Source organism: Alcanivorax sp. DP30 (genome assembly GCF_009882945.1).
Lineage (GTDB): Bacteria > Pseudomonadota > Gammaproteobacteria > Pseudomonadales > Alcanivoracaceae > Alcanivorax.
The window spans coordinates 1-57671 of sequence record NZ_WTUY01000005.1; the positions used below are offsets into that span (position 1 = coordinate 1).

Genomic DNA, 57671 nt, shown 5'->3' on the forward strand with positions numbered 1-57671 from the left:
TTTTCTTGGGGGTTGTCTGTCTTGCCATAGTTCACCTCTGTCGCGTAGTTTACTCGCTTAACAGGGTGTCCATCAGTACTGGGCAGGATCAGAATCACCGTTTGATGCCGGATCGCCATTCCGGGTGTATCTCGTCCTTGATGAGGCTGGATCGGTGATACGCCAGAAAGCGGATGACTGCATCATAAAGACCATTGCGAAAGAGAGCCGGAAGTTCGGTGTTGGCCTGCTGCTGGCCGCTCAAACGCTTGATGAACTGAGTGAGGAAGTGGTCGCCAACGTTGACACCCACTTTGCGCTGCCTACCAGAAGTGCCAAGGATGCCAGGAAGGTGGAGCAGAAGTTGGGCCTCTGTAAGGGCGCGCTAAACTGCGGAACAGGCCGTTGGTCCGGGTTCTATCAGTCTGGCCATAATGTATACAAAGCAAACTTCTACCATCTGTAATAGGTGGGGTTCCTTGCTTAAAAGCGGGTAGCGCCCTCGGTCAATCCTCAGGAGCCATTGGGGGCAGGGTGATGTCGTGGTCAGCGTATAGTCAGGGCTGCGAAATTTCTCATGTTAATAAAACTCCTACTAATACTGATGGCAGTATCAGTATTAGTAGGGCTTGCTTAATAACGTACATGTTTTGCCCATTATATGAGCGGCGAAAATCAATAACCTCGGGGTTCAGGAGTGGTTTTCTTGTAAATCATAAACGGGAACATGTTTATTCTTTGGTTTTATTAATATTCAGATTTCCATTCTGGTTGGTTCGTTGCTCATAAAAAGCCATCAAAGAATAAGGTTAATACTGGAGCAATGACGATGAAACAGGGGCACGGCATGATGCCGTCAGTAGAAGCTCAAGAGGAACGGCTGGAGCAGTTCCATGAAATGCTGGACTGTGGACTGGATGTCTTCAATCCGAGAGATAACCCCCAAAATGTCTACATCACTGATCAGTCAGAGGCTGCACGTGCGCTTGCGGACGTCACGACGCTTTTAGATGAAATCGTGCCCCAGCGGCGACTGGTCATAAGCCGACGGCAGGAGACTAGCCAGGGGCTTATCCGCAGAATCCCCAATAAGAAGACACCAGCCATCGAATCCTGCATCAATCTCACTGAGGATGATTTCTGGGGGTACAAGGTGGACCCGGATGTTCAGGTTGTCCTGGACCTCAATAGGGAAGAGGCGGTTCGCGTCTTGACGGGGCGTCGGTTGCATGATTGCGTTGGCGGTAAAACGGTACATGATCACTATCTCGAGTATCTTCATGAACTGAAACGGCGGCTATCGGCAACTGAGATCCTTCAGTTTCGTAGACAGCAGGTGGTCAGGGAGCAGCGCAGAGTAGACAGCATCACCGGGGCAGTGAATGAGGCGTTGAGCATTTGTCGAAAAGCTCGCTTGGTGCGTGTTGATGGCAGCTACAAACAGTCTGTGCGTAGGAATAAAACCCCAGAGTGCATATCAAACGATCTAGACCGCTTCATCAGAAACATGCGGCATAACAAGCGCCAGTTTTCTGCTCTGGTGTTGGCGGTGTTCAAGATTGAATACGGGGCAAAAAAGGGCTATCACTGGCATGGATACTTTATATATGACGGTAGTAAGGTCCGCATGGATGTTTTGCTTGGCACCTACTTGAAGAGCTATTGGTGTGACGTGGTTACTAAAGGTGAAGGGGCTGGATTTAATGTGAATGTAGGTGAGGTTAGAACGACGCTGTCGAAACGATTGCAGGTCCCTGAGCGACATTTGGCGATTGGAGAATTTCGTAAGGGCGATGCAATTCAGGAAGCCAATATGAGAGCTCTCATCCGTTACTTCGCAAAAAAAGAACAGTCCCTTCGGCTAACCGGACAAAAGAGCGTCAATCAATTGCGCATTGTGCGAGGGCCCCGCTACAAGGCACTGAAGCAATGGAGAGACCGAACAGCGGCCAGAGAAGGTCGTTGACCTACAGTGTGAGTGCAATCAAGAGAAGGGTGGCGTGTGACAGTGAGCTACGAGTAACTATGCCCATTGCGTTGTGGACTCCGGTGACCTGAACTGTTGCCTCATGTACCACGGAGCTGAGATCTCTTGGGAGGCGAGGAATACGCTACCTTTACCCTGAGCACGGTTGATACTGTCTATCACGGTAATGAGTCGGACAGCCTTCTCAGTCTGGCTTGGGTGCAGTATGTCGAACTAATGATGAATGCGGTCGCAGATGTTCACGAGCCCGACTCCGGCTTTTAGGAAGGCATGGCCCGGTTGATAGAGTCGAGCGGCTGTCGCTCTGGCCAATTTCACAATCTCCCGTGTATCGTCGGTAGGGTAGGGAAGCTGGACCCGGTCGCTGGCTGAGTGAAAGTTCGGCTCAAATGGCGAGGTGTACAGTTAATCAAAGACTGCCTTTCGCAAGTTGATGCTTAGGATTCGGCCAAAGATGTCCATAACCTATGCAATACACCGTATATTGGGGGGTAGAGCAGAAAGCCGTTCTTACTCAGAAAGGTCTTTGCCTGAAAGTCAGAGTTACTGAAGCCAACAATCGCAGGCACGGCGACGGTTTTTGCGTAGCGGCTGGGCCTTCACTCAAAGTCGCGCGTGCATATGGATATTGGATAGGAAATAGATGGAATGCAGTTCATAACCAGTGGCCCCGATATTCCGGATGAGCTCTTGCAGGCTCATGAGGATGGGCGTGTGGTATTTTTTTGTGGTGCGGGCATTTCTTATCCCGCTGGCCTGCCAGGATTCAAGGGTTTGGTGGAGGAAATCTATCGACTGAATGGGGCGGTATTTTCAGAAATTGAGGAAGATGCCTTCGAGCATGGCCAGTTCGACGCAACACTTGATCTACTGGAGCGTCGCCTCCCGGGGCAGCGCCTAGCTGTGCGAAGTAAGCTGGCAGAGGCGCTGAAACCGAAACTCCGCCGCAAGGGTGCTACCGATACGCAAGCTGCGCTGTTGCGCTTGGCTCGCAGCCGCGAGGGTGCCCTGCGGTTGGTCACCACCAACTTTGATCGCATCTTTCATGTAGCGGCCAAACGTATGGGCCAAGCGTTCCAGACCTATTCCGCCCCGATGCTCCCAATTCCGAAGAATAGCCGCTGGAATGGGCTGGTCTATCTGCATGGCCTGCTGCCCGAAAAGATGGACGACACTGCACTGAACCGTCTAGTCGTCACCAGTGGTGATTTTGGTTTGGCATACTTAACGGAACGCTGGGCGGCCCGCTTCGTGAGCGAGTTGTTCCGCAACTACGTTGTCTGCTTCGTAGGTTACAGCATCAACGACCCAGTGCTCCGCTACATGATGGATGCACTGGCAGCTGATCGGATGCTAGGTGAGGTGACACTGCAGGCCTGGGCCCTGGGTGATTGCGAGCCGGGGCAAGAGCACCGTAAGACCATTGAGTGGGAGGCCAAGGGTGTTGCTCCTATCCTCTACACAGTACCGGCTGGCAGCCATGACCATTCTGCACTGCACCAAACCCTCCACGCTTGGGCAGACACCTACCGAGACGGGGTACAGGGCAAAGAGGCCATCGTCGTTAAACATTCGATGGCCCAGCCACAAGACAGCACGCAGCAGGACGATTTCGTCGGACGAATGGTGTGGGCTTTATCGGACAAAACAGGTTTGCCGGCCAAGAGATTTGCAGATATCAATCCCGCCCCTTCACTGGACTGGCTGTTGGAGCCCTTCGTGCATGAGCGCTTTGGGCACAGTGATCTGGCACGCTTCGGCGTACCGCCCCGGGATGAGGAGGACACCAAGCTGCGCTTCAGTCTCGTTCGACGGCCTGCGCCCTATGACCGCGCACCTACAATGCTGCTCGTCTCTGGAGGTTTCGTTAGCAGCCAATGGGATGATTGTATGTTTCACCTCGCCCGCTGGCTGGTGCGCCATCTGGATGACCCCAGATTAATTATCTGGATTGCTGAACGCGGAGGGCAGTTGCACGACCGTTTGCAGTGGTTGATTGAGCACGAACTGGATCGCTTTGCCGCGCTGGAGCGGGATAGCAAGACTTCCGAGCTCGATGAAATTCGCTTGCATTCCCCTAGGGCCATCCCCGGTCTGCAAATGCGTACCTTGTGGCGGCTGCTGCTTGGTGGCCGAGTGAAATCTCTTGGGCATGCGTCGGACCTGTATCGCTGGCAGGGCCGTCTTAAACGTGAAGGAATGACAGCAACACTCCGCCTTGAGTTGCGCGATTTACTCGCGCCCAAGGTGAGACTAAAGAAGCCGTTTCGCTGGAGCGGCGATGATTCTAATAGCACTGACGTGCCCATGCGAATCAGGCAGTTGGTGGATTGGGAGCTCGAGTTGGCTGCTCATCATGTGCATACGACCCTGCGGAGCCTTGCCGATGAGCCATGGAAATCTGCGCTGCCGCATTTGATCGATGATTTCCATCAACTGTTGCGCGATGCTCTGGACATTTTACGTGAATTGGGCGAGGCCGATGACCGTAGCGATCGTTCACACTGGGACCTACCGTCAATCACGCCCCACTGGCAGAACCGGGGTTTCCGAGACTGGGTGACCCTGATCGAGTTACTGCGCGATGCATGGCTGGCAGTTCACGCAACCGACTTCGCGCGCTCCACTCGAGTCGCTCAAGCTTGGTTTGACTTACCGTACCCAACCTTCAAGCGCCTTGCCCTTTTTGCCGCGAGCCACGACGATTGCATTCCGCCTGAGCAGTGGGTGGATTGGCTCTTGGCCGACGACGCGTGGTGGTTGTGGACCACAGATTTGGGGCGTGAGGTATACAGGCTCTTCGTTCTGCAGGGACGACATTTGACCGGGGCCGTTCAGGCGCGCTTGGAGGTTGCCATCTTGGCGGGGCCGCCCCGCGAGATGTATCGGGCTGACTTGGACGTAGATTGCTGGAAGGAGTTGGAGAGTCGCTCTGTTTGGCTTCATCTGGCCAAGCTGAAAAGTTCTGGTTTACCTTTAGGTGCATCTGCAGCGGCACGCCTAGAGGAGATCGCCAATGCCTATCCGCAATGGCAATTGGCAATCAACGAAAGTGACGAGTTCTCACACTGGATGAGTGGCACTGGCGATCCGGATTATGAGAATAGCCGGGACGTCGACATTGCGCCTCGCAAGAGGCGGGAATTAGTAGAATGGCTCACAAAGCCGCCTCCCGAGCGGCGCCCTTTATATGAAGATACGTGGAGTGACGTTTGTCGTACGCGTTTTTTTCACTGTCTTTTTGCGCTATGCGACTTGGCACGAAATGACGTGTGGCCCGCAGGTCGATGGCGTGAAGCGCTGCAGACGTGGGCGGAAGACAGTATGGTGTTGCGCTCTTGGCAATATGCTGCTCCGGTAGTGCAGGCCATGCCAGACGCTATGCTGCAAGAGATTGACCATGCAGTGACTTGGTGGATGAAGGTCGGATCTAAATCCATCAACCGCCATGAGGATATCTTGCTGGACCTTTGCCGTCGCGTGCTGGCACTGCCGTTGGAAACTGACTCAGGTTCCCGCATCATCCGTAGTGGCGTCGAGATCTATGACCCTGTCAGCTCTGCCATCAATCATCCCATCGGACATGTCACCCAGGCTCTAATCAACTTGTGGTTCAGGCAGACCCCGAAGGACAACGACCTGCTTCCTGAGGAGCTCAAGCCAATCTTTACTGCTCTGTGTGATGAACAATTGGATCGCTTTCGCCACGGCCGGGTGCTGCTGTGTTCGCGTCTGGTTGCATTTTTCCGAGTGGACCGCCTCTGGACTGAGCAGCACCTGTTGCCGTTGTTTAGTTGGAGCAAGCCCGTCGAAGCAAAGGCCGCGTGGGAGGGTTTTCTCTGGTCGCCGCGCTTGCACCAGCCGTTGCTAACCGCCTTCAAGTCGCAATTCCTAGATAGCGTAAACCACTATGCTGATATGGGCGAGCATCGCCAGCAGTTCGCGACTTTTTTGACTTATGCGGCATTAGGGCCGACAGAGGCATACACCGTGGAGGAGTTCCGGTCTGCGATTAGTGTTCTCCCCAAAGAGGGCCTGGAGGTGTCCGCGCAGGCGCTCTCCCAGGCATTAGCAGGCGCAGCCGATCAAGCTGAGGACTACTGGAAAAACCGTGCTCAGCCGTTCTGGCAACAGATATGGCCAAAGTCCCGGGACCTGGCCACGCCGCGCATAGCCGAGTCTTTGGCTCGTGTGGTGATTGCCGCCAGAGGTGAATTCCCAGCGGCCTTGGTCGCAGTGCAGGATTGGCTGCAACCGCTTGAGCACCCAGACTATGTCATACACTTGCTACACGAATCCGGTTTGTGCAGACACTTCCCTGCTGAGGCGTTACTTCTACTAAATGCCGTTATTTCCGATCAACAGTGGGCTCCCCGGGAATTGGGCCAGTGCTTGGACGAGATTGTGGAAACTGCGCCACAGTTTGGACAGGATATCCATTACCGGCGACTACAAGAGTACTACCGGAGGCACCGGATGTGATGGCGACCTCATAAAGACGCTAAACCATCTGGGTCTAATAAACGGCATGACGACGAACTAGTTTTTCGCTACGTTCCAGATCAGCCGCAAATACGGGCGTTATCTGACAAATGGTTGTGTATGTTATGGCTGAAAAATTATTCGTCGGCTTTATTGGTGCAGCACTGGCCCTGTTAATTCGAGAGATAGTCACGTTTTGGAAGACGACGATAAAACGGAAGCGTATTGCGGCTCTTTGCTGCGAGCACCTAAAGAAAATACAAGAAGACCTTCAGGGGCACGTCGAGATACATAACGGGAACGCCAAATTCAGCGAAACACAATACTCTGAAGTGGCTGTTGGCGATTTTTTGTACGATCTTGTGACGAGCAACATTGATTGCTTCGGAAGTGTTGACTCAGTAAAAGAGACTGTTAATTTTTTTCACCACTATATGGTGAATATGAGAACCATAAGGTCAAGGCTTGACGCATCGATTAATGGAACAGCAAATCTTACTGAAGAAACATACAATAAGATTTTGGGGAATTTGAACGAGGCGATTAATGAATTGAGGTTGGCTAGCACATAGCAATCAGAGGCAAACAGGTCATAATCATGCACGTTATTCGAGCTAGTTTTCGTCGCTCCTAGCATTAAGTTGTAAGACTATCAGGAAACTATGAATAATTCGGAAATATTTAATGAATACACCGCCCATTGGATGTCGCGCGTAGAGTCGATGAATCACTCCGTCATCCTTATTTCGGGTGGTATTATGAGTATTACAATTGGGGCTTTCCTCACTTCTAATCCCCCTTTGTTAGACCCATGGGCGGCCAGTGTGATTCGTTCTGCTTGGGTTTTGCTCGCATTAAGTTTGGCCAGTGCTGTCCTGTTAAAATTTTTTTTGGTAATTTCAGGAGCACTTACGCTAACAGAACTTGAAGGAAAAACCACTAAGGGCGAGGAGGGAGTTGCTAATTCACCTAGGTGGTTGCGTGTGGTCGCTTGGTGCTTTGGAATAACTGCTGTCTCGGCATGTTTGGTTGGCTTTACATTAATAGCAATAGGTGCGGGCTCCCTTCTTGCAGTAGGGTAGCTATATAAGCCGACAGTGACTAAGCTGTGGCCGACTTTATTTAATGTCTCCTGCTATGGTCTCTGGTTGCGGATTATTAAATATAAAATTGTCAGGATACTTTAAATGGCTGGCTAAGCACGTTAGGCCCGAATGGGCCTAGCATGCTTGTGATGAATTACTTGCTTGAATTATTGATATTGGCGTCACCTTGAACAATTCAAACTAGATAACCGGCTCGCCCAGCTCTTCCTTAATCTCCATGAACTCCTCCGGGTATGTCTTTTGCAACGAGGCATACTGGATATAGTCGGCATCCTGCATGATGCTGAGTACGCGACGACCATCTGAAGTCGTTACATCGTAGATGTACCCTTGGACAGACAGGTTCTTGTTCAGGAAGGCCTCCTGGATTTGCTGGTCCCCGAAGGACGTAGCATAGGTATAGCCTGGTTGAAGTGGATCAGTGCTCAGGTCGGCGGTCTTGGTGTCAGAAAAGAGCTCTTCTCCTGTGCTGCGTTGGGTAATGCTGACGTTGAGAACGAATTGCTCAATGGCGAAGCTAGCATTGTTGTCCAGCTCCACTTTAACGGCCACGACGCCCATATAGTCGCCTCCCAAAGGTGCAAGGGTGACAGGCAGCTCTTTCATGGATTGCTTGATGTTAGCCCGGCTATCCAGGAAGACCTTGTGTAGTTCCGTGAGTGTCTGGATATCCTTGTCGCGCTGGAGTGTCTCGAGGAACTCCTCATGCTTAGCCACGCGGTCGATCACCTGGCCGTAGGACAGTCCGTGAAGCGACTCGATATCGTTCTGGGCAATATCTATACCGGGATCATTCGGGTCAATCGGGAGCTCATAGGGGGCGGTATAGAGCTGGTACTGGCGCACGAACTCTTCTTTCTCTTCGCCACCCAGTGATTTGAGGATGCCGTTGTAGGATGCCCGGATCAGGTTGTCCGTGGAGGCGTCGAATTTCTCTCCACAACCGGTTAGCAGGGCGGTGAGAGCAATGAGTATCAGAAGGTGTCCTTTCATGATCGTTTCCTTTTGGTTGAAGGGTGCAGGCTATTGGCAATCAAGCCCGGTTTGGGTCCGTTGAGTGATGTAATTGAAGAGGCCGCTGCTATTGGAGTACGCATCTCCAATGGCCTGCCTGAGGCGCGCATCCAGATAGGGAGCACGTTGGTGGGTTTCATCCTGTGGTTTGCGTAGCGCGAGACCTCCTCCTATCAGCACAAATGTGTTGTCTTCAGCGACTGACCATTGCAGGAACTCATAGGCGGATGCGACGTTGAAGGTGCTCAAAATCTGGTTGATCTTGGCGAGATTTGCTTGCGCAGTTTCGTCGGCTTTTTCCTCATCTCGAGCTATGCCCTCTATCAGTGTGGTAAGCCGTGCAGCTTCTTCTTCAGCGGCTTGGATTGAGCCTTCAAAGTTGGCGCGGTGCGCCCTGATGCTGCCGTTCATCTCCTTTTCGTGATAACTGTAGGATTTTTCGAGTGAGGCAATGACTGCTGGTTTGACTTCGTCGAAGTTCTTGCGGGCGTAGTAGTTATACTGCTGGGCAGTTTTTGAGGTGTCGTTACGGTTCTCGGCAATCGTCTCGATATCAGAGATGTAGTTCAGTACATCACTGCCTCGGACAGGGAAGTACAGCCTATCGATCAGAGGAATCATTTGGTCGATGGTTTTGGTGCGGACCACATCCAAAGTGGCCTTGATCTTAGCCATCTGAGGTTCGTGTTCGGCGCGAACGGACGCATCATAGCTATCGTCTTCCAGCAAGATCTTCAGCCTTTCGGCTTTCTCCAGCTCTTTCTCTCTTTGGGCGGTAAAGCGTCGTAAATGCGAGTCCAGGTACGTAGTTGTCAAGGCGGCCTCGCACTGGTCTGCCTGCTGGGCTAGCTTTTCCGTGTAGTAGGCATGGATGCCATTGATCTCGCAGCGGTACTCCACCAAGTCCCTCCCTCGGTCATCCTTGACGAGGTCCCAGGAAGTGCTTTCACAGAGAGAGCGGTGATCGAAGGTTTCGCCTATCTTGAACTCGGGATAATCGTCAAAGCGCCCCTCTTTGACGATTTCAATGTCGTTGCCCTGAAGGCAGCCGGATAGTGATATGGCCGTATAAAGGCCTGCAACTACGCGAAGGCATAAAGTGCCCATCGGTATCTCCTTGTTGGTGTGAATATTGGAAAATCGGCCCTGTTGGCCTTTGGTGAGGCAGGGTGCTCTCTTTAGTCTTGTTTTTATGTCGTCAGATCAGCCGGGACTCTCAATATCGGTCTTCCCAGGTGGGTTTCCGATTTGAGGTTATCTGGCTTGTATTGGTCATAATGATGCTGATTGAATCAATATAACCTGTATAAAGGTCAAAGTGTCTTGTATGGTGCGTGGATGGTCAACCCCCGAATGGCCACTCTCTCCGATGTATATCGGAGGTGCATGCGAGTGGATATTCAGGTGGCGTTTGGACGGGCGGTAAAACTTCGCCGTACAGAGTTAGATTTGAGTCAGGAAGAATTGGCCGATGCCTCTACATTGGCTCGTTCCTTCGTGTCTGGCGTAGAGCGCGGTGAATCAAATGCTTCCACAGCTTCTGTCTGGAAACTTGCCAAAGCCCTAAACTGCATGCCGTCGGACTTGTGGCTCGCTGCTGAGCGGATTTACCAAGCTGCTCGATAGAATGCACGATGCCTACATCCCATGTTATTGATTGGCTAATTTGGCTCTAAGGTTGGTAGGGTCTACAGTTTTAGAAGAGGGGGGATCTCTTTTGTCTGAGCTGAATTCCTCGACTACTTGAAGACCCTCATCCTCCCCATACTCGAACCAAGCATTCATCAGCCCAGCCTGAGCGACTCTGTCCAGCTCGGTTTGATTGATCCCCGCATCCTTGCGAGCCTTCCCCTCTTCCTTGGCATGGGTGACGGCCTCCATCATGGATTTCTCTGCCCGTAAGGTCAGATCCACGTAGTAGATCGGTGCCCGATGGCTCTGGGTGGTGCTCTTGCCCCGTAGCTTGAGCTCCAGCGGTAGCGTGGCCAGGTTGTCGCCACTGATGGCATGGAAGTAACGCAGGCGAGCGGCGAGGGTGCGGATGCTGTTGTAGCCAGTAGTCCGGAACACAAAGCAGCCCAGTTCATCATCGTCACCGATCTGGACGTACAGTCGACCATAGGGCTTACACAGCCCGTGGCTGCCGTAGTCGCACAGATCCGGTGACGGGCAGGGGAGCGATTCCAGTCCATTCTCGGTATGCCGCCGGCATGTCTCCCCGTTGCCTGCACACAGCGGCCTGCCACTCTTGCGGTCAAAGAAGGTGTATTCCGCCCGTAGATTCAGGTCCGGATCGTTGAACGGCAAGGTGACGGGAATGCTGCGGAGCTTGTTGCCCTTGGTGTCCTGGCGCAGGGCGTCATCCAGCGGGTGGGGCAGCCAGCCTTCCTTGGTCTGGATCTGGGTGGTGATGGTGAACTGATCGTCTTTCTCGGGCAGACGCTTGCCGTTCTTCTCCACCACGCGGCCGATGCTGATGCGGCCAATCACGGGGGGCGTAATCGCGAGTCCTTTAATCATGGGATGCTCCTGATGGATAACAGGCATAGACGCAGCCGGGCCAGGCCCGGCTGTTATGCCGTGAGTCGTAGAGGGTTAAGCATTGGGGCGAACCAGGAAGCGACGGCTCCCGGCCTTGTGCTTGGGGTACTGCTTGAGCAGATCAGGCTGATCCTGCAGGAGAGCTTTCGTGTCCAGGCTAGTGGAGTCCTTGCTTCGCTTCCAGGTCACAGAGCCCTCTGTGAAGGTGGCCTTGCTGGCCAACCCCATGGTCTGCTGGATGCGTTGCTTGAGGGTGGATTCCCGGTTGCTCAATCGGCCCAGGGTGTCACGCAGATCCAGTAGCTCATTGAAGTCGCCTTCGATGGCCGGGTTGTCCGTGAGATCCATGGTTTCCCCTTTGTCCTGGGGGTAGAGCGCTTGCAGGGCGTTCCCTGCTGAGTCGGAGCCATCCGGGTCCGGTGGCGTGTCCGCTTCCACCAGCTGCCAGAACTCCCGCTCCAGCTCGTACAGGTGAGCGATCAACGCCTCATCCCGTTCGATCCGATGAATCTGCAACTCCTGTCCGCAGATCAACACGGCCACATCGGCAGCCTGCTTTCCGGTGACCGCTAGCTGATGCTGCACTTGGCATTGGATGTACTCGGGAACCCCATCGGCCCAGAGCTTGGCGCCGTACTGGCCGGTGGTTTTGCACTCGAGGATCTGTACGTCATCGTTACCCACCACGGCGTAATCCAGATTGGCGAGCATCCAGGGCTTGTCTTCATCCGGGTGCTGCAGAACGGAATTCACCCGCCGAACCTTGTTGCCGGTGATCTTGGCGTAAGCCTCGGCCACCTTGGGCTCCAGCAGGGTGCCCCAGTAGAGCGGCGATTGGATGTCATCGGGATCAGGCGCGGGTAACAGACCATCGCGCCCGGTCTTGATCATCCACAGCTCCAGCGGTGACTGGTACGGGCTGATGCCGACGGCGGCAGCCGCATCACTGGCGCCAATGCCCTGCTTGCGGATCTTCAGCCAGTCCTCCCGGCTCATCTGCTTGGTAGAGACAAGGCGCAGTGCCGGGCGCTGGGTAGGAGTTGTGCTTTTCGGTTGTGCCATGAGTGTTCTCCTGACAAAGAAAAGCCCCGGCACAATGGCCGGGGCTAGAAGTAAGGGAAGGGGATGGAGAGTGAGTGATGCCTAAATGGCATCATGCGGCGCGGCCTGACGACGAGGGTGGCTCATCACCTATCTCGAAGAAGTCATTCACCAGCGCTTCGATATAGCGTTCGGCTTGCTTGTCGCTGGGGAGGTGGCCGGTAGTAAGCAGTTGCTCACCCAGCCATTCGCCCAGCTCGCTGACCACTTCGTACTCGAAGATGCCGGGGCGTCCACGGGGTTCGAACCAGATGTGGGAGACGGTTTGCCACAGTGGGTCCAGGTATTCACAGGAGGCGATGATCAGCTCGATGCAGCCACTGTCCCAGGTCTCCAGGATGCGGCGACTGCGCCCCGGATCGCCGGGGTGGCACATCAAGCCTTCATGCAGGAACGCGCCCCACACCGCTGCCAATTCAGCAGGCATAGGGCGGCAGTCCCATACCGCCAACAGGCGGTAGAGCCATTTCAGATCCATGGTGTTCTCCAGGTTTTTTTAATGCGGGAATAGAGAGGGGAAGAAAAGATCCGACCGGTATCAGGCGACCAGCAGGGAAGTTTGCTCCAGAGCACGTTGCTTGATCTGGGCACCCTTGCCGAACCAGGCCGAGTCCAGCCGGTTGTCGGTGCTGCGGGCTCGTCGCTCATGGTCCACGAACTCGGTGACCGCATTGAGCAGGCCGTAGGCTGTGTTCTTGGCGGACGTCAGATCCGACCCGCGACCGGCACCCTCATACAGAGCCATGGCTTTCTTCATGGCCTGTTCGTTGGCCTTCACCGGCATGCCCGGTGGCTGATAGCCGGTGTCGGTGAAGATGGTCTGCATGACCTTCTTGGCGGTCTTGCGGGTAATGCGGCGCTCGCTGAGGGCCTTCAGGCGATACATGAAGTCATCCCAGGCAGAGACAGAGATGCCTAGCTGCTTCTTCACCGACTGCGGATCAAAGGTGGTGTTGTGGCGTACCTTCACCGCATGGGTATTGCCATTCAGTGCCTCCGCAAGGGTGTTATTGCAGACGACCCGGATACTGGTGAACTGCGCCGTGGTAGCCAGGGTGCCGTCACAAGCCGTGGCCAGCAGCACATAGCCGTTGGTTTGGTCATTCCCAGCCAACGTGCCGGACTGCCCGGTACGCGCAAGCGCCCAAAGCTTGCGGCCCCCTTTCAATACGCCAGCGGTCTCCAGCTCGAAGCCGGATTGCTCGGTGAGATCCCGGTAGAACTCCAGCACCTCACGGGGCTGAACCACCTTAAAGCGGTTGCTCACTACCGACAGGGGCTCTTGATTGTCAGAACGGAACAGCACCTTCTGATCCGGGAACGATGAGATCTGGCCGAGCGCGCCGGCTTCGCTGCTGATAAAGCGCACCGGGGTCTCACGGATCTCCCAATCCATGCCCGCTTCGCGCATCCAGACTTCCAGCGGCTGTTGGCTGGCCAGCTGGTTGCCCAGCCCGTGCCAGGGGGTACGGCCTACATAGGCCATGTTTTCGACAAGATGTGCCATGGTGAATCTCCTGTTAAAGAGGGAATGCCCAAAGGGCAGGGTTAGAGCCAGCCGCGCTCGGCGAGGCTCACGTAGCTGGAACGGGACACCACAAAGTGGTCCAACACCCGCACATCGATCAGTGCGAGGGCGTCCTTGAGGCGTTTGGTGATTTGCCGGTCGGCAGTGGAGGGCTCACTGCAACCGGAAGGGTGGTTATGGGCAAAGATCACGGCGGCGGCATTGCAGGCTAGGGCCTGCTGTACCACCACACGGGGATACACCGCAGCGCCATCAATGGTCCCGGTGAACAGGGTTTCGAAACTGAGTACCTTGTGTTTGTTGTTGAGGAAGATAGCGGAGAAGACCTCGTTCTTCTCCTGGGCCAGCGCCAGCTGTAAGAACTGCGCGACATCGGTGGGCGCAGTCAGCGCTTCCCGGTCGCAAAGTTCATCCAGCAGGATGGTGGCCGCCGTACTGACGATCTCCTCGGGTTTAACGCAGCCCTGTACGTGGTACAGGCCCTGCTCGTTCTTTACGAAAGTGGGAATATCCATTCAGGCCTCCAAAGGGGCATAAAGAAGCCCGCACAAGGCGGGCTTCGGAGTGGTGGGCAAAGGGAAGAGGGGGTTACTCAGAATCGAGGCGGAAGCTGTGTCCGCAGTCCAGGCATTCCAGGTTGTCGAGATAGGTCTCGTCGAGCTTGGCTCCCAGCGCGGCACCGGCTTCACCTCCGGCAACGCCACCAGCTAGACCGCCGAGCACGGCACCTGCGATACCGCCGATGGCGGACCCGGCAGGGCCAAACGCCAAGCCGACAGTAGCGCCAACCCGAGCACCACTGGTCGCCATGGCAAACCCACTGGCAGCGCCGGCAGCCGTGCCAACAGTCCCGCCAACCTTGCGGCCATTTTGCAGGGCGACGATTCGGATGGAGCGGCAGGACGGACATTGAATGATCATGAAACCTCCATGAGATGGGGTCAGGAAGGACATTCCTTCCCGGCTTCATGGAGGTGATATGTGTTTGAAAATAATTAGATTAGAGCTGTTTATGTGAAAGCCAAGGAGATAGAGGCGCTTTGATAGGTTGTCAGAGTTTTATGTCTCTTTTTGCTGCCTGTAGTCCGTAGACTTTTGTAAATCACATGTGTTGAATTGCGATCGTGAAAGACGAGAATATGAATAGCAAAATTCGCTATTCAGTTGGGGGTAATGTTCGCCCAAATGGAAGTGCGCTCTATGTCGCAAGAGAAGTTGTGATAAATGTTGTTTGGATAGATGCATGCACTATCGGCTGGATCATATAATCCAAGAAGAGTGCGAGGGCTCATGCTAAGCTATGTTAGTGTGCGGAGTTTTCAAGAGCCCGCCTAGAACCGCACGCGGAAGAAAAGTGAATAAAGCACAGGTATTGCCACCATGGTAAGCAGAGTGGCGAAGGCAAGCCCCCCCATGATAGTAATCGCCATGCTCGAAAAGAAGGCGTCCCACATCAGAGGTATCATGCCGAGAATGGTGGTGAAGGCCGCGAGGATCACGGGGCGCAGGCGGCTGACGCTGCCATCGACTAGTGCATCTCTCATTAGCTTACCGTCCTTGACCTGTGCGTCGACTTCGTCAATTAACACGATGGCATTTTTCATCAGCATTCCGGAAAGGCTGAGGAAGCCGAGCATTGCCATGAAAGTGAATGGCTGACCAGTTAGTAACAGGCCGCCGCTCACGCCACAGATCGACATTGGTACGATCAGCCAGATTATCAGCGGCTGACGGACCTTTCCGAACAATAATACTGAAATTACCAGCATCACAAGGATCCCCAGCGGTACCTGTTTCGCCAAGGACGCTTGCGCTTCGCTGGCTTTCTCATATTCGCCGCCCCATTCCAGAGCATAACCTTTTGGCAGCGGTAGCGTTTCCACCGCGTTATGTAATTGTCGCAATGCTTGGTCGGCAGTCAGGTCGCCAATCGGTTCGGCCTGAACTTTGAGCGCGCGTATACGGTTGCGCCGATGAATAAGGGATTCTTCGGTGGCAATTTCTAGTCCGCTTAGCACCTGGCTAACAGGAACGTAGGTCTGTTCGGCGCTGCTCCACATAACACGGTTGCCGAGTTTGCTGACGCTGCCACGTTCCTCGCTGGGAGGACGTACCACAATTGGTATTTGCGAGTCATATTCGCGGTAGGTGCCGGCTTGGATACCGGTAGTGGCAAATAGTGATGACGTTTTCACTTCTGCACGGCCAACGCCGGCGATACGTGCTCGTTCTTCATCGAAATGCGGTACCACGACAACCTCCCGCGTACGCCAATCGATTCTGATATCTTGCACAACATTACTCTCTTGGAAAATTTGTTGTGCTTGCTCACCAAGTTGACGAAGCACAGCAGGATCGTTGCCCTTAAAGCGTGCCTCAATCTTGGCCCCGCCACCAGGGCCGAACATCATCGTTTGTGGGTACACCTCGAGGGACGGATATTGGTTTGCTAGAACTACTCTTAATTCATCAATCAGGCCGTTAATCAACTGACGATTAGTTACGCGTACAATCAGCTGACCATAGGATGGATTTGGTAGCTCCGGTTCATAAGTCAGCATGAAGCGGCTGGCGCCCTGGCCAACAAAGGTGGTGACTGCTTCTACTTCATCGTGAGCGAGAATCAGACTTTCTATTTCGCTTATCTGCCGCGCGGTTTCTTGTATATCGGCACCCTGACGTAGCCACACATTAAGGTAGAACATTGGCATGTTCGATGGCGGGAAGAAAGCATGTCGAACAAAACCGAAGCCGACTATCGAAATTACGGTAATCATAACTAGTGCGGTAACGGTGATGCCTCGGTTTTTTAGTGCAAGCAGAAGGATCATGCGGTACTTGCCGTAGCTTGCATGCGCGTAGGGATCTTCGCCTTCTTCATACTGGTGGCCATCAAACAAATAGTGGCCCATAAGTGGCGTAACAGTGATCGCCAGCAGCCAACTTAACAACAGTGAAATGGAAATAACTGCGAACAGCGAGAACAGGAATTCGCCGGTCACGTCTTGCGACAGGCCGATCCCGGAAAATGCCATGATGCCGATAACAGTGGCGCCAAGCAGCGGGATTTGGGTGCGACGACAGGCTTCGCTTGCGGCATTCTCGGCACTTTTGCCGCGCTGGATACCGATTAGCATACCTTCGGCAATGACGATGGCATTATCAACTAGCATCCCCATGGCGATAATCAAGGCGCCGAGAGAAATGCGCTCCATTTCGATGGCAAAAATTGCCATAAAAAACACTGTGCCAAGCACGGTAAGTAAAAGGGTGCTGCCGACGGCAACTCCGACGCGCCAGCCCATGGCCAGACAAAGGACACAGATTACAATAGCCACTGACAATGCAAGACTGGCAAGGAAGTCATCAATCGCTTTGTCAACCACAAGGTGCTGCTGGTAAATCGGCTTAATATGCACACCTAACGGAATATGGTGGCGAATTTTATCAAGGTGCTCGTTGACCGCGTGCCCTACCTCGACAATGTTGGCATTTTGCAGGCCGGCGATAGCGAGGGTGAACGCCCTTTCGCCATCATAATTGATAAGTTCCCTGGGGATATCGTCGGTAGCGCGGTATACGGACGCCACATCGCTCAGGCTGAATTGCTCCGTGGAACCGGGTCGACCGATGCGTAACGCCTCAATGGCTGCGACTGAATCAAAACCGGGTTCGCCGCTAATGCGAATGCGGCGTCCATCGATTTTAAAAGAACCGCCGGATTGCATGCGGTTTTCCGATTGTAGAGCGTTGAGCACTACTTCCAGCGGAATGCCGAGGCTGACCAGGCTTTCTTGGGAGATATCCACATAAATGACTTCTGACGGCTCGCCTGCGGTGGTGACTTTCGACACATTTGGCACATTCAATAACTCGCGGCGTAGGAAGCGCGAGAGCTCGCGTACCTCGGAATCAGTTAGGTCTGGTGCGACGACCGCAAAGAAAATTCCGAACACATCGCCATAGTCATCATGGACAGTGGAATTTAAAGCCCCAATTGGCAGGAAGCTTTGTGCGTCACCGACCTTGCGTCGCAGTTCATCCCAAACTTGCGGCATTGTGTCGCCGTCATACTGGTTCTTTATCTCGACCTTGATAATAGACTCACCGGGTCGAGATCGCGAGGTCAGTCGTTTCAGCTGTGGTAATTGCTGGATGGCGGATTCCAGCGGCTCGGTGATTTCCTTTTCTACTTCTACTGCGGTGGCGCCAGGGTAGGGCGTGACCACCAGCGCCATCTTGATGGTGAAGGCAGGGTCTTCGAGGCGGCCAATATTGTTCATTCCCCACAAGCCGCCGAGCAGGCATGCAAGTATAATCAGCCAACTGTTGACAGGGCGCTTGATGGAGGCGCGTGCGATATCCATGAGGCGCCCTCTCAGAATCCGTTGAATGGGGTGACGGGCATGTTATCGTGCAATAGCTGCACGCCAGCACTAACAACCTGTTCGTTACCTGAGAGACCGGCGACCAGAGCGTGGCCCTGCTTGGTGACGCCATGTACCTTGACCGGCTGTGCAGTCACTACAGATTTTTTCGGTTGGTAAACCCACACACGAAAATTGCCTTCGGCATCGCTGTCAAGTGCGGACTGGGGAATGTCAATCATGGCATCCGGGCGGTTGCTGGCTTCACTTACACGCACCGTGACGGTCATGCCCGGTAGAATTGTCTTTCCGTGCTGGCGCGCCAAGCTGAAGGTGACGCGATAGGATTGTGCTACGGAATTCGGCTCGGTTTCATGTTCGTGATATTTGAGCGGCAACGGATGCTCCGAGTCGTTACCGAAAATTGCCTCGGCCATCAGTCGTCCCGGTGATTCAAGAGTCGCCATCAAGTTTTCCGGGACGTTGATGTGCACACGGAATTCCTCCACGTTTTGTACTCGCACGATTTGTGCGCCAGCGGGTACGTTGGTGAACGGATCGACCAGTCGTCGTGTTACCAGTGCATCGAACGGCGCGAGGATGCGTGTGTAGGCAAGGTTTCGTTGTGCTGTAACAAGAGCAACTTTGCGCAGTTTGTGTGCGGTTTCGGCCTGATCGAAGTTTGCTTGCGGCAGTGTGCCGCGCTCTAACAAGGTACGGGTTCTCTCAAGATCGCGGGAGGCCTGTTCGAGTTGCAGTTCAGCTTCGCGCACCGCGAGTTGATAATCAGATGAATCAAGCGCAGCGATTAGTGTCCCCTTAGCAACAAACTTGCCCTGATGGACCGGCATATCGATGATGCGGCCACTCACCTGAAAAGACAGGTCCACTGTGTTGACTGCGTCGACGCGACCGACGAAGTGGCGAGCTGCTTGAAAGTTATTATTACTGCTGACTTGGTAGAGGCGGACCGCACGGGGCTCCATTGCTGCTTTGTCATTGCCGCCACAGGATGACAGCAACAGGGTAGCGTAGAGCAAGATAGCAAGAGTAATGCAGTCATTGCGTAGCGGTATTGGTGACACGCTTTTGGCGTGTGCATGCATTCCGGAAAAGGATGCTGGATGTTGTCTCATTTGAGCAGGTCCTTGGCCAGTCGTTGCAGTTGTTGGTAAACCTGACTGCGCTGGTCGCTGGGTACCGGTGAGATATTAAGTAATTCCTGGAACAACAGGCCGTCGGCGGCTGCCCACAGCAGCCATGCTGTGGGAGATTCCCGTTCTTCTTCGAGGATACGTTTGCGGGTTTGCTGAATGTATTGACGCAGCGGGTCGAGCAGGGCCGGCTGCTCAGCGGCGGAGGTCAGTATGGCCATGGTGACCCTGGGGTCGAGCACATCAGGATCCATCCGTGCTGCAAGCATGGCGCGCAGGACGCTCCAGGGCTGGCCCGACAACGTTTGCTCATGCGTCTCACGAACTGTTCTGGTGCGGGCGATTAGGCGTTCGAGCATTGCCTGGAGTAGAGCTTCTTTAGTGGCAAAGTGGTAGAGAAGTCCGCCTTTGCTGAAGCCGCTTTCACGGGCAACTTTGTCAAGGGTAATGCGCCCGGATCCGTGCTCTACGGCTATGCGCTGAGCAGCATCCAAGATCATGTCACGAGTAGAGGCGGTGTTCATGGCGGTTCCTAGTACGAACTACATGGTCTGCTTAATGTACCAACTAGACGGTAAAGTAGCCAGTTATTTGATCTTGGTGTGGATGGCTGTGTTGTAAGGGGTTGGATGATCGCCCGGGTTCGTTCATATGCTGTTGGTGGTTTGAATTATTCCTCTGGCATTGACATTTGGTTGTATGGCCAAATAACATGTTTCGAAAGTGCCGCCTTTTTTGCGGCTTGACCATCCTGAAGAGCCCTGTCTATTTGGAGGAGCCATGAAATCTATCCCTATTCAGCCGCGCAAAGTCGCCTTTGATGTCTCATCAGTGCCACGGCACTGGAATGGCGGTGACCCCGTGCTGACCCGCTTTTTTGATGCTCTCTCAGTGCATTTCCCGGAGGGAGAGCGCTTCTTTATCCAATCAGTGCGTAACTTCAAGGATCAGGTGACAGATGATCAGCTGAGTGAGGATATTCGCCACTTTATTCGGCAAGAAGGTCAGCATGGGATTGTCCATGATCGCTTTAACGATGTTATGGCAAGCCAGGGTGTAGACGTGGATAAGGTAACGGCGAATCTAAGGACGTTTATTCGCACCACACAAAAGTACCTGCCGAAGAAGTATCAGCTCGCCATGACGGCGGCGTTTGAGCACTTTACGGCAACCTTGGGCGAAACCATGGTCAGCGAGAAGAGCGAGATGTTTAGCGAGGCTGACCCCGTCATGAGAGCGCTATTTCTGTGGCACGGGGTCGAAGAAGTAGAGCACAAGGCCGTGGCCTATGATCTTTATCAGGGCGCAGCAGGTGGAGGCTACTTGACGCGCGCGTCTGCGTTGGTGGTTGCGACCCTGATGGTTCACCTTGTCGTGGCTCCAGTATTTTGGAATATGCTCAAGCTTGATGGCGTAACGCGCCAGCCTGGTGTGATTCTGCGGGGCCTGAACAAGCTTTATGGGCGAAAAGGTATTCTCACAGGCATGCTGCCTGATTTCCTCGCTTGGTTCCGCCCTGGGTTCCACCCTTGGGATACCGGTATGCCAGAGAAGGTTGCCGCGTGGTTGGCGGAGTATGAGACTCATGGAGATCCGATGCGGGCGTCGGAAACCATTTACGGTCCGGCTCCAGTGAGTGAGGCAGCCTGATGCATGGAGGCAAGCAGGATATCCCCAGTACCGTCGATGTTCCTCATACACATCGGCCTGGGCGTCACTGTGGCAGTTCAGCTATCAGAGACCTGCTGGAGTTTCATGGGCTTAATTTGACGGAAGCTTTCTGCTTCGGGCTGGGTGCCGGGCTTGGTATTACTTATGTAGAAATACCAGACACGGCCACCCCGTTTATTGTCCATGTCCGTTCAATGGGTTTCGAAGAAAGGGTGTTCTCAACGCTGGGCGTGCCGTTTCGATGGGAGACTTGGCAGGATAAAAGTGCAGCAGCAGATGCTCTTGATAACCATCTTGAGGCCGGCAGGCCAGCCCTACTGTTAACTGATATATACCATCTGCCTTATTTTAAAAGTAGTACGCATTTTCCAGGTCATGCGATTGTGGCTTGGAAGCATGCAAGAGATAAAATGAGTGTACTTGTAAGCGACACCGAGCGCCCGGGGCTTATTGAGGTGCCACATAGTAAATTAAGTGAGGCGAGATTTTCATTGTCCCCACCTTTTATTCATCATGGATCGTTGTTTGCGCCGGAATACATTGATGTGCAGGTCTCGGCCGAAAAAGTCCGCAATGCAATCCTTAATAATGCTCAGTCTCTCAAGCAGGGAAATCAAAAAAAAGGGATTGAAGCGCTAACGACCTGGAAGCAAGACCTTCCCAGGTGGAAAGCTTTTGAGAAATGGCCTTGGTTGCTTCGATTTGCGTATCAAGTAATCGAAAAGCGCGGGACTGGTGGTAGTGGCTTTCGCGCTATGTACTCAGAGTTTCTAGATGAATCAAGTGGAATTCTACCTGAAATAAAAAATATGGGCTTGGTGGTTTTAATGCGCCGTAGTGCTACGGCTTGGTCATATTTGGCGGATTGCCTTCGTGAAGGTTCGGAAAGCGAAACATTTCCAGAGAAAAAGATAGGTGAGGCCATCGAATATGTTCGGGAAGCAGAGCTTAGATACGTAAACGCTGCTTTAGAATTATGAATATTAAGTTGCGAAAAAAATGACAGCCGAGAAAAAAATAGCAAATAAAATGCTTGCCGCCAAAGCTTTTTTTGGATCGGCACACCCTCTTTTTAATGCTTTTAATATCACAATGGATGACATTACCAAAGATGGCGCGGTAATGAGCATGCCTTGTGTGGAAGTGGTTTGTGATCAACAGGGAAAGCTTCATCGGGGAGCCATCGCTACCTTGCTTGATACGGCATGTGGTTTGGCGATTTTTGTGCGCCTCGGCGACATGCGCCCAATTGCGACAATTGACTTGCGCGTTGATTTCATCGCTAAACCCGAGGCTGGCGAAGGGGTGGCATGTAATGTCACCTGTTTTGCAGTTGAAGAGAATATTGCCTATGTCCGTGGAGAGGCATTTGGGCGTGATGGCGACAATTTGCTGGCGTCGGTATCAGGCAGTTTTGCGATAGGAACGGCAGGCCCGTCCTTTGATCAATCTGTGAATGCTGGCAATAAGAGAGCCCCCTCCAAGAAAAACACAATCGATGATGAAGGAATCATCAGCTTCGAAACAGAAAGGGTAACCGCTCTCTCTACTGTTGTCGGCGATGTATCACCATACGAAAAATTTCTTGGTATGACGGCCTCGGACGATAACGGCGAAGCAACCTATAAAATGCCGTTTCGCGAGCAGCACATTGGCAACCCTCTGATCAAGACTTTTCATGGCGGTATTATCGCAAGCTTCGCGGAGCTTGTTGCTGGCGCGCACTTAACATCGAATCAGGCTGAACAAAATAAGCCAGTATGTTCAAGTATGACTCTGGATTATTTGCGCCCGGCCTTTGCGGGTACGTTGGTGGCCAAGCCGAACATTATTCGTGAAGGAAAGCGCTTCATTGTGGTTGTTGTGGATGTGTTTCTTGATGGCGCCCAGGTTTCCCGAGGTCGCTTCATTTATAAGAGAGTCCTCGCTTCCAGCTAATCCAATCTATAAACAACCCTCCCCCTTCCTTTTCTGCCTCAATAGAGGAGTTCTGTTATGTATATTTCACAGACTTTGCGCCGTGCGGTTCAATTAAACGGCAAAGGTACGGCTACCGTTTTTGCTGGCCGGCGGCAAACTTGGCGAGAGTTTGAAGACCGTATCGCATGCCTTGCTAACGGGTTGCTAAGTCTGGGCGTCAAGGCGGGTGACAGGGTTGCCATACTGGCGTTAAACAGCGATCGCTACCTGGAGTATTTCTATGCAGTGCCGTGGGCCGGTGCGGCAGTGAATCCCGTCAATATTCGGCTCGCATCACCTGAAATCGCCTATACCTTGAATGACTCAGGTTCTAAAGTCCTTTTCGTTGATGACACCTTTGCAGCATTGCTGCCATCCCTGCAGCCACAGCTTGAGTCTATCAAGCATGTTGTCTTCATGGGCGAGGGTGAGTGTCCACAGGGGTGTATTGATTATGAGTCCCTTGTCGCCAACGCCGATCGAATCCGTGACGCCAATGCTGGCGGTGACGATCTGGCGGGGCTGTTTTATACCGGTGGTACCACTGGGCGGTCAAAAGGCGTGATGCTGAGTCATGACAACCTGGTATTCAATGCCCTGAACGTGGTTGCCGAGATGGGCTATGACAGTGACACCATATATATGCATGCCGGGCCCATGTTCCACTTGGCTGATATGGCCAGCACGTTCGCCGTGACACTGGCTGCGGGAACTCATGGCATTGTTCCTCGCTTTGATGTTGATGAAGTGCTGGCTTTCATTGAGCAGGAGAAAGTCACGAACACCCTGCTGGTGCCGACCATGGTCAATCTTCTAGCCTCATCTGGTCGCATCGCCAATTACGATGTCAGCAGCATAAAACGCATGCTGTATGGCGCCTCACCAATGCCAGAGGCGGTATTGATTAGTGCTATGGAACAAATGCCGACGGTGTCATTTGCTCAGGGCTATGGCCAGACCGAAGCCTCGCCAATCATTACCTCACTCGGGCCCGAACATCACATTCCCGGCGGAGAAAAATTACGTAGCGCCGGTCGCGCAGCACTGGGTGTGGAGGTGTTGGTGCTTGATGAAAATGATCAGGTGGTATCTCAGGGTACGGTTGGCGAAATATGTGCGCGGGGACCAAACGTCATGTTGGGTTACTGGGGAATGGAATCAACAACCGCTGATACCTTGCGCAATGGTTGGCTACATACCGGCGACCTTGGCTACATGGACGAGGATGGCTTTGTCTTCATCGTTGATCGAGCCAAGGACATGGTAATTAGCGGTGGAGAAAATATTTTTTCTGTTGAAGTTGAGGGTGCCATTTATGGCCATCCTGCGGTACAGGAGTGCGCGGTAATCGGTATTCCTGATGAGCGCTGGGGTGAAGCTGTGCATGCAATCGTGGTGCTGCGTGAAGGAGAGCGCGCTAATGAGGCAGAGATTATCGAACATTGCCGTGAACGAATTGCAGGTTACAAAGTGCCTCGTAGCGTTGAGTTTAAGGCCGAGTCGTTGCCGGTGAGTGGGGCAGGCAAGGTGCTGAAAAACGAACTGCGAGCCCCCTTTTGGGAGAACAACGGTAAACAGGTTAATTGAGTAATCGATAACCTTGTATTGCGAAATTTATTGGCTTGGAGGCTTCCATGAATCTGGATTTCAGTAATGAAGAAAAAGAATTTCGTAAGAGTATCCGGCAGTGGATGAAGGAAAATGTGCCTGATGATATTCGGCGCTGTACTGCCCGAGGAGCGATGTTAGATAAGAATATGCAGCAACGATGGGAGCGTTTGCTGGGCAGTCAAGGTTGGCTCACGTCTACTTGGCCAGAACAATTTGGTGGCCCGGGGTGGAGCGCAACCCAGCGGTATATTTTCGATCAGGAGCGCGCCTCGGCAGGGGCACCGCCAACAAGCCCTTTTGGTGTGGCTATGGTTGGGCCGGTGCTATATACCTTCGGTTCTGAAGCACAGAAGGAACGGTGGTTGCCCGGCATTCAGCGTGGCGAAACGCTATGGTGCCAGGGTTATTCTGAGCCCAATGCGGGCTCAGATCTGGCCTCGTTAAAAACGCGAGCCACGCGTAATGGCGACCATTATTTGGTTAATGGTCAAAAAATCTGGACGACACAGGCCCATTGGGCGGACATGATGTTTTGCTTGGTGCGAACGGATAGCACCGTGAAACAGCAGCAGGGCATTTCATTCCTGCTGATCGATATGAAAACCCCCGGGCTTGAAGTACGACCGATTTATTCAATTGATGGGCATCATCACCTTAACGAAGTCTATTTTACCGACGTGAAAGTGCCTGTGGAAAATTTGGTGGGTCAAGAAGGAATGGGGTGGACCATTGCCAAGTTTCTTCTTACCCACGAACGCACCACCATTGCCGGTGTGGCGGATATTCACTACGAAATCAATCGCCTTAAAAGTGCTATCGATGCGCTACCAACGGAAACAGATAAGCAGTTGGCGGTGCGTCGGTTGGCTGGATTGGAAGTCGATCTTATGGCGCTGGAATACACCAACTTTCGCACCGTTGCTGCCACAGATGAAGGCAAGCCGTTCGGCCCAGAATCGTCAGGACTGAAAATCAAAGGCACGGAACTACAGCAAAGGGTTTCCCAGGCGATGGTGGAAATCGGAGGTTTGATGTCTTTGCCATGGGATAACGAGGAGCCCATTGGTGAGCAAATTTTTAATCAGGCCAGTCGCCGCTATAACTTCCTGCGTGCGTGCACCATCTATGGTGGATCTAACGAGATCCAGAAAAACGTGTTGGCGAAGATGTTGCTCGGATTGTGAGGTGAAAAATGGATTTCAAGTTACCCGAAAATACCACCATGATTGCGGATACCGCGCGCCGTTATCTTAAAGATAACTATTCATTTGACACCTACATTGCACAGTTGAATGAGAGTAATCACCTTGAAGCGAATCGCTGGCAGGCCATGAATGATTTGGGTTGGTTTGGCCTTCCGTTTGCTGAATCTGTTGGAGGGTATGGCGGCTCATTGCTTGACGTGTGCGCCATTGTTCAGGAGTTAGGAGCCGCGCTTTGTCTTGACCCTTTTGTCGATTTAATTGTTTCCCCCGGCAAGTTATTGGAGTGCGCCAATACGCCAACATCCTTGGCGTTGCTTGATCGCATTATTGCTGGTGAGGCACGTGTGGCTTGCGGCCTTTATGACCGGCATGCCGGTTATCACGTGCTGAACCCTTCCTTGAGGCTAAACGGAGAACGACTTTCCGGGCAGAAGCACGTTGTGTCTGATGGTGGCGTTGCAGACGCCGTGCTCGTCTCCGCTATGTCTGGTGATGAGTTGGTCATTGTCGCGCTACCTTTCGACGCCTGTGACGTTGAAAGATATCGACTGCTCGATGGAAGCCGTGCTGCCAGTTTGACGCTTGATGATGTGCTCATCACAGACGAAATGGTTTTGTGTCGTGGTGATGCGGCAAAGCAAGCGGTTTCTGCCTGGTTCGATTATCTGTGCGCATTGGACTGCGCACGTATGTACGGCGCCTGCCGAGAGCTGTATCAGGCCACTCTGGAATACGCTCGAACGCGTAAACAGTTTGGTACAACGATTGGCAGTTTTCAGGTAATCCAGCACTACCTTGTTGATGCGTTTATTGATCTCCAGCAGCTAGAATCGATGCTCTTGATGGTGTCGGTGAAAGGGGAAAGCGAATGTAATTCTGAGCGCATTCGCGCTACGTCAGCGGCAAAGGCTTACTACGCGAGCCAGGCTGTTGGTATAGCCCAGCAAGGTATCCAGATACATGGTGGCGTTGGCGTTACAGAAGAGCTGAACATTGGCCATTACTTCCGTCTGGTGACACATGCATCATTGAGTCATGGCGACCGAGAGCACCACATGTCACGGTTTATTCAGGCGGGGGAGAAGCAAAATGAAGTCGTTTGATTTTATCGTCGTGGGGGCGGGCTCTTCGGGCTGTGTTCTTGCCAACCGGTTAAGCGAGTGCGGCAAGTATTCCGTTTGTCTTATTGAGGCCGGCCCCCACGATAATAGCGGTTTTATTAATATTCCGTTTGGACTCATCGGTCTAATTAAACAAGGAAAGCGAAACTGGGGCTACGACACCGCGCCACAGAGTCACCTGAATAAAAGGCGCCTCTACTGGCCGCGAGGAAAAACACTGGGGGGCAGCAGCTCAATCAATGCCATGGTCTACATTCGAGGCCAACAACAAGACTATGATGACTGGGCAGCGCAAGGCGCAACAGGGTGGGCGTGGAAAGATGTGCAGCCGGTATTCAATGCACATGAAAACAATGAACAATACTCCGCTGACAATTGGCATGGTGTGGGTGGGCCACTGAATGTTACCCGAGTCAGGGATGTTAACCCGTTAACCCCGCTGTTTATTAAGTCCGGTGAAGAGCTGGGTTATACCCGAAACGATGATTTTAACGGGCCGGAACAGAAAGGCTTTGGCCGGTTTCAGGTAACACAAAAAGAAGGGCGCCGATGGAGTGCCGCGCGTGCTTTCCTGGATCCTGCACGTGGCCGCGATAACCTGCACATCATGACGGATGTGCAGGTAACCAAGGTGTTACTGGATTGCGGCAGGGCGATTGGCGTCGAAATTTGTGATAGTGATGGTGCTCAATCGGTCATTCGTACGAACAAAGAAGTCATCCTGTCCGGTGGGGCGATCAATAGCCCTCAGTTGCTGATGTTGTCGGGTATTGGAGAGCGAGAGCACCTATCGAAAATCGGCATCACCTGTTTGCAAGACTCGCCGGAAGTTGGGGAGAACCTTCAAGATCACCTTGATATGACCGTCATGATCAAGGACAAAAGCCGTCAATCAATCGGCATGTCACCGTTTTTTATACCTCGGCTGATTAGTGCCTTCTACCAGTATTTTCGTCATCGGCGCGGCTTTCTTGCCAGTAACGCGGCGGAAGCGGGGGCTTTTGTCAGCCTGCTCAGCGAGCCGGATCGTCCGGATGCTCAGCTACACTTTTTACCGGCTTATCTTCGAGATCATGGACGTCAGTTGACGCCTGGGTTTGGTTGTACGATTCATGTGTGCCAACTCAGGCCTAAGAGTCGAGGCCAGATTCGATTGGCCAATAGCGATCCATTTGCTGCGCCTTTGATAGACCCAAACTATCTTTCTCATCCTGACGATATTCTTGTGCTCCGTGAAGGCGTGAAACTAGCCAGAAAAGTGTTTCACAGTCATTCTTTCAGCTCTGCTTTTGGCGGTGATGACGAACCGGCCTCCAGCGTGGAGAGTGATGACCAGATTGATGCGGATATTCGCCAGCGCGCTGAAACAATTTACCATCCCGTCGGCACTTGCCGAATGGGTAGTGATGAAAAAGCGGTGGTAGATGTCCGTCTGCGGGTAAACGGTGTGAAGGGGTTGCGTGTCGCGGATGCCTCAATCATGCCACTGTTGATCAGTGGTAATACGAACGCGCCATGTATGATGATTGGCGAGCGAGCGGCACAATTCATTCTAGAGGATGCGCAATAAAGATCGGCTAGAGAAAAGCTATGATAAAAGGTGTAATGCCGGAGTTGCATGGAAGCAATTCCGGCATTTTTTTGTGTGTCTTTTAGCAAACGGTGGTGACAGAGTCGTCAACTATTCAGAGGTTCCCTAAACCCCCTTGAGCATTATTATGCCGCCGGATTGCTATACAGATCATGCAGTTGGCCACCTTCAGCGAACAACTTCTCACGCCACAGTTTTTCCAGCCCTTTGGTGTCATGTTGATCAGGGTGGAAATCCGGCTGAATGAACTCAGGAAGGCGCGAAAGGATTTGCGATACAAACCCGTTACGACCTAGCAAAATATTCAGACCTTTAACATTATCGCTGATGTTGCCGAGCTGGCCGTCTTTGACAAGCATCCAGCTCCAGGTGATGCCCAGCATCGGCAGCAAGACGACCATCGAGGCGAGGGCTGCAGCCACGCGCTCTGTACGGCTGTTACCAATAAGCTCATATACGTCGTAGGCAACAGATTTGTGTTCCAGCTCTTCGAGCGCATGCCACTGCCATATTTTGAGCATTTCAGGGTCTGCCTGGCGTACAAAATTCTCGTCTTCAAGTAGCTGCTCGGCGAGAAGCGCAGTAAAGTGCTCCATAAACGTGGTGGCGGCTAGCCGAGTGCTCGGCGGCAACTTCTCTAGTATGGCCAAGCCAATTTTGACAAACCGATCTGGCGACTGCATGTCATAGCCGTACTCGGCGAGAATCTGGTTCAGCCTGTCGTGCTCTCGTCCGTGAATGGCCTCCTGCCCCATGAAGCCCGATATGGCCGCCCGTAGAGATTCGTCCTTAACCTGACCACGAAAGTGTCTAACGGACTCCATGAAATAGCGTTCACCAGGTGGGAAAAAACCGGAGAGCATGGCAAAGAAAGTCGTTGCTGTGGCATTTCCAGCATAAAAATACTTTGGAATGGAATCCGGAAATTGAAAATTGATATGACGCGGTGGAATGCCCACCAGCGCGCCGCTGAGTTTCTTAATGCTTTTTACCGTATTAGACGAGCGCATATCGCCTCCAATCAATAATGTGATAGTTAAAGAGAAAAATGTCAGGCCATGCCCTGATGCGTTTTTTTATTTTTGCTGCTTTGCTGTTTTTTAAACATAATTTCAAGCAAGCGTTGGTAGCCTGTGGGTATCAGTCTCTGTGTGGTGTCCAGCATGACCGCGTCACCGCCTACCAAAACTCTTCGCCGGTTTTTCCGCACGCCTTTCAGGATGGTTCTAGCGGCAGCTTCGGGTGTGGTCATGGCAATTTTTTCGAACATGCTGGCAATCTCTTCTTTGTCGCCCATGTTCATGCTGCCCATGTCTCCCATGCGACTATTACGCGCGATGTTAGTCTTTACTCCACCTGGATGAACGCAAGTCGCGCTGACAAGGCCGCCCGCGATATCCAGCTCTTCACGTAATGATTCTGTAAATCCGCGAACAGCAAATTTTGCGGCGTTGTAGGCTGACTGGGTTGGAACACCGATAATGCCGAAAACGCTGGAGATATTGACGATATGGCCTTCACCTATTTTCTGGAGATGGGGAAGAAATGCCTTTGTACCGTATACGACACCCCAGAAATTGATATTCATCAGCCATTCAAAGTTTTCATAGCTCATGTTCTCGACGGTCTCACCCAGTCCCACACCGGCATTGTTCATGATGAGATTTACTTTTCCGTGTGTTGATACGGTATCTTCCGCGTATTGATAAACCGCATTTTTGTTGCTGACATCAACAACATGAGTGCTGATGTTGACGGCGTAGCCTGCCAGTAATTCGACCGTCTTCTCTAGGCTTTCTTCGCTGATATCAGAGATCGCTAAGTGGCAGCCTTCTTTTGCTAGAGCAATCGCCGTGGCTTGCCCGATGCCCGACCCGGCGCCAGTGATCGCCGCGACTTTTCCTGAAAATGATTTCATCGTTGCGCCTCTATATTGAGTGTGTTGCTCAGAAGTTTTTGGACGAGATTGCGTTTCGTTTTATGTAGGTTTGTCGTTTCGAATTTAAGGTGGCCATCATTCATTTTTCCATAACGAAGCGCCGGCAGGTCGTGAAGATAATCGTTGAGGTTTTGCCAAGGATCTTTGTTGCCTTGGCGTGGCAGGCGGTCATCAGCACGTTGAATGTAGCCAGATCGAAGGTTGAGAAAGTTGACATCAGAGCCACACCCTTCCTCGTCGATAGGGGTCACCTTTTCTGCGCCTGTCTTGCGCATATGCTTGAGAAGCCGACAAACAAATTCGGAGGCAATATCTGCCTTGAGGGTCCAGGACGCGTTGGTATAGCCAAAGACCAGTGCCATATTAGGCACTTTTTCAAGCATTAAGCCTTTGTACATCATGGTGTTTGAGAGATTGACGTGCGTACCATCAACACGTAGCTCTGCGCCGCCCAACATTTGCAAATCCAGACCGGTAGCTGTGACGATAATATCGGCAGGTATCCAATCCCCAGATTCCAGTTTTATACCGGTTTTGGTGACATTTTTTATATGATCCGTCACCACGGAAGCCTTGCCTTCACGAAGCACCTTGAACAGATCCCCCTTGGGAACTGCGCACATTCGTTCCTCCCATGGGTTGTAGTGAGGTTGAAAATGCTTCATGTCGATATCCGGCCCCAGTTGTTTGCGAGCAGCGGCCAGCAGTAATCTGCGGATCGCTTTGGGCTTACGAATCGATAGGTTAAATACGGTTCTCTGCAGCAGGATATTGCGTGTGCGCGCCATGCGGTAAACAAGCATTTCTGGCAGTACTCGGCGCAGGTTTTTCGAGATGAGATCTTGCTCAGGGACGGAGGCAACATAAGTAGGGGAGCGCTGTAACATGGTGACATGCGCAGCGCGGTCGGTCATCGCGGGCACCAGTGTTACGGCGGTGGCGCCGCTGCCGATCACGACAACTCGCTTACCCGTATAGTCGTAGTTATCTGGCCAGTGCTGCGGGTGAATTACGTCGCCGCCAAAGCGATTGATTCCAGGAATTTTCGGTGTGTAGCCGGCGTCATAGTTATAATAACCGGTACAGTTGAGGACAAACCCAGCGGTGAAAACTTCTTCTTCACCGGTTTCCTCGTTCAACGCGGTAACCGTCCAGCGATTGAATTCGCTGCTCCAGTCCTCGGCAGTGACTTTCAGGCCAAAATGAATTTTCTTGTGGACCTGATGATGCTCAGCGGTTTCTTCGATGTAATTGCGAATAGAGGGGCCATCGGCAAGCATCTTGGTGTCTGTCCAAGGCCGAAAGTTATAGCCGAGTGTGAACATATCGGAGTCCGAACGGATGCCGGGATAGCGAAATAAATCCCAGGTGCCACCAACGCGCTTGCGTCGCTCAAGGATGCCATAGCGTAGATCTGGGCACTTGCGGCTTAGGTGACAAGCCGCACCGACGCCGGAAAGGCCCGCGCCAATGATCAGCACGTCGAGGTGTTTATGTTTCATGGTGTAAGTCTCCGATCGGTGGAGCGTATGTGATTTCCTTGCGGGTCAAGGTGCTGAAGAAAGTCCAGCACTGCTCCGGTAAAAATACTGTTGCGGTCACCCGCTACCATATGACCTGCTTGATGGATTACTCGGTACTTGGCATGTGGCACGAGGGCTAATAATTCCTGGGCTCCTGCTTCGCTGAGTACATCACTGTGATGGCCGCGGATGAGTAATATCGGTAATTTGAGTTTGCTTGCTGCAAGATTGAGTCGCGCTCGGCCGAACATGCCTTCATTTGCTTCAGGGATTACCGCATGATCAAGAAACGCAGGATCCCAGTGCCAATGGAGACGGCCATTAGCGTCCTGGCGGAGGTTTTTTCGCAAGCCCTGTGAGCTTGATGGTGCTTTTCGTGTTGGGTTATAGGCAGCCACGGCATCCTGAACCTGATCCAGAGAGTCGAAACCGTCAGGGTGGCGGCGCATGAACTCAATCACCCGGCGAACGCCTTTGGTCTCAAGCCGTGGGGCCACATCCACCAGTACCAGACCTCGACAGGGCAAGGGGGGCTCCTCCCCAAGGGTAAGCATGGCCGTCAGTCCGCCCATTGACGCTCCCACGATATAAGGTGATGTGGGAAGTGATTGGATGATGGCGCGGAGGTCTGATACCAGCGCGGTGCCGCTGTAATCCCCTTCAGGGCACCACTGGCTTTGACCATGACCGCGGGCATCAATGCAGGTAGCGCAGTACCCTGATCTGGCCAGAGCTGTTGCCGTGTGCGCCCAGGCATGACGGGTCTGTCCGCCGCCATGCAGCAAAAGCACCTGCGGTGACTTCGGGTCCCCGAACTGGGTTGCACTAAGAACCAACCCGCCGTTTCCCGGGAACTGTATATCCCTGCCAGATTCCGGTGAGTGCTTTGAATCGCTGTAGGCAAGGCTTGCGAGGCTGTCGTGAGGATGCATCATTATAGGCATTTATTTATTTGGCCAAACAACCAAATATTAGCGTTTCTTCTACACAAAGAAAAGTCCTATTTGACGATATTGATGATCATTCAGCGGTGTGGCATACGGTGAGGACAGAAAAAAGCCCCCATAAAGGGGGCATGAAAGTGCGTTAGCACAAGGGGAATATATTAAAAATCTTTTACCGGCAAAAAGGTAAAGGTCAGATCTACGCCGAGGGGGGGGACTTCCAGCTCAACACCCGCCAAGCCGATTCCCAAGAGATCAATGTTGGCCGGTATGATGAGAGGGTCGGGGTTACGGACTTTGAGAATCAGACGACCATCATCGACAAAGCGCAGGGGCCCTTCGAGGACGACTCCGGTAATTACTTTGCTGCGGATGTCATGCCCGAGTTCTATAATTAGCCGTGGTTCTAACTCTGGTGCATCCACCATGAGATCAAGCGTAGCACTGAACCAGGGGCCATCCGGGGTTTCGGTGATATGGCCCGTAATGGGTTGATTGTTTTCGTATGCCAATCGAAGTATCAGAGGACCGGTGTCCAGCGGTATTGTGATTAATCCCAGTGCGCGAGCTTCCAGAAAGACACTGGTCGTTGAGAGAACGGTAGGGAAGACTTTGGCGATGACGGAGCCGGTAACTACATTTGACGTCATGGGGTTGCTGTCGATTAAACGGCGGTTGACACTAACATTCGAATCATAATTGCTTACACCCGCTTGTAACGCGCCTGACCCGACAAAGGCATATTTCTTTTCCGGGCAATCCTCGCCTATACCACAGCCAATGTTGGCACTGGTTACTACTCCCGATCTGCTTTTTAGCCTAAGCTTTAGGAAGTTGGCATCGGCAGTTGCTCCGCCGTTACCGTCGGGAACCGCACCTTGCTCGTTGTCATCGATACTAAGATTAGCGTTAACATCTGCAACCGGCAGAGAGCGTAACGATACACGGGTGATCTGGTCCTCTTCCCCTGTTACAACGAAGTGATTGGTTAGGTCTGGGCCTCCTTCTCTAAGTTCTGGGGCTGTGGAACTGGACTGAGAGATTTGACGTGTTTGTATCGGTGCACCATCGGTTGAACATATGGCATTGGTGCCACAAACAGGCGAGTTTTGCTCGGAGTGCAGGGTGTAGCGATAAAGCTCGCCAATCTGCCACGGGTTGTCCGGAAAAAACTCTACTCTCTGGGCAAGCACCTTGAGACGACCATTGATGGGCTCCCATTCGTTATTGTTGGTATCAAAGTGTTCAACAACAAAAGTCTGATCATTAACCGTGTCGGCGTCGATACTGCGGCTAAAGATGACTCGAATACTAAAATCCTTGAACATATTCGGTACAGGATAGAGCGGGTCGCTATTTTTACCTCCTACACATCGGCCATTGCGCCAAGTCTCTCTTTCGCCGGTAAGATCGACATCGGTTAACGCACAGGGGTAACCGGGAAAAACAGCCGCGACAAGTGGTGCACGTAACTCATTGGTGCTGCCATTGGGAAGAACGAAGTCCGGCAGACGGATATTGAGTGTCTGGTCCTGGTTGAGCGGGTTCCCCTGCGTATCTCGGAGCAGGCTGGTGAGGGCGAGCTGGACGTCTTTTCCGTGTTGAAGGATATCTCCCCCGATGACAATCGTGGCGCCATCGTGTCGCATTGGGTACTTCATTACTACACCATCAACAGAAACCTGTACAGCACCGTCAAGGAAAACCGAAGCTGGGTCCAATGGTTTGTTGAAGTTCAGGATAACGGGGTCACCAGGTCTTGCATTGGGTTGGAACGTTTCCCCCGGTGCCCAAGACTGGAGCTGCAAGGGCCGTGTATCTGGGCTTGGGGTAGGCGCTTGGCGCTGGTTTTGATAGGCCTCCATGCGAAATGAGAGCAGGCCAGATGCCCTCTCTAAGCCCAGCACTTCAAGTTCAACCACACTGACCGCATCCAGTACCAGCACACCATCTTTTACAATGGCTAAACCCGCCACCTGCACATTTAGCAGATTCTGGCTGAGAGCCGCATTGGGTTCTGTACCCTCAGCTGTCATTGCTGCATCCATATTAAGAAGGGCATAGCGGGGGACCGATGGGGAATCACTGAAAGGATTCGGGATCAGATACCCATTAGCGTCGCTGAGTATCGTGATGGTGACTTCACCGGTTTCTAGCCCGGACGGTACTTCGCCCAGTATATTGACGTCGACGTCGGTGCCTCGCAGTACGGAACCAGCGGGGACTCGCAGAGGAACGGCATCAGGAAAGTTGGGAGCAAAAGCCAGATCTGCTGCTAGATTCCCGCTCAATACGGTAAATGATTCATCTCCCAATACAAAGGATTGTACTGGTACCTGATTGATCGGGTTGCCGGTTAAAATTGACGCTAGTTCAGGTTGCTCAGCTCCAAGGCTGCCAACTTTGAGAATGGATGTAGCACGGGGAAGTGTCGTTTTCGGTACAAAAGTCCGATTGTACACCGGTAACTGTTCACCGGTAGTCTGGGCGCGCAGCCCAGCAATCGTCAGTGTGTGTTCAACAGGTTGTAGATCTTGCTCAGGATCTAGTGTCAGGTAACGGCCCCGCAAGAAGAGGGAGGCGGGAACCAGCTTGCCCAGGTTGTCACGAAGTTGAACCGATCCGGTTTCGCCATATGCTGTGCTGACTGGGTCAACCGTCTGGTTAAACGACATCCTGAGGGTGCTCATGTCGTTGGGACGCCTGGCATCATCAATTGACTCTAGCAATGACGGTTGGTCTAAAGGAGTGGCTGAAAGCAGAGTGAAAGAGCCGCTTCCCATGCTTTGCGATGCGCCGTCTTGACTGCCTGCAGTCCGAAAGCCAACGCGGTTCACGGAGTCGTCATCAATGGCTCCTAAGCCACCATCGTTGACAACCAGATGGTACCCTTCAGCCGGAGCCAGCTGCGATTGAGGATACAGGGCCAGGCCTCTGCCATTGTCTACCACTTGATAGTCAACCATGACGGTATTCCCATCAGTATCACTGGCCAGCTGTAGGCGTGAGTCAATGTCATCAATAACCTCTTGCTCAAGTGCAGAGGAAAATCGCAGGATCACTGGCGCGGTAACTGGCACTTCTGTCTGGCCGGGATAAGGGTATGAAAAAATTAGTGTCTCTGGTGTGCTCCAGGGATTGTTTACATCGCCCTTGTCGCCACCGCATCCGGTCAGAAGGGCTGCTATGGCGATCGCCAGAATAGTAAAAAACTGATGGATTGTGCTGGAATTATTATTCATTGCTCTTCTCCTGGTATTAATCGCATGTCTGTTGTTAAAACTTTAGCGACAGAGAGGCAGAAAATACGTTTATCTCACCATCAGCCCTTACCGTTTCATAAGGGGCTGGATCGGTGGAAGAGTTGATGGAGGTCAATTCGAAATCAGCTTCATCCAGCATTTGATACTGGTAAGCGAAGGCGAGTTCTAATGGCATTTCAATTATTGGTGCGCTGGCCAGACGGTAGCTGGCACCCAGACCGAAAACCTTTTTATCGGTGTCAAGATAGTTAACATCCTGGGATCGGCTGGATTTTAAAGGTGAGTCCTCCAGGGCTGCGCCGGCAAAGAGTTTCATGGACTCCGACCACTGATAGCTAACGCCAATTCGGGGAATGGTGATGTCGTCAAACGCTAGATTAGCCTGATCGCGAATAGTATCGCCGGCAAACTCGCTTTCAAGCGCAGACCAATTGTGCTGCTCAATGCCTGCCGTCAATTCGAATTTGCCAACGGGAAGCAAAATGGCTGCGCCGAGAACTTCAGGTTGATAGGTATCAATTGTACTAAGCGCTAGGCTCAGGCCTGGTTCAGGGATAACTCCCGGCACAACCACATTGGCATCCACGGATACCTCATAGCTACTTTCCCCCCGCCAGAAAAGAGCCAGCTCCATCTTATCCATTCCAAAAGGCATGCACTCGCTTGTACCGCAAAACATTTCTCCAGAGCGGATATTGATACCTAGTGCCGGTGATAGGGATGGAGAGGCTTCCAGGGAAAGTTTTTCAGAGTCTGTGTTGCCGCCAAGGTCTGAAACTGCTTCCAGGTTGGCTTTGGCCTGGAGGGTAAGACGTGCTGATGCGCCGACGTCAACGCCCCTCAGGACGTTGCTGATAGCGCCACCAAAGGCGAGATAAAGTGGCTGAGATTCATAGCGTAGAAACTGCCCTTTCTGGCTGGTATTGGCCTGATAGGGCAATAGGTTGGATGTGTATTGGTCTACACCCACGTTCAGGCCAAAGTAAATGGGCTTGCCGATGCTGGAAATGCCGGCGACGCGGCTTTTGAAGCCGATTAATAATAGTTCGGAACTGGTGTCAGAGAGGATATCATTCTCTCGCTCCAAAGGGTCTGTTCCTCCCAGTGATTTGGCACGTAATTCCTGGTCGCCATACTGCACAATGACTCCCAGTTCGCCCTCCGGAGAGCGGGCCATGGCGGCCGGGTTGTAGTACACCGACCAGCTGTTGGATGCAAAAGGACTGAATGCCAAGGCAGTGCCGGCATTCATCGGGCCTAGCCCATAAGTGCTCGCTCCGTCGCCAGCACCGCCAATGGCCAAGCCGGGTGAGAGCAATGCTGTAGTGCACGTGAAGAAAAGGAGAGGTAACCGTTTTGTTTTTTTTGCAGACATTTCAGGCTCCTAAAGGGGCTGTTCTGGTTATAGATGGTGAGTTGTTCTGATTTTCTGTTTATTTGGTTAAACAACCAATATTGGTCTCAGGCCTAGCTGTCTGTGTCCATGACTGTAATGACGTTGTGCTCTGGCGCTCCGGTAATGTCACACATTATTGCGTGACGCCCAGTCGTCGTCTATGACGAGATGCCGTGTTCTGTTGCTGACCAGGCATGGGTTATCGAGTGGTGTAACGCCTCCTGGGCAGCGCTAAAGCGCACGGTCAACTGGATCTGGAGAGCTCTGCTGGCGTGACATGTACAAGCAGGCTCCACACTTTCTCTGGCACAGTCACTGAGAATTGTTATCTGTTTGTTTTGCCGGAATGCCCTTCTCTGGCAGCTGGGGATGTGGCTCACAGGCTTGTCTCCCGCCGTCGTTTCTGCTGGGAGTGTGCCCGGCCAGTACACTGAACCGGTAGTGATCCATCGGTAAATGCTTGGCTCGCCACAGCATTTCCAGAGAGGTAGAGGGCCGCAGCATTGGCGCGTCACCATGATGGTCGAAGTAATAACTGTTCGACAGCGCGCAGTTGTGGTTAAGGAACACGGTGTTTTGCTGGCGTTTCTGGATATTGCGGAAATACGCGTCATGGACGGACTGACGTATTTCCACTTGGCTGGCTCCACGTCGGTTGGCTTCGCGAATACAGCGAGAGAGGTGGATGGCGTTCCCTTCGACCATCTTGAAGTAAGAGGTGCCGATAAGGGCATAGGGACCGAGCATGATGTAAAAGTTCGGGTAGCCCGGAATGGTCAACCCTTCATAAGCCTGGTAACGGTAGTCATGCCAGAAATCGCCCAAATTGATGTTGTTGCTGCCGATGACGTCGAACGAGGGAATATTTCCTTTCTCGAAGGTTTTGTAACCGGTGGCGAGGATCAAGGTATCGATACGCCGTGAGCGGCCGTCCTGGGTGGTGATGCCGCGGGACGTAATACGCTTGATCGGGGTCGTGACAAGCTCAACGTTGTTTCGGGCAAAGGTTCGGAAATAGTCGTTGGAAAACGTTGGCCTTTTGCACCCGAAGCCGTATTTCGGTGTCAGTGCTTGCCACAGGTCCTGGCGGTTGGGCAGCTGTTCGCGCAGGTTGTTTATGCCCGCCTTTTCACACATGCGAACCAGCCAAGGGGCCTGCCGGTAATATATTGCGGAAAGCACCATCAGGGTTTCGCTGACGGTGTCGGTAGCGCCGCGAAGGCTGCGTTGCAAGCCCGGTACGGTTCGGAACAATACCTTGAGCCAGCCAGGCAGAGTCTGATCCGGCTTCTTCAGCACCCAGATGGGGGTGCGCTGGTAGACGTCAAGTTGACGAGCCTGGCGGGCAATTTTCGGAATCAGTTGCACTGCAGTGGCGCCAGTGCCTATTACCGCTACTCGCTTGTCACTAAGATCAAGGTCATCTGGCCAGCGTGCAGTGTGAATGACATTGCCCTGGAACGTATCAAGCCCTTCAATATCTGGCATCTTGGGTGATATCAAACCGCCACAGGCCGAGACAATATGGCGTGCACTAAGTCGCCTGCCATCCGTAAGATCGATCAACCAGGCATGGCTGTCGAGATCAAAACGGGCGCTAGCGACTTCGACACCAAAGCGAATCAGTGGGTAGATGCCATACTTGCTTGTTACCTGTCTTGTATACTGGTAAAGCTCGTTTCCCGGCGCAAAAACGCGAGACCAATTTGCGTTTTGTTCGAAGGAAAATGAATAGGTAAACGAGGTAATGTCGACAGCGATTCCCGGATAACGGTTGTCGCGCCAGGTTCCTCCCACATCCTTGCTTCGCTCAAGGATCAAGATATCTTTGATGCCATCGGCACGCAGCTGGATTGCCGCACCAATTCCAGAAATTCCCGCGCCGATGATAATGACTTCATGATCAGGAGTAACGCTGGGACGAGGGTTATGGATTGCAACAGCAGCCATATTCATGATGCAACCTCGACTATGGCGCTATCGCTAGCATTGACCGTTTGGGATGGGGCTTTGCCAACGTTATTGCTGGTCAGATACTTTCCCAGAATTCGGACGATGGTAGGGAAGTCCTGCTTTGCCTCTGGTAGCAAAAAGGTGAATACGGGCCACACGTGCGGCATATCATCGCGCTCCAGAACCTGCACGGGCACCCCCGCATCTCGCGCGCATTGTGCTGCTGCATGGGTATCGTCGCGCAGACACTCTTCGCTACTGACAGTGAAAAGTAGAGGGGGCAAGCCGGTGAAATCCGCGGTGATTGGTGAGGCATACGGGTGAGCGGGGTCCGCGCCGGCCAGATAGATATCCGTTGCCACCTCAATCATGCCATGGGAAAGCATGGTATCGCTGTCGCTATTCGCCTGTCTGGACATCAGGGTGCCTCGCGCATCCGATGCCGGCGAAATGGCGAGGGCGCAAGCCGGCATTTTCAGCAGCTGATCACGGGCACGCAGCAATGTGACTAACGTCAGGTTGCCTCCCGCAGAGTCTCCTGCAATGACCACAGGGCGAGGGTCTGCGATCAGTTCACGATATACATTAAAGGCGTCATCCGTTGCTGCCGGGAAGGGGTGCTCAGGGGCTAGTCGGTAATCCGGAAGAAAGACCCGCGCATTCAGGGCGTGAGCCAAACGGCCACAAAAGTGGTGATAGGTATCAAGCCGCCCGCCGATGAAGGCGCCACCATGCAGGTAGAGTATGGTGATTTGTGGGTCTGCGGTGCCTAGCCAGTGGCCAGCTATTCCTGCAACCTTGCCTCGCTTGAGTCGCACTCCGCGTGGCAGCAGAGAGGGGGCCAAAGGCGCGTTCATCACCCTGCGAAGATGTCTTACCAGTTTGTCCGGGTCGCGTATATCACGCTTCATGCCGGCGCGAAAAAGTAGCTTCAAAATTGTTGTAGGAATGGAGGCCATATTGAATTCCTTGCGTGTTCCGTTTCCTCAAATGCGGTTTAATCAGCCAGCATTCTGTAAGCTTCGCCAATCGCGCGGGCGTATAGTCGTGGCGTCAGGCGTTTCAACCGCCAGGCAAGCCGGCCGTCAATTTGTGGTAGCATGTAAAGCTCACCTCGATCAAGGGCACTGAGGGTCTGTCGGGCCACCTGGTCGGCGTTGGTGAGGGCATAGCGGGTCATCGCTGAACGGGCAAAGTCACGGCGACGTTCAGGCAGGCGCCCATTCTCGACGATATTGGTCGGGACCACGGTTGGGCACAGGGCCGTGATTTTTACGCCGGTTCCGGTCAGTTCAGAAGACAGCGTTTCGGACAGGGCCAGTACCCCTGCCTTGGTGACGTTGTAGGCGGCCATTTCCGGGGCGGACCCGAATGCGGCAGCAGAGGCCACATTGATGATGCCTCCATAGCCCAGATCGCGAAGCTGAGGGGCAAAATAATGGCAGCCGTGAATAACTCCCCATAGATTGACGTTCATGCACCAGTGCCAATCTTCAAGTGACACCTCGCCGATTGGGCCACCGAGGCCGACGCCGGCGTTGTTGATTACCAGGGTTACCGGCCTGCCGAGCAAAGGCTCGGCATTTTCCGCCAGGTATGCCATCTGTTTTTCATCGCCGACATCACACCCCAGGGCTACCGCGTGAGTACCGAGTGCTCGCAGGCTGATCGCCACCTGTTCGGCGCGCTCTTCATTGATATCGACACACAGTACCGAACCGCCTCGACGGGCAACTTCGTAAGCAAAGCTACGACCGATGCCGCTACCCGCCCCGGTGATGACAGCTGCCGCCTGAGTTGACGGGTGCAAGGGTTTCTTTTTCATGCCTGCCCCCATGCGGGTTCAGGTTGTGGCGTTTCGAATGTACCGTGTACATTGTTGGCTCGGTGGTCTCTGAGCGCTTGATAGGCCTTATGAGGGTCGCCAGTTCTTTCGTAGGCGCGTTTCCAGATCCGGATTACATCACGGTTATCGTCATCCCACGGGTGGAAAGTGGGGGAGAAATAGGGGGGCACGCCAGCGAGTACCTTGGAAAGAATGCCGGGACGCCAGAACAGGACTTTGGTCATTTTGGCGGCGGACCACAAATTCAGAATTTGACGATCCTTGTAGAGCAGATAGGTCTGGTTGCCGATCATAATGGGGAAGCCCAGGGCAATGGCCAGTAGCATGCCACTGATACGTAGTCGGTAACTGCGGTAGCCACCACCACTGGCATCGACGAAGACGTCATAACTGACGCTCTTGTGCTCGGTTTCTTCGACAAAGTGCCAGTAGAGCATGGCACGCAAATCCGGGTGGGTTTCGTCAAACAGCTCCGGGTGCTCAAGCAGTACCGAGGAAATAATGGCCGTGAAATGTTCAAACGCCGCTGCGATGGAGCTCTGCATATCGTCACTGAGGCGGTGTTGGAGTTGCTTACGGATCAGCTTGAACACGCCTTCAACCTTGTCGATGGGAACCCCGTGTTGCACGCCGATGGCGTTCATTTCATCGTGCTCACGAGCATGAATGCGCTCCTGACGAATGAATTCTTTAGCTGCGTTCAGCACTTCTGGATCGTCAAGCTTGCCAAGCTGCCGTCTTGCAGAATTCATCACCCAGCGTTCACCGTCGGGGACGGCGGCGAGAATGGCATTCATCCAGTGAGTGGACCACGGGTCGTTGCGAAACCAGTGGCGAGCCACGTTTTCGATGTTCATGGGAAAGTGAATGTCACGGGTTACAACCTCGTCGTAACCAATCTTGCGGTTTGCCAGAGCCATTGGATCGCTCCCAAGTAAAGTGCATTCATTGGACTTTATTTGTATAACCAACCAAATTCAAGATTATAAGGTAGACAGCGTGTTTTTATCTGTATAGATCGAATAGTGCCATCGGCCAGGAAGGCTGGGCCGACTTTAAAAGGAATGCTAGAATCAAAGGCTTATAGTATGGGAGTGGCTTGTGGGAAGAAAGAAAAATCAGGTAACACCGGTAGCGCAAGCGGATCGAGAGTTTGTGCTCGGTGCTGCGGCACGTCTATTTCGTCAAAAGGGGTTCGATAAAACCACCGTTAAAGAAATTGCCGAAGCTTGTGACATGTTGCCTGGCAGCCTGCATTACCGTTATCCCTCCAAGGAAAGCATCCTGGTAGACCTGATGCGTCTTGCGCTTGAGCAAGCCTCCACAGCTTTGTCTGAGGCTATTCGGGGGGAGAGTGAACCACTAGAGCAGTTGCGTCAGGGCATTAATGCTCACCTTGAGTTACTGGTCGGCGGTTCGGATATGGTCTATGTGCTCCTTTTTGAATGGCGCTCCTTGCAGGGCCAGTCACGCAAGGAAATGATTGATCTACGAGACAGATACGAACTTCTTTGGTCTGCTATGATCCAATCCTTGTCCTCTCAAAACCTGATTCGTGCGGATGTAGATCGTGATCTTTTGCGCCTTATCGGCTTGGGAGCGTTAAATTGGGTCGCAACATGGTTTAACGAGGGCGGGCGGTATACCGTAAAAGATATCGGTGACTTTGTGTGGGTGGTAATTAAAGACGGTGTGCTCAAGCGCTAGACGATCTATTGAATGAGAAGTCATGACCAGCGCTGATTGCTGACTGTCAGCACGGCTTATGTGCCCGTCCTTTGTCTGTACTGATCAGGAGTCTGACCAAACCAGCGTTTAAACGCCCGTCTGAAGCTGGCAGTGTCATGATAATTCAACAGTGTAGCGGTTGCTTCGACCGAGAGCTGACTCTCGCATAAATAGCTTGCTGCTTGCCTGGATAGCACTTCATCGCGAATCTTTCTGAAGCTGCTGTTTTCTTTCTTGAGCTTCCGTGCAAGGGTGCGTTTGCTCATGAAGAGGGAGGCGGCGGCTTCATCTTCACTCAGTGTCCCGGGTGGTCGGGAAAGCATCATTTTCTGTAGCCGAGTCCGATAGTCCGGTTCAGGGTTCTGAAGGCGCGCAAGCATGGATTCGCACTGCTGAAAGGCCAGATGATAGCTTTCATGATTGGCTGATGCGTTCGGCTTTCGACATAACTCCATTGCTAATTTTAGTTTGAAGTGATTGCAGTCGAAGTAAACTTTGCCTGGTAAATACTCCCGGTACATGTCCTGGTAGACGGGGGCTGGATGGGGGAAATGAACCTCTGATTCATACAATGGGCGACCTACGATGAACTCGCCAATTTCAAAAAAAGCCTTGATCACAGTATCTGCCAAGCAGCGCTCCACGTCGTTGTCCATCGCTACCTGAAAGCTCACAACACATTCCAGATAATCCTCAGTGTTTTGCAGGTTCACCTGAATAAAGCTTGCTCGCGTAGGCAGGAAAGTGTGAACGGCTTGCAGCGCGGTATAAAGGTCGGGGCTGCTGTTAGCAACAAAGCCCATCACCCCATGGGTTGCCGGGGTGAGGCGCCTGCCCAACCGCAAGCCGAACTCTGGTTTACCGGATAGATCCAAAGCATTACGCAAGATCTGCATCTGTTGGGTTGCGGTGAGTCGACTCTCATCTTTGAGTAATTGCGTAACATCCACATCTGTTTTGCGCAGGAGTCGGGGCAGCTCTCGTGCACTCAGACCAAGTTCACGGGCGATAAGGCGTGAGTAGTTCGATGGGATATCAGCATCCACGCTTTGCAAGCTATCACTCTGCGTAGTTATTGCCATTAGCCTCTCCTCGGAAAGTCATTACTGTCTTTAAATGTCCCCGTCCTGTCAAGAAATGTCCTCGCTGGCATGCCGCTATATAGCCAATCTTCAGGTTAGACATAAATACTAGGAGACGCGCTGTGGGAAAAATTATCTTTATTGAACATGACGATACCGAGCATGTGACGGAATTCAGGGCGGGTTCTACGCTTATGCAAGTTGCGGTTGATAACGCCGTGCCAGGTATCGATGGTGATTGTGGCGGCGAGTGCGCCTGTGGTACCTGCCACATGATTGTTGCCGATGAGTGGTTCGGCAATACCGGAACGGTTGGTGACGCGGAAGAACAGATGCTGTCCATGACCCCGGAGCGGGCGAGAACCTCGCGTCTGGGCTGCCAGGTAGAAATTACTGAGGCGATGGACGGTATGACCGTGCATTTGCCTGAATTCCAGATGTAAGCAGGGAGAAAGCTATGTCAACAAAAACAAGCTCAAGCAACAGTTTGCAGACCAAGGTTTTCAACGTTTCGTCGAAAGTGGTGCCAATGCATTTTCAGATTAAAACCATGAAAATGTTGATGAAGGCAAAGAGAAAGGCCGTGGGTTCTCGCTCCACACAAATGGAGTTTGTCGAAACTCCCCTGCCTGATGTTAGCACCTTGGCACTGGAAGATATCGACACCAGCAACCCTTTTCTGTATCGACAAGATCAGTGGCGCGCCTATTTTAAGCGGTTACGAGATGAAGCTCCGGTACATTACCAGAAGAACAGTCCATTCGGGCCTTTCTGGTCAATAACGCGCTATGAAGATATTTTGTTCGTCGACAAGAGCCATGAACTGTTTTCCTCTGAGCCGCAAATTATTCTGGGTGATCCACCGGACGGACTATCGGTGGAAATGTTTATCGCCATGGATCCGCCCAAACATGATGTACAGCGCCGAGCGGTGCAGGGCGTCGTTGCTCCGAAAAACCTTAAAGAAATGGAAGGGCTGATTCGTTCTCGTGCGGCGGAAGTGCTAGACAGCTTGCCTCTGGATAAACCTTTCGATTGGGTGCCGGCGGTGTCCAAAGAACTGACTGGCCGTATGCTCGCTACGTTGCTGGATTTCCCTTATGAGGATCGTCACAAACTCGTTGAATGGTCTGATCGTTTGTCTGGCGCGGCATCCGCCACGGGTGGAGAATTTACCGACGAAGATGTCATGTTTGATGACGCGGCAGATATGGCGAGGGCGTTCTCCAGGCTGTGGCGAGACAAGGAGGCGCGACGTGCTTCCGGCGAAGAACCCGGTTTCGATTTGATCAGTATGCTGCAGAGCAACGACGATACAAAAGACCTGATCAATCGGCCGATGGAGTTTATCGGGAATCTGGCGCTGCTTATTGTTGGTGGAAATGATACCACTCGCAACTCGATGAGTGGTGGCGTGCTGGCTTTGAATCAGTTTCCCGAGGAATTTAGAAAACTGAAGGCAAAACCGGAGTTGATTCCGAATATGGTTTCGGAAATCATCCGTTGGCAAACCCCGTTGGCGAATATGCGCAGGGTTGCTACCCAGGATGTTGAGCTTCGTGGTCAGACCATCAAGAAAGGGGACCGGGTGTTAATGTGGTATGCCTCGGGAAACCGGGACGAACGCAAGTTCGAAAACCCTGATCAACTTATTATTGATCGCAAGGACGCGCGAAACCATATCTCTTTTGGTTACGGCATTCACCGTTGCATGGGTAACCGCTTGGCCGAGCTGCAACTTCGCATTCTGTGGGAAGAGTTACTGAAACGCTTCGAGAATATTGAAGTTGTTGGCGAGCCCGAGCGTGTGCAGTCTAACTTCGTGCGGGGCTATTCCAAATTGATGGTCAAGCTGACGGCAAAAAGTTAATGAAATGTCTGAGCGGGGTGTCGCCTGAAGCATTCGATTATGTGGTGGTCGGCGCGGGCTCTGCTGGGTGTGCGGTTGCAAGCCGTTTGTCCGAGAGCGGCCGCTATTCGGTGCTGCTGCTTGAAGCCGGACCTGAGAGCCGCGGTAACCCTTTTGTGAACATGCCGTTGGGTTTCCTGCAGCTGATGTTCAGCCGCCGATTCAATTGGCAGTTCAATACCGAACCGCAGCCCCATATGCATGACCGTGTCTTGTTCCAGCCGCGGGGCAGAATGCTTGGTGGTTCTAGTGGCATGAACGCGCAGGTCTACATCCGCGGGCATGCCTGGGACTACGACGAATGGGCGCGGCAGGGCTGTGATGGGTGGTCATACACTGATGTTCTACCTTACTTTCGTAGATCCGAACATTTCGAGCCGAAGCTGAACCCGGCCGAGGTTGAATTTCATGGCCTCGGAGGTCCGCTCAATGTTGCCGAGCGCCGTTACACCAACCCGTTAAGTGCGACCTTCGTTGAGGCAGCGAGGCAGGCAGGGTACCGGCTCAATAGGGACTTCAACGGTAGTGAGCAGGAGGGAGTGGGGTTCTACTACGCTTATCAGAAAGACGGCATGCGGTGCAGTAATGCGCGCGCCTATCTCGAACCCGCCGAGGAGCGTTCCAACCTGACGGTTCGCAGCGGCGCGCATGTTACCCGTGTGCTGCTTGATGGCACCCGTGCCACCGGTGTCGAGTACCGAAGCGCTAAGGGGCTGGTGCAGGTCAGTGCCGGGCGCGAAGTTGTGCTCTGCGGCGGAACGTTCAACTCGCCGCAATTGCTAATGTTATCCGGCATCGGTCCGCGTGAGGAGCTGTACCGGCATGGCATTGAATTGCGTCATGTCCTGGAGGGCGTTGGACAGAATCTACAGGACCATATCGACGTGTTCGTGCGCGCCAGAACGCGCAGCCGCCAGAGTATCTCGATGCATCCTAGCTACTGGCTAAAGGGCCTGGGGGCACTGCTGCAATACCTGATCGGTCGGCGCGGTGTGCTGTCCAGCAACGGCGCCGAGGCAGGCGGGTTCATCCGCTCCCGGCCGGAGGAGGCGATACCCGACCTGCAACTACACTTTGGCCCTATGCTGTACGCCGATCACGGGAGGGACATGAAGGTCGCAATGAGTGGTTATGGCTACATAGTGATGATCTACGGACTTAGGCCATTGTCGCGTGGGCGGATTGGTTTGCACAGTGCTGATCCGTTCACTGCCCCGTTGATAGATCCCAACTACATGGCCGAATCCGCCGACGTCGAGCAGCTCGTTCGCGGGGTACGTCTGGTGCGTAAGATCTTGGCGCAGCCTGCATTCTGCTTGCACCACGAAGTCGAGATGTCGCCAGGGTCGGAGCTGCAGAATGATGAGGACCTGGCCGCATGGGTGCGGCGTAGCGGCGAGTCCGCCTACCATCCAGTCGGAACCTGTAAGATGGGTGTGGATCCGATGGCGGTGGTCGATTCGCGTCTGCGAGTGCACGGCCTGCGATCCTTGAGGGTAGTTGATGCCTCTATCATGCCGACACTGGTCGGCGGTAACACCAACCAGCCGGCAACCATGATCGGCGAGAAGGGAGCCGCGATGATACTTGAGGATGCTGAGATGCTCAGCAGTTAGGCATCCTGTGCGTGCGCGATCGATATCGCGGCCTCTTGCTCACCTGCGGTGTTGGGATATGAAAATACGCTTCCAAGGCGCACAAAAGAGACAACCTATGGTTAACAAAAAGAAAGATACGACAGTCATCGTTGGTGGTGGACATGCAGCCGGTACGCTCTTGACAGCCTTGCTGCAAAAGAAATATCAGCATGAGGTAGTACTGGTGAGCGATGAGCCTCATCCTCCCTACCAGCGTCCACCTTTGTCCAAAAGTTATCTTGCAGGAGAGGTTGATCAGTCGTCTCTGTACCTGAAGCCGCGTTCGGTGTATGAGAATGCGGGGCAGCAGTTGCGGCTCGGTGTGCGCGTCGAAGGGATCGACCGATACGCGAAAAGCATCAAGTTGTCGGATCAAAGCACATTGAAATACGATCGATTGGTTCTGGCGACGGGGTCACATGTTCGTCGCCTTAAAGCGCCCGGATCAGATTTGAAAGGAATACACTATCTGCATGATATCGCTGACACCGATGCTCTGCGCAATCAATTAGTGCCGGGTAAACGCCTGGTCATCGTGGGCGGCGGTTATATTGGCCTTGAAGTGGCTGCCAGCGCTATCAAGAAAGGTGTTAATGTCACGGTCCTGGAAGCCGCCGAACGCTTGATGCAGCGTGTTACGGGGCCAGAAATGTCCACGTTTTTCTACGCCAAGCACACTGCTGCTGGCGTTGATGTGCGTCTTGGCACGGCGGTAACTGGCTTCGAAGCGGGTGATAAGGGGCGTGTGGCAGGCGTGACCTTGGCCGATGGTGGCAATGTTCCGGCTGATATCGTGCTCGTATCAATAGGTGTCATACCGGAAACTACATTGGCCGAGAACGCTGGCCTACTCTGCGATGACGGTATTGTCGTGGATGAATTTACCCGCACTGATGATCGCGACATCTTGGCAATCGGCGACTGTACCCGCCACCGGAATCTTTTTTTCGAAAAGATGCAACGGCTTGAGTCTGTTGCCAACGCGGTTGATCAAGCGCGTACGGCGGCGGCGACCTTGATGGGCGAGGAGATGCCCTACGATAGCGCACCATGGTTCTGGTCGAACCAATATGACGTCCGCTTACAGATGGTTGGGCTGTCGCAAAATCATGATCAGCGGGTGCTGCGCGGCACCACCAATGATAAGGGATTTGCGGTGTTCTATCTGCTCGAGGGCTCTGTCATTGCTGTTGACGCGGTCAATCTGCCCATTGCTTTCATGGTGGGCAAGCAGTTGGTCCAGCAACGCAAGAGCGTTAGCGCTGACGCATTGAGTAATACGGATATCGAGCTGAAGTCTTTAATCTGAAGCATGCGAAGTGCGATCAGTAACCGGTCATCCTTTCGTGGTATCCCAATAGAGATTCCGGTTTAAAGGAGGGATCCACTGGCATGGCCTCCTTGAGAGCATCGGCTGGGTAAATTGTAGTGAGATAGTTAATTTGACACTACATCTGAATGTACGATCACTCATTGGGGCCTAAGGTGGATGCCTGTGTGGAAAGGAAAATATTATAGAGTGTTGGAGTCTCTTCAGTGGGACGATCCTGGCTGTGCTGGCGATTTTCCATCGTTCGATGACTTGTCGTGAGGGCTGCGATACACTGCTACTCGCTAGGGGTTCGGGCCCCATCTTCAGGTTATTTTTGATGGGCTAACCGTGTTGGGCAACACCTTTTTCGACTTTGTACTTTTATTTAAATCAGCTGGTTAGGCTGTATTTCAGTCCGGCTTCTGTAACCGTACTGAAAGTGTAGTAATTGGTGTAGCCAGCCTCTTCCCTGTCTTGGAAATTCCACTGACTTTGCCCATAAACACCTGTGCATCAGTCGTAGCGATACTCGGGTACCTTTGTATTATTGGCGTATGCTCAACTGAGGATACCCCTGTCTGCCATTATCGCTGCTAGCCAGGGGCGAAATGCTGTGACATATCGAGTATTGGATAAGCGATACGTTGACATAAACATGGCGTGCTGAGATAGCTACCGTCAAACATCAGTCAGCGGTAGATCCCACCTGGGTGGATAAGGGGGCGGTGTCGTTACGCCCGCCCTAGCTCGCAAGTGAAGGGCAAGCGTGTCACACCAAAGCTTCAGATAACGGTCAAACAGCGCCTTGTCCGCAACGATGTGCAGGTCCTGTGCCATGCCGCGCAATAGCCATTGCGTCAACATCATCATCGAGCGCACATCGGTATCTTCCTTGGTGGCCTCCAGGTAGTGATCGGCTGCGTTACCCACGATGAAATAACTGGATGTCCAGACGCGCTGCAAAATGGCGGCGAGTTCCTGATCGTGCTGGCTGGCGGTCAGTAGCTGCATCAACGGGATGTATTCCGGTTGATCAAAGACATTTTTCCAGGCGCCAAAGATCAGCTCTTCCAGTCGGTCCTCAGAGCCGTGCAGCTTGGCAATGGCTTTGCCCAGTTGAATATATTGCTGGCGAATCAGTTGCTCGGCAGCAGCGGCAATCATGGCGGCTTTGCTGTGGAAATGGTGTAGCGGTGCTCCCCGGGAAACGCCAGCGACCTCGATGATGCGACTCACTGTCGTGCCTGCAAATCCGTCCTTCTCAAGACACGTGAGTACCGCCTGGATGATGCGTTCTCGCATGGCATCGCTACGTTGTTCCTGGGTTCGTCGCTGTGCCTTCATGACGTTATCTGCCTGTTGTCGGGTTTGCTTTCTCTGGCGTAGGATGCTGATTCTAAACGATATATAGCTTATGCGCGCGAACGATTAAAAACAAGTTGAACGTACGTATTGTAAGTTATAGAGTTCTTGTCATGTTTATGAATCAACAGTGGAAAACCTGTAATGAGTGACGTGCATGTACCGGCGGCTGTGTCGCCAATGATTCCCCGTACCCTGTTCAATGAAGACCATGAAGCGTTTCGCGCCACCGCTCGACGTTTCTTCGAGACGGAAATTGCCCCTTATCACGAGAAGTGGGAAGAGCAGCAGCATCTCGATCGCGAGCTGTGGAACAAGGCGGGTGAGCTTGGGCTGCTGTGTGCCACCATGCCCGAGGAATACGGTGGCTGCGGCGTTGACCGCCTCTACTCGATGATTCTTATGGAAGAGCAGGCCCGGGTGGGTGATTCGGCCAGCGGCTTTGCGCTGCATTCGGACATTGTTGCCAACTACATCAACAACTTTGGCTCCCATGAACAGAAAAGCCAGTGGTTGCCCAAAATGGCCACCGGTGAAGCGGTCACTGCCGTGGCCATGACCGAGCCGGGTACCGGTTCCGATCTGCAGCGCATCAAGACCACTGCCACCCTTGAGGGTGATCACTATGTGGTGAATGGCTCGAAAATCTTTATCACCAACGGTTACCTCTGTGACATGGCGGTGGTGGCGGTGCGAACCGGGCCGGCGGATCTGGGAGCACAAAGTGTATCCCTGATGATTATCGAGGCGGATCGCGAGGGCTTCTCCAAGGGCAAGCCGCTGAAGAAAGTGGGCATGCGCGGGCAGGACACCTGCGAGTTGTTCTTCGACAACGTCAAGGTGCCTAAGGAAAACCTGCTGGGCGCCGAGGGTATGGGCTTTATTGCCTTGATGAAGGAGTTGGCCTGGGAGCGGATGATGATCGCCATCATCTGTGCGTCGGCTGCCGAGCATGCGCTGGCAACCACCGTGGAATATGTGAAACAGAGGCAGGCGTTTGGCAAGCCGGTGGCGGCGTTCCAGAACACCCGTTTTGAACTGGCCGAGATGCGTTCTGAAATCCAGATTGCGCGGGTCTATGTGGATCGCTGTATGGAGTTGGTGGTGCGCAATGCCTTGTCCCCCGAGGCAGCCTGTGCGGCCAAGTACTGGGTGTCCGATTTGCTCAGTAATGTGGTTGATCGCTGTGTGCAGCTACACGGTGGCTACGGCTACATGCTCGAGTACCCCATCGCCCGCGCCTATATCGACACCCGTGCCAACCGCATCTACGGCGGCACCAACGAAATCATGAAAGAACTCATTTCCCGCTCTATCTAAAGATTTTCCCGGGCTCGCGCGGCAAGTGGGCCCGGGAATGAAAAGAGGAAAGCATCATGGCAGAACGTCGTTTTGATGATCGTGTGGCCATCGTCACCGGTGCCGGGGGCGGGTTGGGCCGCCAGCATGCACTGACCCTGGCCGAGCGCGGCTGCAAGGTGGTGGTTAACGATCTGGGTGGTAGTGCCCACGGTGATGGCAAGTCATCGTCCGCCGCAGACAAGGTGGTGGAAGAGATCCGGGCCATGGGGGGAAAAGCGGTTGCCAACTATGACTCCGTGGAAAACGGCGAGTCGATAGTGCAGACCGCCCTGGATAACTTCGGCACCGTGGACATCGTGGTCAACAATGCTGGCATCTTGCGTGATGTGAGCTTCGCCAAGATGTCGAAGCAGGACTGGGACCTGGTGCTAAAAGTCCACCTGGAAGGCTCCATGAGCGTGACCCATGCGGCCTGGCCGATCATGCGCGAGAAGGGCTATGGCCGCATCATCATGACCACCTCGGCAGCGGGCCTGTATGGCAACTTCGGTCAGGCCAACTACTGTGCCGCCAAGCTGGGACTGGCCGGGCTGGCCAACTGTCTGGCCGAGGAAGGGCGCAGCAAGAACATTCATGTGAATACCATCGCGCCGATTGCCGCCTCGCGGCTGACGGAAACCATCATGCCGCCGAATCTGCTGGAAAACCTGAAGCCGGAAGCGGTCAGCCCACTGGTGGCCTGGTTGTGTCATGAAGACTGTGAAGAGACCAAGGGCATCTTCGAAGTGGGCGCCGGTTACATCAGCAAGCTGCGCTGGGAGCGCACCCAGGGCAACAACTTCCCGCTCGGCAAGGCATTCAGCGTCGATGATGTGGCCCGTCGCTGGGACAAGATCACCGATTTTACCGACGCGGATCATCCGTCCAACGTCAACGAATCCTTCTCGCCGATCCTCGACAACATCAATAATCCGTCTCTGGGCGGCAACGAGTTCATCGATCTGGATGTGGCCAGCAAGGAAAGCGTCGAGCTGGAATCGGCCTATGATGAAAATGATTTGTCGCTGTACGCGCTGAGTGTTGGCGCCGCCCGTGACCCGCTCGATAAAGATGAACTGAAATTCGTCTACGAGCTGGGCGGCAATTTCCAGGCGTTGCCCACCTATGGCGTCATGCCGCAGATCGGCGCGATGCTGAAAGCGGCGAAGGAAGGTGCGCTGACCTTGCCGGGGATGAACTTTGGTTTTGACCGCTTACTGCATGGTGAGCAGTACACCGAGATCAAGCGGCCACTGCCGCCGCATGCCAAGCTGAAACACACCTTCAAATTCAAGAAGGCGCTGGACAAGGACCCGAACGCAGTCGTCACCTTCGCCATTACTTCCACCGACGAGAACGGTAACGAGGTGGCCTACAACGAGATGACCTCGTTCGTGAAAGGTGCCGGTGGCTGGGGCGGTGAGCGTGGCGATTCCGGCGAGATCAATGTGCCGCCCGCACGTGAACCGGATGCGGTGATCGAAGAGAAAACCGACGCCAACCAGACGCTGCTGTATCGCCTGTGCGGTGACTGGAATCCGCTGCACGCCGACCCGGCGTTTGCCAGGGCGTTCGGTTATGACAAGCCGATCCTGCATGGGCTGTGTACCTTCGGTTATGCCGGACGCCATGTCATCAAGGCGTTCAGCAATAACGATGGCCGTTATTTCAAGAGCATCAAGGTGCGCTTTGCCAAGACGGTATTTCCGGGTGAAACCCTGGAAACGCGCATGTGGAAGGAATCCGATAACCGCATCATCTTCGAAACCTGGGTGAAAGAGCGTAACGAGGTGGTGCTGAAGAATGCCGCCATCGAGTTGTTCTCGGAGATTCCGGCAGAAGCGCCGGTGCCGGAACAGGTGTCCGCCGAGGAAGTGTCTGCGCCGCAGGTGGAGCAGGCGGTGACGCCTGACGATGTGTTCGCGGCGGTGGCGACCTACATCAAGCAGAAACCGGAACTGGTTGATCAGACCGGTACCAGCTTCCAGTTCGAGTTCAGCAATCCGGATCAGCAGTTCTTTATTGATCTGAAAAATGCACCAGGCGCGGCAGGGCCTGGCACGATCGACAAACCGGACGTGACTCTGGCGCTGGACAGCGAGCATCTGGCGACCGTGTTTGGTGGCGATCTTGCGGCGGTGCAGAAACTGTTCTTCGGTGGCGAGCTGAAAATTTCCGGCAACGTGATGGCGTCCAACAAGTTGACCGTGTTGCAGGACATGGACCCGAAACTGGCCGAGCAGGCGCGTGACAAGCGCGTGGCTGACGGTGGTGGTTCACAAGCTGTCGCAGTACCGGTCGAATCGCAGGAGCCGATCATGGCGGATGTGTTCAGTGCCATCGGCCACTTCATCGCTGACAACCCGGATCTGATCGAGAAGGCCGCTACCAGCTTCCAGTTTGCGTTCAGCAACCCGGATCAGGATTTCTATATTGATCTGAAAAACGCACCGGGTACCGCCGGGGCGGGCCAGCTGGACAAGGCGGATGTGACGCTGGAGTTGGACAGCAAACATGCCCCGACCCTGTTTGGCGGTGATCTGGCTGCGGTACAGAAACTGTTTTTTGGTGGCGATCTGAAGATCGGAGGTAACGTGATGGCCTCCAACAAGCTCACCGTGTTGCAGGACATGGACCCTAAGCTGGTGGAGCAGGCACGCGACAAGCGATTGGCCTCCGGCCAGCCGGATAGCGCTACCGCACAACCGAAAAAGCAGAAAGCACCGCAGGCGGAGAAAGTGCTGCCGGAGCTGGCGGAAAAACTGTCGGCCATTGGTGGACAGGGTGGTGTGTTGCAGATCAAGGTGCGGAGCCCAGACAGTGCCTGGTTTATCGATCTATCCGCCTCGTCGCCCGGCATCGTCAGCGGCGAGAAGGACGCGGCGGCGGTGATCACGCTGGACGACAGCAAGCTTGCCGACCTGATTGCCGGCAAGGTGGCCTTGAGCACCTTGTACCAGAAGGGCGACATGCGCGTCGACGGTGACCTGGCGCTGGTGCGCAAACTTGAACAAATCCTGTAACGCCATAATTCGGAGAACAGAGAATGAAACGTAGAGTGAATGTGATCGGTGTCGGGATGACCAAGTTTGCCAAGCCCGGTGCCAGCGATGATTACCATGTGATGGCAAAAGCGGCTGGCCTCGCCGCAATGAAGGATGCCGGCATCCAGTACAGCGATGTTGAGCAGGCGTTCTGTGGTTATGTCTACGGCGATTCCACCTGTGGTCAGCGTGCCGTGTATGAACTGGGCTTGACCGGCATTCCCGTGGTCAATGTGAACAACAATTGTTCCACCGGTTCGTCGGCCCTGTTCCTGGCGCGCCAGGCCATCGAAGGCGGTTTGGCTGAATGTGTCATCGCCCTGGGTTTTGAAAAAATGGAGCGCGGCGCGCTTGGTGCTAAGTTCAATGATCGCGAGAACCCCATGAGCCAGCATGCGCAGGTGATGATGGATACGCAGGGCTTCAATCAGGCGCCGCCGGCGGCACAGATGTTCGGTGGCGCAGGGCGTGAATACCGCTGGAAGTACGGCACCAAACGGGAAACCTTCGGCAAGATTGCCGAGAAGGCGCGTCAGCATGCCGCCAACAATCCTTACGCACTGTTCAATCAGGTGCTGTCGCTGGAAGAGATCATGGCGTCAGACGAGGTGTTTGATCCGCTCACCCGTTTCCAATGCTGCCCGCCCACCTGTGGTGCCGGCGCCGCGATTCTGTGTTCGGACGAGTTCGCCAAGAAGCATGGCATTGCTAACCCGGTGTATATCGCCGCCCAGGCGATGACCACGGATTTCGCCAGCAGCTTTGATGAAAAATCCATGATCAAGATGGTCGGTTACGACATGACCCGTTCCGCCGCCGACAGCGTGTACGAGCAGGCCGGTATCGGCCCGCAAGACATCAATGTGGTCGAGTTGCACGACTGCTTTACCGCCAATGAGCTGCTCACCTATGAAGGTCTGGGTCTGTGCCGGGAAGGCGGCGCGGAGAAATTTATCTGGGATGGCGACAACACTTATGGAGGCAAGTTCGTGACCAATCCGTCCGGTGGCTTGCTGTCCAAGGGGCACCCGCTGGGGGCTACAGGTCTGGCGCAATGTGCCGAACTGGTGTGGCAGTTGCGTGGCCAAGCAGAAAAGCGACAGGTCGAGGGAGCTCGGGTAGCCTTGCAGCACAACCTTGGTCTGGGGGGGGCCTGTGTAGTGACCCTGTACCGCAACGATTGAGCCGTTACATGCAAGGGATGGGCTGGCTGCGCTTCTGATCGGGATGTTGACCAAATAGGGCGGTATCTTAGACGGGCTAGGACGCTTTTGGATGCCTGGGGACTATGCTCAATGACTTGCTTTGCAGGCCTGCGTTATGCTGCCGCCCACGAAGGGTTAGGGTTCCATTTTTTTGCGATTTTTCGGCTGAAAGTCTGTGTTGTTACTTGCACCCGGTGATTTCGAGCTACGGGTGTTTGGTAAAGATCGGAGTGGCGACTAATCAGATGTGGGTTTTTCCTGGGATGCATAATTGCTAAATAAAGCTGTAAAGCTTTTCTTGCCATCCTTCTTTAGATTGCCATTCTCTTTTTCAGTCGATTCGCAGCTAAGGCTGTATTGAGTTTCTGGGGTTGTTCCCGCCCGTTCAAATTGTTTCCCATCTCGAAGGGCGTCTAGGTAGTTGGCCCACTCCTGCATCATTTTGGTGCGCTGACTCAGGAAGCTGGTTCTATTATAGGCGGTACCATTGGGGTCTTTGACGGCATGAGCCAGTTGGTGCTCGATCCACTCAATCCTATAGCCCAGTACTTCGTCCAAGATTGTCCGGGCTGTTGCTCGGAAGCCATGGGGGGTTACGTCATCGTTGCCGTAGCCCATATCCCGAAGGGCCACTCGGACGCCATTCTCGGATAGACAGCGGCTTGCCCCTCGTTGCGACGGAAAAACGTATTTGCCGCGTCCGGTAAACAGGTGGATATCCTGTAGTAACGCCATGGCTTGCTGCGGTAGTGGTACTATGTGGGGATGGCGCATTTTCATCTTGTCGGCAGGGATCTCCCAGCGCTGCTCTTCCCAGTTGATCTCGGACCATTCCATTTGCCGGATTTCGCCTGGGCGCTGGAATAAGATGGGGGTCAGAAGCAGGGCGGTTTTCACCACTGGGCCTGCTGTGGACGCTTGCATGTCCCGTAGCAGCTTTCCCAACCGGGAAGGGTCGGTGATGGCGGCGCGGTGTTTTACCTTGGGTGACTTGAGCGCTCCTCGCAAGCTTGCCGTGGGATCGATTTCGGCTTTTCCCTCAATGATTGCATGGCGGAAGACCTGGCCGCACTTTGTCTTCAGGCGTTGAGCTGTTTCCAGCTTGCCGGTTGACTCGACTCGGCGGAGGACATCCAGCAGTTCTCGGGGGGATATGTCGGCAATAGGCCTGTGTCCTATATAAGGAAAGGCGAAGGTTTCCATGAGCCAGCGATTTTTCTTGTCTGTTTCGGGGGCTACCTGCTGGCGCACCAGCCATTCCTGGGCAACAGCCTCGAAACTGTTGGCCTGGGCTTCGGTGCGAGCCAGTTTCTCCTGGCGGCGAGCTTCGCTAGGGTCAATGTTGTCGGCAAGTTTGAGCCGCGCGTCTTTGTGAGCTTTTCGGGCGGCCTTGAGGGAGATTTCGGGATACACCCCAAGTGCCAAGGATTTCTGCTTACCTAGGAAGCGGTACTGATAGCGCCAGTACATTCCTCCATCAGGAGAGATCTGTAAGTAGAGCCCGCCACCGTCAGCAAGCTTGTAGGTTTTGTCTTTCGGTTTGGCCTTTTTGATCTCAAGGGCCGACAGCTTTTCCATCGCATTCTTGCTCATTTCCTGTTCCTTGGGCGTTGTTGGTATCTGAAAGAGGCCAGCAGGGCAGTGCCAACATAAGTACCAACAGAAATGCTGGTATCTGGTTGGATTCCATCGGATGGGATTAGAGCGAGTATAAACGAAAAAAGCCCTGAACCAGACGGTTACAGGGCTTTGTCGGACTCCGTAAGAGTC

47 protein-coding genes are annotated in these 57671 nt (G+C 53.4%); 20 read left to right on the forward strand and 27 right to left on the reverse strand.

The genetic code is table 11. The features are described from left to right. Positions 1 to 94: 94 nt before the first annotated feature. Positions 95 to 292 (reverse strand): hypothetical protein, encoded by a 198-nt coding sequence (locus tag GQF00_RS10920; RefSeq protein ID WP_161319236.1) that lies wholly within the window; start codon positions 290 to 292, stop codon positions 95 to 97. Between the two features lie 516 nt (positions 293 to 808). Between GQF00_RS10920 and GQF00_RS10925 the strand changes: the two genes are divergently transcribed. Then, entirely contained in the window at positions 809 to 1945 is a 1137-nt protein-coding gene (locus tag GQF00_RS10925) for an inovirus-type Gp2 protein (protein WP_161319237.1), read from the forward strand. 57 nt (positions 1946 to 2002) lie between these two features. Here GQF00_RS10925 and GQF00_RS16835 read toward each other — a convergent pair whose 3' ends face one another. Both GQF00_RS16835 and GQF00_RS16840 read right to left on the reverse strand, forming a co-directional pair. Then, entirely contained in the window at positions 2003 to 2128 is a 126-nt protein-coding gene (locus tag GQF00_RS16835) for a DUF4113 domain-containing protein (protein ID WP_161319238.1), read from the reverse strand. A 51-nt stretch (positions 2129 to 2179) separates the two neighbouring features. Beyond that, positions 2180 to 2371, reverse strand: a complete 192-nt coding sequence (locus GQF00_RS16840) for a hypothetical protein (protein ID WP_153501856.1) — start codon at positions 2369 to 2371, stop codon at positions 2180 to 2182. 243 nt (positions 2372 to 2614) lie between these two features. Here GQF00_RS16840 and dsr1 point away from each other — a divergent pair, with 243 nt between their 5' ends. The 3 genes from dsr1 to GQF00_RS10950 all read left to right on the forward strand — a co-directional run bounded on the left by dsr1 (position 2615) and on the right by GQF00_RS10950 (position 7530). After that, positions 2615 to 6448, forward strand: a complete 3834-nt coding sequence (gene dsr1 / locus GQF00_RS10940) for an anti-phage defense-associated sirtuin Dsr1 (protein WP_153499805.1) — start codon at positions 2615 to 2617, stop codon at positions 6446 to 6448. A 125-nt stretch (positions 6449 to 6573) separates the two neighbouring features. After that, a complete protein-coding gene (locus GQF00_RS10945) occupies positions 6574 to 7020 on the forward strand; it encodes a hypothetical protein (protein ID WP_153499807.1) in 447 nt (148 codons plus the stop codon). A 90-nt stretch (positions 7021 to 7110) separates the two neighbouring features. Next, positions 7111 to 7530: a hypothetical protein gene (locus tag GQF00_RS10950; RefSeq protein ID WP_153499809.1), complete on the forward strand. Its 420-nt coding sequence runs from the start codon at positions 7111 to 7113 to the stop codon at positions 7528 to 7530. A 204-nt stretch (positions 7531 to 7734) separates the two neighbouring features. Here GQF00_RS10950 and GQF00_RS10955 read toward each other — a convergent pair whose 3' ends face one another. Next, positions 7735 to 8547: a DUF6694 family lipoprotein gene (locus tag GQF00_RS10955; protein ID WP_153499811.1), complete on the reverse strand. Its 813-nt coding sequence runs from the start codon at positions 8545 to 8547 to the stop codon at positions 7735 to 7737. 30 nt (positions 8548 to 8577) lie between these two features. Further along, positions 8578 to 9675 carry a hypothetical protein gene (locus GQF00_RS10960; protein ID WP_153499813.1) on the reverse strand — a complete coding sequence of 366 codons (1098 nt, stop codon included), beginning with the start codon at positions 9673 to 9675 and terminating at the stop codon, positions 8578 to 8580. A gap of 285 nt (positions 9676 to 9960) precedes the next feature. On the opposite strand from GQF00_RS10960, the gene GQF00_RS10965 reads away from it, so the two are divergent. Then, entirely contained in the window at positions 9961 to 10194 is a 234-nt protein-coding gene (locus GQF00_RS10965) for a helix-turn-helix transcriptional regulator (RefSeq protein ID WP_328594317.1), read from the forward strand. Between the two features lie 24 nt (positions 10195 to 10218). Here GQF00_RS10965 and GQF00_RS10970 read toward each other — a convergent pair whose 3' ends face one another. The 9 genes from GQF00_RS10970 to GQF00_RS11010 all read right to left on the reverse strand — a co-directional run bounded on the left by GQF00_RS10970 (position 10219) and on the right by GQF00_RS11010 (position 19783). Beyond that, the gene (locus GQF00_RS10970) at positions 10219 to 11088 is read right to left on the reverse strand and encodes a hydrolase or metal-binding protein (RefSeq protein ID WP_161319239.1); all 870 of its coding nucleotides are present in this window, start codon (positions 11086 to 11088) and stop codon (positions 10219 to 10221) included. A gap of 75 nt (positions 11089 to 11163) precedes the next feature. Next, positions 11164 to 12171 (reverse strand): YqaJ viral recombinase family protein, encoded by a 1008-nt coding sequence (locus tag GQF00_RS10975; RefSeq protein ID WP_063519346.1) that lies wholly within the window; start codon positions 12169 to 12171, stop codon positions 11164 to 11166. A 91-nt stretch (positions 12172 to 12262) separates the two neighbouring features. Then, the gene (locus tag GQF00_RS10980; protein ID WP_063519345.1) at positions 12263 to 12688 is read right to left on the reverse strand and encodes a hypothetical protein; all 426 of its coding nucleotides are present in this window, start codon (positions 12686 to 12688) and stop codon (positions 12263 to 12265) included. 60 nt (positions 12689 to 12748) lie between these two features. Next, complete coding sequence (locus GQF00_RS10985) at positions 12749 to 13717, reverse strand: DUF932 domain-containing protein (RefSeq protein ID WP_161319240.1); 969 nt, start codon at positions 13715 to 13717, stop codon at positions 12749 to 12751. Between the two features lie 41 nt (positions 13718 to 13758). Next, on the reverse strand, positions 13759 to 14253 hold the full coding sequence (gene radC / locus GQF00_RS10990) for a DNA repair protein RadC (RefSeq protein WP_161319241.1): 495 nt from the start codon (positions 14251 to 14253) through the stop codon (positions 13759 to 13761). Between the two features lie 73 nt (positions 14254 to 14326). Then, positions 14327 to 14659: a hypothetical protein gene (locus tag GQF00_RS10995; protein ID WP_035233488.1), complete on the reverse strand. Its 333-nt coding sequence runs from the start codon at positions 14657 to 14659 to the stop codon at positions 14327 to 14329. 410 nt (positions 14660 to 15069) lie between these two features. Next, positions 15070 to 18105, reverse strand: a complete 3036-nt coding sequence (locus tag GQF00_RS11000; RefSeq protein ID WP_161319242.1) for an efflux RND transporter permease subunit — start codon at positions 18103 to 18105, stop codon at positions 15070 to 15072. 11 nt (positions 18106 to 18116) lie between these two features. Continuing rightward, entirely contained in the window at positions 18117 to 19241 is a 1125-nt protein-coding gene (locus tag GQF00_RS11005) for an efflux RND transporter periplasmic adaptor subunit (protein ID WP_161319243.1), read from the reverse strand. Beyond that, on the reverse strand, positions 19238 to 19783 hold the full coding sequence (locus GQF00_RS11010) for a TetR/AcrR family transcriptional regulator (RefSeq protein ID WP_035233486.1): 546 nt from the start codon (positions 19781 to 19783) through the stop codon (positions 19238 to 19240). The genes GQF00_RS11005 and GQF00_RS11010 overlap by 4 nt, the downstream gene beginning before the upstream one ends. Before the next feature lie 256 nt (positions 19784 to 20039). Here GQF00_RS11010 and GQF00_RS11015 point away from each other — a divergent pair, with 256 nt between their 5' ends. Genes GQF00_RS11015 through GQF00_RS11045 form a run of 7 tightly spaced genes read left to right on the forward strand, consistent with a single transcriptional unit; the run spans position 20040 to position 28396 of the window. After that, on the forward strand, positions 20040 to 20909 hold the full coding sequence (locus tag GQF00_RS11015; RefSeq protein ID WP_153501857.1) for a metal-dependent hydrolase: 870 nt from the start codon (positions 20040 to 20042) through the stop codon (positions 20907 to 20909). Then, the gene (locus GQF00_RS11020; RefSeq protein ID WP_161319244.1) at positions 20909 to 21910 is read left to right on the forward strand and encodes a BtrH N-terminal domain-containing protein; all 1002 of its coding nucleotides are present in this window, start codon (positions 20909 to 20911) and stop codon (positions 21908 to 21910) included. The genes GQF00_RS11015 and GQF00_RS11020 overlap by 1 nt, the downstream gene beginning before the upstream one ends. 19 nt (positions 21911 to 21929) lie before the next feature. Then, positions 21930 to 22868 (forward strand): PaaI family thioesterase, encoded by a 939-nt coding sequence (locus GQF00_RS11025; protein ID WP_161319245.1) that lies wholly within the window; start codon positions 21930 to 21932, stop codon positions 22866 to 22868. Positions 22869 to 22925: 57 nt separating this feature from the next. Continuing rightward, positions 22926 to 24476 carry a long-chain-fatty-acid--CoA ligase gene (locus tag GQF00_RS11030; protein ID WP_161319246.1) on the forward strand — a complete coding sequence of 517 codons (1551 nt, stop codon included), beginning with the start codon at positions 22926 to 22928 and terminating at the stop codon, positions 24474 to 24476. Between the two features lie 47 nt (positions 24477 to 24523). Further along, positions 24524 to 25684, forward strand: a complete 1161-nt coding sequence (locus tag GQF00_RS11035) for an acyl-CoA dehydrogenase family protein (RefSeq protein WP_035233484.1) — start codon at positions 24524 to 24526, stop codon at positions 25682 to 25684. Positions 25685 to 25692: 8 nt separating this feature from the next. Next, complete coding sequence (locus tag GQF00_RS11040) at positions 25693 to 26808, forward strand: acyl-CoA dehydrogenase family protein (protein ID WP_161319247.1); 1116 nt, start codon at positions 25693 to 25695, stop codon at positions 26806 to 26808. Continuing rightward, on the forward strand, positions 26795 to 28396 hold the full coding sequence (locus GQF00_RS11045) for a GMC family oxidoreductase (protein WP_007150726.1): 1602 nt from the start codon (positions 26795 to 26797) through the stop codon (positions 28394 to 28396). Before GQF00_RS11040 ends, GQF00_RS11045 begins: the two co-directional genes overlap by 14 nt. A gap of 146 nt (positions 28397 to 28542) precedes the next feature. Here the strand turns inward: GQF00_RS11045 and GQF00_RS11050 are convergent, their stop codons facing one another. The 10 genes from GQF00_RS11050 to GQF00_RS11095 form a co-directional block, all read right to left on the reverse strand. Beyond that, positions 28543 to 29427 carry a metal-dependent hydrolase gene (locus GQF00_RS11050; RefSeq protein WP_161319248.1) on the reverse strand — a complete coding sequence of 295 codons (885 nt, stop codon included), beginning with the start codon at positions 29425 to 29427 and terminating at the stop codon, positions 28543 to 28545. Between the two features lie 41 nt (positions 29428 to 29468). Continuing rightward, positions 29469 to 30335, reverse strand: a complete 867-nt coding sequence (locus tag GQF00_RS11055; protein WP_007150445.1) for an SDR family oxidoreductase — start codon at positions 30333 to 30335, stop codon at positions 29469 to 29471. Then, a complete protein-coding gene (locus tag GQF00_RS11060; protein WP_161319249.1) occupies positions 30332 to 31858 on the reverse strand; it encodes an NAD(P)/FAD-dependent oxidoreductase in 1527 nt (508 codons plus the stop codon). Before GQF00_RS11060 ends, GQF00_RS11055 begins: the two co-directional genes overlap by 4 nt. Then, positions 31855 to 32823 carry an alpha/beta hydrolase gene (locus GQF00_RS11065; protein ID WP_363969278.1) on the reverse strand — a complete coding sequence of 323 codons (969 nt, stop codon included), beginning with the start codon at positions 32821 to 32823 and terminating at the stop codon, positions 31855 to 31857. The genes GQF00_RS11060 and GQF00_RS11065 overlap by 4 nt, the downstream gene beginning before the upstream one ends. Positions 32824 to 32984: 161 nt before the next feature. Then, positions 32985 to 36065 (reverse strand): Ig-like domain-containing protein, encoded by a 3081-nt coding sequence (locus GQF00_RS11070; protein WP_161319250.1) that lies wholly within the window; start codon positions 36063 to 36065, stop codon positions 32985 to 32987. 34 nt (positions 36066 to 36099) lie between these two features. Continuing rightward, positions 36100 to 37461 carry an OmpP1/FadL family transporter gene (locus tag GQF00_RS11075; protein ID WP_161319251.1) on the reverse strand — a complete coding sequence of 454 codons (1362 nt, stop codon included), beginning with the start codon at positions 37459 to 37461 and terminating at the stop codon, positions 36100 to 36102. A gap of 333 nt (positions 37462 to 37794) precedes the next feature. Continuing rightward, the gene (locus tag GQF00_RS11080) at positions 37795 to 39438 is read right to left on the reverse strand and encodes an NAD(P)/FAD-dependent oxidoreductase (RefSeq protein WP_161319252.1); all 1644 of its coding nucleotides are present in this window, start codon (positions 39436 to 39438) and stop codon (positions 37795 to 37797) included. After that, positions 39435 to 40346: an alpha/beta hydrolase gene (locus tag GQF00_RS11085; protein WP_230457773.1), complete on the reverse strand. Its 912-nt coding sequence runs from the start codon at positions 40344 to 40346 to the stop codon at positions 39435 to 39437. Before GQF00_RS11085 ends, GQF00_RS11080 begins: the two co-directional genes overlap by 4 nt. An 86-nt stretch (positions 40347 to 40432) precedes the next feature. Further along, complete coding sequence (locus GQF00_RS11090) at positions 40433 to 41260, reverse strand: SDR family oxidoreductase (protein WP_008930238.1); 828 nt, start codon at positions 41258 to 41260, stop codon at positions 40433 to 40435. Then, positions 41257 to 42201, reverse strand: a complete 945-nt coding sequence (locus GQF00_RS11095) for a metal-dependent hydrolase (protein ID WP_008930237.1) — start codon at positions 42199 to 42201, stop codon at positions 41257 to 41259. Before GQF00_RS11095 ends, GQF00_RS11090 begins: the two co-directional genes overlap by 4 nt. A gap of 181 nt (positions 42202 to 42382) precedes the next feature. Between GQF00_RS11095 and GQF00_RS11100 the strand changes: the two genes are divergently transcribed. Next, positions 42383 to 42988, forward strand: coding sequence for a TetR/AcrR family transcriptional regulator (locus GQF00_RS11100; RefSeq protein ID WP_063525805.1), 606 nt, complete (start codon positions 42383 to 42385; stop codon positions 42986 to 42988). Between the two features lie 56 nt (positions 42989 to 43044). Here GQF00_RS11100 and GQF00_RS11105 read toward each other — a convergent pair whose 3' ends face one another. Continuing rightward, a complete protein-coding gene (locus GQF00_RS11105) occupies positions 43045 to 44091 on the reverse strand; it encodes an AraC family transcriptional regulator (protein ID WP_035233471.1) in 1047 nt (348 codons plus the stop codon). 122 nt (positions 44092 to 44213) lie between these two features. Between GQF00_RS11105 and GQF00_RS11110 the strand changes: the two genes are divergently transcribed. The 4 genes from GQF00_RS11110 to GQF00_RS11125 all read left to right on the forward strand — a co-directional run bounded on the left by GQF00_RS11110 (position 44214) and on the right by GQF00_RS11125 (position 48946). Beyond that, a complete protein-coding gene (locus GQF00_RS11110) occupies positions 44214 to 44534 on the forward strand; it encodes a 2Fe-2S iron-sulfur cluster-binding protein (RefSeq protein ID WP_008930234.1) in 321 nt (106 codons plus the stop codon). 14 nt (positions 44535 to 44548) lie between these two features. After that, the gene (locus GQF00_RS11115; protein ID WP_161319253.1) at positions 44549 to 45961 is read left to right on the forward strand and encodes a cytochrome P450; all 1413 of its coding nucleotides are present in this window, start codon (positions 44549 to 44551) and stop codon (positions 45959 to 45961) included. Next, positions 45961 to 47616: a GMC family oxidoreductase gene (locus tag GQF00_RS11120; protein WP_035248722.1), complete on the forward strand. Its 1656-nt coding sequence runs from the start codon at positions 45961 to 45963 to the stop codon at positions 47614 to 47616. Before GQF00_RS11115 ends, GQF00_RS11120 begins: the two co-directional genes overlap by 1 nt. A gap of 97 nt (positions 47617 to 47713) precedes the next feature. Further along, on the forward strand, positions 47714 to 48946 hold the full coding sequence (locus tag GQF00_RS11125; protein ID WP_035248721.1) for an NAD(P)/FAD-dependent oxidoreductase: 1233 nt from the start codon (positions 47714 to 47716) through the stop codon (positions 48944 to 48946). A 681-nt stretch (positions 48947 to 49627) separates the two neighbouring features. Here the strand turns inward: GQF00_RS11125 and GQF00_RS11130 are convergent. Then, positions 49628 to 50293, reverse strand: coding sequence for a TetR/AcrR family transcriptional regulator (locus GQF00_RS11130; RefSeq protein WP_035248720.1), 666 nt, complete (start codon positions 50291 to 50293; stop codon positions 49628 to 49630). 162 nt (positions 50294 to 50455) lie between these two features. Between GQF00_RS11130 and GQF00_RS11135 the strand changes: the two genes are divergently transcribed. Genes GQF00_RS11135 through GQF00_RS11145 form a run of 3 tightly spaced genes read left to right on the forward strand, consistent with a single transcriptional unit; the run spans position 50456 to position 55880 of the window. Further along, on the forward strand, positions 50456 to 51631 hold the full coding sequence (locus GQF00_RS11135; protein WP_063508267.1) for an acyl-CoA dehydrogenase family protein: 1176 nt from the start codon (positions 50456 to 50458) through the stop codon (positions 51629 to 51631). Between the two features lie 56 nt (positions 51632 to 51687). Further along, positions 51688 to 54675, forward strand: a complete 2988-nt coding sequence (locus GQF00_RS11140) for a peroxisomal multifunctional enzyme type 2 (protein WP_202560484.1) — start codon at positions 51688 to 51690, stop codon at positions 54673 to 54675. 23 nt (positions 54676 to 54698) lie between these two features. Then, positions 54699 to 55880, forward strand: coding sequence for a lipid-transfer protein (locus GQF00_RS11145; protein WP_031225738.1), 1182 nt, complete (start codon positions 54699 to 54701; stop codon positions 55878 to 55880). Positions 55881 to 56138: 258 nt separating this feature from the next. Here GQF00_RS11145 and GQF00_RS11150 read toward each other — a convergent pair whose 3' ends face one another. Next, positions 56139 to 57494: an integrase arm-type DNA-binding domain-containing protein gene (locus GQF00_RS11150; RefSeq protein WP_022983799.1), complete on the reverse strand. Its 1356-nt coding sequence runs from the start codon at positions 57492 to 57494 to the stop codon at positions 56139 to 56141. Positions 57495 to 57671 lie beyond the last annotated feature (177 nt).

Coding starts and splice junctions, on each gene's coding strand:
- GQF00_RS10960 (WP_153499813.1), bottom strand. CDS start 9,675: ATGGGCACTTTATGCCTTCGCGTAGTTGCAGGCCTTTATACGGCCATA.
- GQF00_RS11095 (WP_008930237.1), bottom strand. CDS start 42,201: ATGGCTCTGGCAAACCGCAAGATTGGTTACGACGAGGTTGTAACCCGT.
- GQF00_RS11040 (WP_161319247.1), top strand. CDS start 25,693: ATGGATTTCAAGTTACCCGAAAATACCACCATGATTGCGGATACCGCG.
- GQF00_RS11140 (WP_202560484.1), top strand. CDS start 51,688: ATGGCAGAACGTCGTTTTGATGATCGTGTGGCCATCGTCACCGGTGCC.
- GQF00_RS10945 (WP_153499807.1), top strand. CDS start 6,574: ATGGCTGAAAAATTATTCGTCGGCTTTATTGGTGCAGCACTGGCCCTG.
- dsr1 (WP_153499805.1), top strand. CDS start 2,615: ATGCAGTTCATAACCAGTGGCCCCGATATTCCGGATGAGCTCTTGCAG.
- GQF00_RS10950 (WP_153499809.1), top strand. CDS start 7,111: ATGAATAATTCGGAAATATTTAATGAATACACCGCCCATTGGATGTCG.
- GQF00_RS11105 (WP_035233471.1), bottom strand. CDS start 44,091: ATGGCAATAACTACGCAGAGTGATAGCTTGCAAAGCGTGGATGCTGAT.
- GQF00_RS11080 (WP_161319252.1), bottom strand. CDS start 39,438: ATGAATATGGCTGCTGTTGCAATCCATAACCCTCGTCCCAGCGTTACT.
- GQF00_RS11065 (WP_363969278.1), bottom strand. CDS start 32,823: ATGCCTATAATGATGCATCCTCACGACAGCCTCGCAAGCCTTGCCTAC.
- GQF00_RS11030 (WP_161319246.1), top strand. CDS start 22,926: ATGTATATTTCACAGACTTTGCGCCGTGCGGTTCAATTAAACGGCAAA.
- GQF00_RS11125 (WP_035248721.1), top strand. CDS start 47,714: ATGGTTAACAAAAAGAAAGATACGACAGTCATCGTTGGTGGTGGACAT.
- GQF00_RS10980 (WP_063519345.1), bottom strand. CDS start 12,688: ATGGATCTGAAATGGCTCTACCGCCTGTTGGCGGTATGGGACTGCCGC.
- GQF00_RS11130 (WP_035248720.1), bottom strand. CDS start 50,293: ATGAAGGCACAGCGACGAACCCAGGAACAACGTAGCGATGCCATGCGA.
- GQF00_RS11035 (WP_035233484.1), top strand. CDS start 24,524: ATGAATCTGGATTTCAGTAATGAAGAAAAAGAATTTCGTAAGAGTATC.
- GQF00_RS11085 (WP_230457773.1), bottom strand. CDS start 40,346: ATGAAGCGTGATATACGCGACCCGGACAAACTGGTAAGACATCTTCGC.
- GQF00_RS11135 (WP_063508267.1), top strand. CDS start 50,456: ATGAGTGACGTGCATGTACCGGCGGCTGTGTCGCCAATGATTCCCCGT.
- GQF00_RS11070 (WP_161319250.1), bottom strand. CDS start 36,065: ATGAATAATAATTCCAGCACAATCCATCAGTTTTTTACTATTCTGGCG.
- GQF00_RS11060 (WP_161319249.1), bottom strand. CDS start 31,858: ATGAAACATAAACACCTCGACGTGCTGATCATTGGCGCGGGCCTTTCC.
- radC (WP_161319241.1), bottom strand. CDS start 14,253: ATGGATATTCCCACTTTCGTAAAGAACGAGCAGGGCCTGTACCACGTA.
- GQF00_RS11090 (WP_008930238.1), bottom strand. CDS start 41,260: ATGAAAAAGAAACCCTTGCACCCGTCAACTCAGGCGGCAGCTGTCATC.
- GQF00_RS11015 (WP_153501857.1), top strand. CDS start 20,040: ATGAAATCTATCCCTATTCAGCCGCGCAAAGTCGCCTTTGATGTCTCA.
- GQF00_RS10975 (WP_063519346.1), bottom strand. CDS start 12,171: ATGGCACAACCGAAAAGCACAACTCCTACCCAGCGCCCGGCACTGCGC.
- GQF00_RS11120 (WP_035248722.1), top strand. CDS start 45,961: ATGAAATGTCTGAGCGGGGTGTCGCCTGAAGCATTCGATTATGTGGTG.
- GQF00_RS11145 (WP_031225738.1), top strand. CDS start 54,699: ATGAAACGTAGAGTGAATGTGATCGGTGTCGGGATGACCAAGTTTGCC.
- GQF00_RS11055 (WP_007150445.1), bottom strand. CDS start 30,335: ATGAAATCATTTTCAGGAAAAGTCGCGGCGATCACTGGCGCCGGGTCG.
- GQF00_RS11115 (WP_161319253.1), top strand. CDS start 44,549: ATGTCAACAAAAACAAGCTCAAGCAACAGTTTGCAGACCAAGGTTTTC.
- GQF00_RS10970 (WP_161319239.1), bottom strand. CDS start 11,088: ATGATTAAAGGACTCGCGATTACGCCCCCCGTGATTGGCCGCATCAGC.
- GQF00_RS11150 (WP_022983799.1), bottom strand. CDS start 57,494: ATGAGCAAGAATGCGATGGAAAAGCTGTCGGCCCTTGAGATCAAAAAG.
- GQF00_RS11075 (WP_161319251.1), bottom strand. CDS start 37,461: ATGTCTGCAAAAAAAACAAAACGGTTACCTCTCCTTTTCTTCACGTGC.
- GQF00_RS11045 (WP_007150726.1), top strand. CDS start 26,795: ATGAAGTCGTTTGATTTTATCGTCGTGGGGGCGGGCTCTTCGGGCTGT.
- GQF00_RS11050 (WP_161319248.1), bottom strand. CDS start 29,427: ATGCGCTCGTCTAATACGGTAAAAAGCATTAAGAAACTCAGCGGCGCG.
- GQF00_RS11020 (WP_161319244.1), top strand. CDS start 20,909: ATGCATGGAGGCAAGCAGGATATCCCCAGTACCGTCGATGTTCCTCAT.
- GQF00_RS11010 (WP_035233486.1), bottom strand. CDS start 19,783: ATGAACACCGCCTCTACTCGTGACATGATCTTGGATGCTGCTCAGCGC.
- GQF00_RS11025 (WP_161319245.1), top strand. CDS start 21,930: ATGACAGCCGAGAAAAAAATAGCAAATAAAATGCTTGCCGCCAAAGCT.
- GQF00_RS11005 (WP_161319243.1), bottom strand. CDS start 19,241: ATGAGACAACATCCAGCATCCTTTTCCGGAATGCATGCACACGCCAAA.
- GQF00_RS10985 (WP_161319240.1), bottom strand. CDS start 13,717: ATGGCACATCTTGTCGAAAACATGGCCTATGTAGGCCGTACCCCCTGG.
- GQF00_RS10955 (WP_153499811.1), bottom strand. CDS start 8,547: ATGAAAGGACACCTTCTGATACTCATTGCTCTCACCGCCCTGCTAACC.
- GQF00_RS11000 (WP_161319242.1), bottom strand. CDS start 18,105: ATGGATATCGCACGCGCCTCCATCAAGCGCCCTGTCAACAGTTGGCTG.
- GQF00_RS10925 (WP_161319237.1), top strand. CDS start 809: ATGAAACAGGGGCACGGCATGATGCCGTCAGTAGAAGCTCAAGAGGAA.
- GQF00_RS10995 (WP_035233488.1), bottom strand. CDS start 14,659: ATGATCATTCAATGTCCGTCCTGCCGCTCCATCCGAATCGTCGCCCTG.